55 protein-coding genes, 2 tRNA genes and 1 riboswitch (2 of these 58 running past the window's edge) are annotated in these 56160 nt (G+C 64.1%); of the genes, 33 read left to right on the top strand and 24 right to left on the bottom strand.

The features are described 5' to 3' along the window. Window positions 1-1318, top strand: the 3' portion of a protein-coding gene (gene pheT / locus PCJ49_RS13530; RefSeq protein WP_269911363.1) for a phenylalanine--tRNA ligase subunit beta. Its footprint begins 1073 nt before the window's first position; the window shows 1318 of its 2391 coding nt (coding positions 1074-2391); its start codon lies beyond the left edge, outside the window; the stop codon is at window positions 1316-1318. Window positions 1319-1818: 500 nt separating this feature from the next. Beyond that, window positions 1819-3504 (top strand): methyl-accepting chemotaxis protein, encoded by a 1686-nt coding sequence (locus tag PCJ49_RS13525; protein ID WP_269911362.1) that lies wholly within the window; start codon window positions 1819-1821, stop codon window positions 3502-3504. 34 nt (window positions 3505-3538) lie between these two features. Here the strand turns inward: PCJ49_RS13525 and PCJ49_RS13520 are convergent, their stop codons facing one another. Both PCJ49_RS13520 and bla read right to left on the bottom strand, forming a co-directional pair. Next, on the bottom strand, window positions 3539-5488 hold the full coding sequence (locus PCJ49_RS13520) for an alpha/beta fold hydrolase (RefSeq protein WP_269911361.1): 1950 nt from the start codon (window positions 5486-5488) through the stop codon (window positions 3539-3541). 96 nt (window positions 5489-5584) lie between these two features. Then, a complete protein-coding gene (gene bla, locus PCJ49_RS13515; protein ID WP_269911360.1) occupies window positions 5585-6487 on the bottom strand; it encodes a class A beta-lactamase in 903 nt (300 codons plus the stop codon). A 103-nt stretch (window positions 6488-6590) separates the two neighbouring features. On the opposite strand from bla, the gene PCJ49_RS13510 reads away from it, so the two are divergent. The 3 genes from PCJ49_RS13510 (at window position 6591) to PCJ49_RS13500 (ending at window position 9100) form a co-directional block, all read left to right on the top strand. After that, window positions 6591-7463, top strand: coding sequence for a LysR family transcriptional regulator (locus PCJ49_RS13510; RefSeq protein WP_269911359.1), 873 nt, complete (start codon window positions 6591-6593; stop codon window positions 7461-7463). A gap of 125 nt (window positions 7464-7588) precedes the next feature. Beyond that, window positions 7589-7891 carry a flagellar motor switch protein FliN gene (fliN, locus tag PCJ49_RS13505; protein WP_153202677.1) on the top strand — a complete coding sequence of 101 codons (303 nt, stop codon included), beginning with the start codon at window positions 7589-7591 and terminating at the stop codon, window positions 7889-7891. Between the two features lie 174 nt (window positions 7892-8065). After that, complete coding sequence (locus PCJ49_RS13500) at window positions 8066-9100, top strand: alpha/beta hydrolase fold domain-containing protein (protein ID WP_269911358.1); 1035 nt, start codon at window positions 8066-8068, stop codon at window positions 9098-9100. A 345-nt stretch (window positions 9101-9445) separates the two neighbouring features. Here the strand turns inward: PCJ49_RS13500 and PCJ49_RS13495 are convergent, their stop codons facing one another. After that, entirely contained in the window at window positions 9446-9811 is a 366-nt protein-coding gene (locus PCJ49_RS13495) for a hypothetical protein (RefSeq protein ID WP_269911357.1), read from the bottom strand. 238 nt (window positions 9812-10049) lie between these two features. Between PCJ49_RS13495 and PCJ49_RS13490 the strand changes: the two genes are divergently transcribed. The 10 genes from PCJ49_RS13490 to PCJ49_RS13445 all read left to right on the top strand — a co-directional run bounded on the left by PCJ49_RS13490 (window position 10050) and on the right by PCJ49_RS13445 (window position 17906). Then, on the top strand, window positions 10050-10430 hold the full coding sequence (locus PCJ49_RS13490; RefSeq protein ID WP_269911356.1) for a group III truncated hemoglobin: 381 nt from the start codon (window positions 10050-10052) through the stop codon (window positions 10428-10430). A 77-nt stretch (window positions 10431-10507) separates the two neighbouring features. Continuing rightward, entirely contained in the window at window positions 10508-10936 is a 429-nt protein-coding gene (locus PCJ49_RS13485) for a hypothetical protein (protein ID WP_269911355.1), read from the top strand. Between the two features lie 123 nt (window positions 10937-11059). After that, window positions 11060-11218 carry a hypothetical protein gene (locus tag PCJ49_RS13480; RefSeq protein WP_153202703.1) on the top strand — a complete coding sequence of 53 codons (159 nt, stop codon included), beginning with the start codon at window positions 11060-11062 and terminating at the stop codon, window positions 11216-11218. A 138-nt stretch (window positions 11219-11356) separates the two neighbouring features. Next, complete coding sequence (gene hslV, locus PCJ49_RS13475; RefSeq protein WP_269911354.1) at window positions 11357-11914, top strand: ATP-dependent protease subunit HslV; 558 nt, start codon at window positions 11357-11359, stop codon at window positions 11912-11914. 1 nt (window position 11915) lies between these two features. Then, window positions 11916-13235, top strand: coding sequence for an ATP-dependent protease ATPase subunit HslU (gene hslU, locus PCJ49_RS13470; RefSeq protein WP_269911353.1), 1320 nt, complete (start codon window positions 11916-11918; stop codon window positions 13233-13235). Window positions 13236-13298: 63 nt separating this feature from the next. Next, window positions 13299-14378, top strand: coding sequence for a serine hydrolase domain-containing protein (locus PCJ49_RS13465; protein WP_269911352.1), 1080 nt, complete (start codon window positions 13299-13301; stop codon window positions 14376-14378). 117 nt (window positions 14379-14495) lie between these two features. Then, window positions 14496-14888 (top strand): DUF350 domain-containing protein, encoded by a 393-nt coding sequence (locus PCJ49_RS13460; protein WP_269911351.1) that lies wholly within the window; start codon window positions 14496-14498, stop codon window positions 14886-14888. Window positions 14889-15009: 121 nt separating this feature from the next. Continuing rightward, window positions 15010-15858, top strand: coding sequence for a hypothetical protein (locus PCJ49_RS13455; RefSeq protein ID WP_269911350.1), 849 nt, complete (start codon window positions 15010-15012; stop codon window positions 15856-15858). A gap of 38 nt (window positions 15859-15896) precedes the next feature. Further along, window positions 15897-16568: a DUF1190 domain-containing protein gene (locus tag PCJ49_RS13450; protein ID WP_269911349.1), complete on the top strand. Its 672-nt coding sequence runs from the start codon at window positions 15897-15899 to the stop codon at window positions 16566-16568. Between the two features lie 33 nt (window positions 16569-16601). Next, entirely contained in the window at window positions 16602-17906 is a 1305-nt protein-coding gene (locus tag PCJ49_RS13445) for a glutathionylspermidine synthase family protein (RefSeq protein ID WP_269911348.1), read from the top strand. Between the two features lie 247 nt (window positions 17907-18153). Here PCJ49_RS13445 and dnaJ read toward each other — a convergent pair whose 3' ends face one another. Both dnaJ and dnaK read right to left on the bottom strand, forming a co-directional pair. Then, window positions 18154-19299 (bottom strand): molecular chaperone DnaJ, encoded by a 1146-nt coding sequence (gene dnaJ / locus PCJ49_RS13440; RefSeq protein WP_089290569.1) that lies wholly within the window; start codon window positions 19297-19299, stop codon window positions 18154-18156. A 187-nt stretch (window positions 19300-19486) separates the two neighbouring features. After that, entirely contained in the window at window positions 19487-21409 is a 1923-nt protein-coding gene (gene dnaK, locus PCJ49_RS13435) for a molecular chaperone DnaK (protein WP_269911347.1), read from the bottom strand. Window positions 21410-22004: 595 nt separating this feature from the next. On the opposite strand from dnaK, the gene PCJ49_RS13430 reads away from it, so the two are divergent. Then, window positions 22005-22271 carry a hypothetical protein gene (locus PCJ49_RS13430; RefSeq protein ID WP_269911346.1) on the top strand — a complete coding sequence of 89 codons (267 nt, stop codon included), beginning with the start codon at window positions 22005-22007 and terminating at the stop codon, window positions 22269-22271. Window positions 22272-22492: 221 nt separating this feature from the next. On the opposite strand, the gene PCJ49_RS13425 is transcribed toward PCJ49_RS13430, so the two are convergent. The 6 genes from PCJ49_RS13425 to PCJ49_RS13400 form a co-directional block, all read right to left on the bottom strand. After that, window positions 22493-22720, bottom strand: coding sequence for a hypothetical protein (locus PCJ49_RS13425; protein WP_247878446.1), 228 nt, complete (start codon window positions 22718-22720; stop codon window positions 22493-22495). A 3-nt stretch (window positions 22721-22723) separates the two neighbouring features. After that, complete coding sequence (locus PCJ49_RS13420; protein ID WP_089290566.1) at window positions 22724-23182, bottom strand: Fur family transcriptional regulator; 459 nt, start codon at window positions 23180-23182, stop codon at window positions 22724-22726. 247 nt (window positions 23183-23429) lie between these two features. Then, complete coding sequence (locus PCJ49_RS13415; protein ID WP_269911345.1) at window positions 23430-24716, bottom strand: glycosyltransferase; 1287 nt, start codon at window positions 24714-24716, stop codon at window positions 23430-23432. A gap of 107 nt (window positions 24717-24823) precedes the next feature. After that, window positions 24824-26542: an acyl-CoA dehydrogenase family protein gene (locus PCJ49_RS13410; protein WP_269911344.1), complete on the bottom strand. Its 1719-nt coding sequence runs from the start codon at window positions 26540-26542 to the stop codon at window positions 24824-24826. Between the two features lie 95 nt (window positions 26543-26637). After that, complete coding sequence (locus PCJ49_RS13405; protein WP_247878707.1) at window positions 26638-27222, bottom strand: ActR/PrrA/RegA family redox response regulator transcription factor; 585 nt, start codon at window positions 27220-27222, stop codon at window positions 26638-26640. 32 nt (window positions 27223-27254) lie between these two features. Further along, a complete protein-coding gene (locus tag PCJ49_RS13400; RefSeq protein WP_269911343.1) occupies window positions 27255-28556 on the bottom strand; it encodes an ActS/PrrB/RegB family redox-sensitive histidine kinase in 1302 nt (433 codons plus the stop codon). Between the two features lie 92 nt (window positions 28557-28648). On the opposite strand from PCJ49_RS13400, the gene PCJ49_RS13395 reads away from it, so the two are divergent. Beyond that, window positions 28649-29443, top strand: coding sequence for an ABC transporter ATP-binding protein (locus tag PCJ49_RS13395; protein ID WP_269911342.1), 795 nt, complete (start codon window positions 28649-28651; stop codon window positions 29441-29443). Window positions 29444-29652: 209 nt separating this feature from the next. Then, window positions 29653-30948, top strand: a complete 1296-nt coding sequence (gene purB, locus PCJ49_RS13390) for an adenylosuccinate lyase (RefSeq protein ID WP_089288840.1) — start codon at window positions 29653-29655, stop codon at window positions 30946-30948. A gap of 55 nt (window positions 30949-31003) precedes the next feature. Here the strand turns inward: purB and ugpQ are convergent, their stop codons facing one another. The 3 genes from ugpQ to metZ all read right to left on the bottom strand — a co-directional run bounded on the left by ugpQ (window position 31004) and on the right by metZ (window position 34270). Beyond that, entirely contained in the window at window positions 31004-31759 is a 756-nt protein-coding gene (gene ugpQ, locus PCJ49_RS13385; RefSeq protein WP_269911341.1) for a glycerophosphodiester phosphodiesterase, read from the bottom strand. Window positions 31760-31766: 7 nt separating this feature from the next. Continuing rightward, entirely contained in the window at window positions 31767-32897 is a 1131-nt protein-coding gene (gene aroB / locus PCJ49_RS13380; RefSeq protein ID WP_089288842.1) for a 3-dehydroquinate synthase, read from the bottom strand. 170 nt (window positions 32898-33067) lie between these two features. Continuing rightward, the gene (metZ, locus tag PCJ49_RS13375; protein ID WP_269911340.1) at window positions 33068-34270 is read right to left on the bottom strand and encodes an O-succinylhomoserine sulfhydrylase; all 1203 of its coding nucleotides are present in this window, start codon (window positions 34268-34270) and stop codon (window positions 33068-33070) included. An 87-nt stretch (window positions 34271-34357) separates the two neighbouring features. Then, window positions 34358-34436, bottom strand: a riboswitch (SAM riboswitch). A 129-nt stretch (window positions 34437-34565) separates the two neighbouring features. Between metZ and secB the strand changes: the two genes are divergently transcribed. The 4 genes from secB (at window position 34566) to PCJ49_RS13355 (ending at window position 37600) form a co-directional block, all read left to right on the top strand. Further along, a complete protein-coding gene (gene secB / locus PCJ49_RS13370; RefSeq protein ID WP_089288726.1) occupies window positions 34566-35066 on the top strand; it encodes a protein-export chaperone SecB in 501 nt (166 codons plus the stop codon). Between the two features lie 127 nt (window positions 35067-35193). After that, window positions 35194-35769, top strand: coding sequence for an XRE family transcriptional regulator (locus PCJ49_RS13365; protein WP_269911339.1), 576 nt, complete (start codon window positions 35194-35196; stop codon window positions 35767-35769). Window positions 35770-35779: 10 nt separating this feature from the next. Beyond that, a complete protein-coding gene (locus PCJ49_RS13360) occupies window positions 35780-36781 on the top strand; it encodes a GNAT family N-acetyltransferase (RefSeq protein ID WP_269911338.1) in 1002 nt (333 codons plus the stop codon). 63 nt (window positions 36782-36844) lie between these two features. Further along, complete coding sequence (locus PCJ49_RS13355) at window positions 36845-37600, top strand: SDR family oxidoreductase (protein ID WP_269911337.1); 756 nt, start codon at window positions 36845-36847, stop codon at window positions 37598-37600. A gap of 76 nt (window positions 37601-37676) precedes the next feature. Here the strand turns inward: PCJ49_RS13355 and PCJ49_RS13350 are convergent, their stop codons facing one another. Continuing rightward, complete coding sequence (locus PCJ49_RS13350; RefSeq protein WP_269911336.1) at window positions 37677-38255, bottom strand: DUF2244 domain-containing protein; 579 nt, start codon at window positions 38253-38255, stop codon at window positions 37677-37679. Between the two features lie 110 nt (window positions 38256-38365). Here PCJ49_RS13350 and nth point away from each other — a divergent pair, with 110 nt between their 5' ends. Beyond that, complete coding sequence (nth, locus tag PCJ49_RS13345; RefSeq protein WP_269911447.1) at window positions 38366-39001, top strand: endonuclease III; 636 nt, start codon at window positions 38366-38368, stop codon at window positions 38999-39001. A gap of 161 nt (window positions 39002-39162) precedes the next feature. Here nth and PCJ49_RS13340 read toward each other — a convergent pair whose 3' ends face one another. Beyond that, complete coding sequence (locus tag PCJ49_RS13340; protein ID WP_089288849.1) at window positions 39163-40560, bottom strand: nitronate monooxygenase; 1398 nt, start codon at window positions 40558-40560, stop codon at window positions 39163-39165. Window positions 40561-40739: 179 nt separating this feature from the next. Here PCJ49_RS13340 and PCJ49_RS13335 point away from each other — a divergent pair, with 179 nt between their 5' ends. Both PCJ49_RS13335 and PCJ49_RS13330 read left to right on the top strand, forming a co-directional pair. Continuing rightward, a complete protein-coding gene (locus tag PCJ49_RS13335; RefSeq protein WP_269911335.1) occupies window positions 40740-41183 on the top strand; it encodes a VOC family protein in 444 nt (147 codons plus the stop codon). Between the two features lie 26 nt (window positions 41184-41209). Next, window positions 41210-42007: an arylamine N-acetyltransferase gene (locus PCJ49_RS13330; protein WP_269911334.1), complete on the top strand. Its 798-nt coding sequence runs from the start codon at window positions 41210-41212 to the stop codon at window positions 42005-42007. Between the two features lie 151 nt (window positions 42008-42158). On the opposite strand, the gene thpR is transcribed toward PCJ49_RS13330, so the two are convergent. The 4 genes from thpR to PCJ49_RS13310 all read right to left on the bottom strand — a co-directional run bounded on the left by thpR (window position 42159) and on the right by PCJ49_RS13310 (window position 45159). Further along, window positions 42159-42707, bottom strand: coding sequence for an RNA 2',3'-cyclic phosphodiesterase (gene thpR, locus PCJ49_RS13325; RefSeq protein ID WP_269911333.1), 549 nt, complete (start codon window positions 42705-42707; stop codon window positions 42159-42161). A 23-nt stretch (window positions 42708-42730) separates the two neighbouring features. Next, a complete protein-coding gene (locus tag PCJ49_RS13320; RefSeq protein WP_269911332.1) occupies window positions 42731-43774 on the bottom strand; it encodes an aldo/keto reductase in 1044 nt (347 codons plus the stop codon). A 93-nt stretch (window positions 43775-43867) separates the two neighbouring features. Continuing rightward, the gene (locus tag PCJ49_RS13315) at window positions 43868-44572 is read right to left on the bottom strand and encodes a ChrR family anti-sigma-E factor (RefSeq protein ID WP_269911331.1); all 705 of its coding nucleotides are present in this window, start codon (window positions 44570-44572) and stop codon (window positions 43868-43870) included. Then, a complete protein-coding gene (locus PCJ49_RS13310) occupies window positions 44569-45159 on the bottom strand; it encodes a sigma-70 family RNA polymerase sigma factor (RefSeq protein WP_269911330.1) in 591 nt (196 codons plus the stop codon). The genes PCJ49_RS13315 and PCJ49_RS13310 overlap by 4 nt, the downstream gene beginning before the upstream one ends. Before the next feature lie 222 nt (window positions 45160-45381). On the opposite strand from PCJ49_RS13310, the gene PCJ49_RS13305 reads away from it, so the two are divergent. The 5 genes from PCJ49_RS13305 to PCJ49_RS13285 all read left to right on the top strand — a co-directional run bounded on the left by PCJ49_RS13305 (window position 45382) and on the right by PCJ49_RS13285 (window position 50126). Then, window positions 45382-45912 (top strand): invasion associated locus B family protein, encoded by a 531-nt coding sequence (locus tag PCJ49_RS13305; protein WP_269911329.1) that lies wholly within the window; start codon window positions 45382-45384, stop codon window positions 45910-45912. Between the two features lie 161 nt (window positions 45913-46073). Then, window positions 46074-47459: a tRNA (N6-isopentenyl adenosine(37)-C2)-methylthiotransferase MiaB gene (gene miaB / locus PCJ49_RS13300; RefSeq protein WP_269911328.1), complete on the top strand. Its 1386-nt coding sequence runs from the start codon at window positions 46074-46076 to the stop codon at window positions 47457-47459. Then, on the top strand, window positions 47456-48484 hold the full coding sequence (locus PCJ49_RS13295; protein ID WP_244559549.1) for a PhoH family protein: 1029 nt from the start codon (window positions 47456-47458) through the stop codon (window positions 48482-48484). Before miaB ends, PCJ49_RS13295 begins: the two co-directional genes overlap by 4 nt. Further along, a complete protein-coding gene (gene ybeY / locus PCJ49_RS13290; RefSeq protein ID WP_269911327.1) occupies window positions 48481-49182 on the top strand; it encodes an rRNA maturation RNase YbeY in 702 nt (233 codons plus the stop codon). The genes PCJ49_RS13295 and ybeY overlap by 4 nt, the downstream gene beginning before the upstream one ends. Before the next feature lie 8 nt (window positions 49183-49190). After that, window positions 49191-50126 carry a hemolysin family protein gene (locus PCJ49_RS13285; RefSeq protein WP_269911326.1) on the top strand — a complete coding sequence of 312 codons (936 nt, stop codon included), beginning with the start codon at window positions 49191-49193 and terminating at the stop codon, window positions 50124-50126. A 24-nt stretch (window positions 50127-50150) separates the two neighbouring features. On the opposite strand, the gene PCJ49_RS13280 is transcribed toward PCJ49_RS13285, so the two are convergent. Next, the gene (locus PCJ49_RS13280) at window positions 50151-52145 is read right to left on the bottom strand and encodes an ATP-binding protein (RefSeq protein ID WP_269911325.1); all 1995 of its coding nucleotides are present in this window, start codon (window positions 52143-52145) and stop codon (window positions 50151-50153) included. 219 nt (window positions 52146-52364) lie between these two features. Between PCJ49_RS13280 and PCJ49_RS13275 the strand changes: the two genes are divergently transcribed. The 3 genes from PCJ49_RS13275 (at window position 52365) to PCJ49_RS13265 (ending at window position 53532) form a co-directional block, all read left to right on the top strand. Beyond that, window positions 52365-52440 (top strand) — tRNA-Ile (locus tag PCJ49_RS13275). An 88-nt stretch (window positions 52441-52528) separates the two neighbouring features. Continuing rightward, a tRNA-Ile gene (locus PCJ49_RS13270) sits at window positions 52529-52604 on the top strand. Window positions 52605-52746: 142 nt separating this feature from the next. Beyond that, complete coding sequence (locus PCJ49_RS13265) at window positions 52747-53532, top strand: class III extradiol ring-cleavage dioxygenase (protein WP_269911324.1); 786 nt, start codon at window positions 52747-52749, stop codon at window positions 53530-53532. Window positions 53533-53677: 145 nt separating this feature from the next. Here PCJ49_RS13265 and mepA read toward each other — a convergent pair whose 3' ends face one another. From mepA to PCJ49_RS13250, 3 genes are all read right to left on the bottom strand, one after another. After that, on the bottom strand, window positions 53678-54514 hold the full coding sequence (mepA, locus tag PCJ49_RS13260) for a penicillin-insensitive murein endopeptidase (RefSeq protein ID WP_269911323.1): 837 nt from the start codon (window positions 54512-54514) through the stop codon (window positions 53678-53680). A 25-nt stretch (window positions 54515-54539) separates the two neighbouring features. Further along, complete coding sequence (gene ispG, locus PCJ49_RS13255) at window positions 54540-55667, bottom strand: flavodoxin-dependent (E)-4-hydroxy-3-methylbut-2-enyl-diphosphate synthase (protein ID WP_269911322.1); 1128 nt, start codon at window positions 55665-55667, stop codon at window positions 54540-54542. A 137-nt stretch (window positions 55668-55804) separates the two neighbouring features. Next, a protein-coding gene (locus PCJ49_RS13250) for a helix-turn-helix domain-containing protein (RefSeq protein WP_269911321.1) crosses the window boundary here: on the bottom strand, window positions 55805-56160 show its end. Its footprint extends 829 nt past the window's final position; 356 of the gene's 1185 nt are visible here — the last part of the coding sequence; the start codon falls outside the window, past its right edge; it ends in the stop codon at window positions 55805-55807.

Here is a 56160-nt window from a genome sequence, read left to right as displayed (position 1 = left end):
CTTTGAACGCGGCGTGGACCCGGCCAACCTGTCCGACAGCGTGGAACGCGCCACCGCCCTGATCCTGGAGCTGTGCGGCGGCACCGCCGGTGCCGTGACGATGGCGGGTGCCGAACCCGCTTGGCAGCGCAGCATCGACCTGCGCCCGGCCCGCGTCGCCGCCCTGGGCGGGGTGGATGTGGCCCAGACCGAACAAAGTCGCATCCTGGAAACGCTGGGTTTCGGCGTGACCGAGGTTGATGGCGTCCTGCGCTGCACCGTGCCGTCCTGGCGGCGCGATGTGGAGGGTGAGGCCGATCTGGTGGAAGAGGTGTTGCGCGTCCATGGCTTTGACCGTATCCCCGCCACGCCCCTGCCGCGCGATGCCACCACGCCGAAGCCGGCCTTGACCGCCAGCCAGCGCCGCACCTTTGCCGCCCGCCGCGCCGCCGCCGGTCGCGGGCTGCTGGAATCGGTGACGTGGTCCTTTGTGGAACCCAAGGTCGCCGCCCTGTTCGACGGCGACAAGGATGAACTGCGGCTGCTGAACCCAATCAGCGCCGATCTGGCGGTGATGCGCCCCAGCATCCTGGCCACCCTGGTGCCGGCCATCGGCCGCAACGCCGCGCGCGGCTATGCCGATGTCTCGTTGTTTGAGGTCGGGCCCGCCTTCCGCGATGGCAGTGAGAAGGGGCAGGATCTGGTGGTGGCCGGCGTGCGCGCCGGGGCGGCCGTGCCGCGCAACTGGGCCAAGGGCGAACGCGCCGTTGATGCGTTTGACGCCAAGGCCGATGCGCTGGCCATTCTGGAAGCCGCCGGCGCCCCGGTGGGCAACCTGCAGGTCACCCGCGATGCGCCGGGCTGGTACCATCCGGGCCGGTCGGGCGTGCTGCGCCTGGGCCCCAGCGTGCTGGGTCGCTTTGGCGAACTGCACCCGGCTTTGCTGGAAGCGCTGGATGTGACCGGCCCTGTGGTGGCGTTCGAACTGTTCCTGGAGGCTGTGCCGGCCCCGAAGAAGAAGGTGGGGACGGCCAAGCCGAAGCTGGAACTGTCCGCCTTCCAGCCCGTCTCCCGCGATTTCGCCTTCCTGGCCCCGGTGGCGCTGGAAGCGGACAAGCTGGTGAAGGCCGCCAAGGGGGCCGACAAGGCGCTGATCAGCGATGTCAGCGTCTTCGACATCTATGAAGGCAAGGGTGTGGAGCCCGGCTTCAAATCCGTGGCGCTGACCGTAACCCTGCAGCCGGTGGAAAAGACCCTGACGGATGCAGAAATCGAAGCCGTGGCCGCCAAGGTGGTGGCCGCTGTCGCCAAGGGCACCGGGGCCGGCCTGCGCGGCTGATCCTGCGTTTCCTTCTCTGCGGTGAATGAACGGCAAAGGGGCGTTCCGGCGAGGGTCGGAACGCCCCTTTGTCATTCCGGTATGCCGCCGCCATCGATGTTTTCAACGGGGTTTACGTAGATGAATCGCTTACATACCCTTTACGGAATGTAAGTGAAAATGCAGCAATAACCCGCCGACCGGCCACCCGGAAACAGGATGAAAGCCGGAAACGCGCATCGGTTTTTTCTTCAGTCGGCGTTTGCTGTAAAGTTTACCTTAACCAATAACCAACAAACTATCCGTTTCATTTTATGACCATCTAAATAAATCATTAAGCACAACCATCACAATTTCATCATAGATAACTGTGCCAAACCTGTATCACCATTTTAGCAAACGCAAATGCTTCAAATATAAGTAACTTGAAGCCTTGGCGATGGGGCCGATATCACGCAGTATGAGCGGATAAAGCGCGCCACCCCCGCAAAGGGGGGGCGCCATCCGTGCCGGGAGACGCCATGAACGCCCTGAAGAATCTGCCCATTGTCTGGAAACTGGTGCTGCCGCTGGTCCTGATGGGCGCCCTGACCATCGGTACCTCACTCTACGCCCTGTCACAGATGCGCCATATCGGCGGCCATTATCAGGAAATGCTGGACCGGTCGGAATCCAGCAAGGCTATCCTGCGCGCCAGTGAATCCGCCACCGATATCGGTCGACTGGGCTATATGATCGCGGCGGAGACGGATACGTTCATCCTGGACAGTATGCAGGATGAAATCGCCCTGAAGCGCGATCAGTTGAACAGCCACCTGAACAATGTGGAAAAGCTGCTGCCGGAGCGTAAGGCCGACCTGGACCATGCGCGTGAGGACGTTTCCCGCATGATGGAAATTGTCGAACAGGCGCGCAAGCTGGCCCTGGCCGGCAAGGGCAGCCAGGCGGCCTCTGTGCTGGTGGACCGGTTCGACATCAAGCTGACCGACCTGCTGGACCGGCTGCTGGTCACCACCGACGATGTGCAGAAGGCGATGGATGCCGACCGGGCAGAGGCGGAAACCGTCTTTGACAAGGCCCTGCGGGTGACCCTGACGGTGGGGCTGACGGGTACCGCCATTGTGCTGGTGCTGGGCATTGCCCTGGGTATGGCCGGCATCACCCGGCCGCTGCACCGGATCATCGCCACCATGACCAAGCTGGCCGATGGCGATCTGGATGTGAAAGTATCTGGCGAAAGCCGGCGGGATGAAATTGGCGCCACCGCCCGCGCCCTGTCCGTCTTCCAGCGCTCCATGCGCGATGCGGAACGGCTGCGCAGCGAACAGGCGGCCCTGGAAGAACGGGCGGAGCGGGAGAAGCGCCGCGCCCTGGGGGCCTTGGCCGATGAATTCCAGGAAGGGGTGCAGGCCGTGGTGGCCAATGTCGGCGGGGCGGCCGACCGGATGCGCGGCACGGCGCAGGGGCTGGGCGGCGTGGCCAATGAGGTAAACCGCCAGTCAGAGGCTGTGGCCGGTGCGGCCGAGCAGGCGGCTGAAAATGTGAACACGGTGGCCGCCGCTGCCGAACAGCTTTCCGCCTCCATCCGCGAAATCAGCCGCCGGGTGGCGGAAAGCGCCGCCATCGCCAGCGATGCCGTGGCGGAGGCGGAAAGATCCAACCAGACCGTCACCGGGCTGGTGGATGCCGCCCACCGCATCGGGGAGATCGTGCGCCTGATCAGCGACATTGCCAGCCAGACCAATCTGTTGGCCCTGAACGCCACCATTGAGGCGGCACGGGCGGGGGAAGCCGGCAAGGGCTTTGCTGTGGTCGCCAGCGAGGTGAAGGCCCTGGCCAACCAGACCGCCAAGGCGACAGAGGAGATCAGCAGCCAGATCAACGCCATGCAGGCGGTGGCCGGCAATGCCGCCGATGCCATCCGCGGCGTGGGCGGCACCATCGACCGGATCAGCGGCATCGTTGCCACCATTTCCAGTGCGGTGGAACAGCAGGGGGCCGCCACGCAGGAAATTGCCAGTTCCGTGGCCCATGCCGCCACCGGCACCCAGAATGTCAGCGCCACCATCGGCCAGGTGACGCGGGCCGCCGCAGAGGCCGGCAGCATGGCCGGCGATGTGCAGGGTGCCGCCGACGAACTGGTGCAGGAGGCCGATGCCCTGTCCCGTCAGGTGGAAGGCTTCCTGGCCCGGGTGCGGGCGGGATAAGGGGGCGGGCAAAAGCCCCGGCCCCCAAGTGACATCAGGCCGGGGGTGGGTGAACCCCCGGCATCTGGCTGAAGGAAGAAAGCAGGGAAAGCCAGTCCGGATTCTGGTCGACCATGTCGAGCGGACGGCCACAATTGTCGCTTATTTCCCGATGATTCAGCCGCGTTTCAAAACGCGCAAATAGTTTTTCCAGGTTCCGATACCCCTCCAGCGTCGAGATGCCATGCCCGCTTTGGTGGGCAACATGCAGGCAGACATCCCAGCCAGCCGCCTGCATGGCCTTTTTGGCTTTTCTGATCTGTGCGATGGGGGCCTTTTGATCTTCGCCACCGTGATGGATGAATATGGGCCCGGCAAAGGGGATATTGGTTGCCGGCTGCCAGAGGCTTCCCTTCTGCATCCAGGGCCCTTCGCTCCACGGTGTCTGAAGACCGCCCAGGCGTTGCTGACGGCTGAAAGCCCCCTCTACATCCACAACGGCGCTGAGGAGAAAGACCCCTGCATAGCGCTCCGGATGCCGATTGATCATCTCCAGGGCGATACGGCCCCCCAGGCTTTCCCCCAACAGAACCACCCGCCGCCCGGCGAGGTGAAGCTGTTCCAACACGGCTTCCACATCCTGCGCCAGGATCGGCCCCAGATTTCCCCGGCCAGCATGGAGCAGCGGGCCGCCATAGCCGGCCGCCCCGCGATATTCAGGGGCAATGACCTCCCAGCCCCGCTGTGCCAGCGAAAGCGCGATCGGCCAGCGGGGAGACATCTGGCTGTTCGGTCCCCCATGGATATAGACCAGAACGGGTGGGGCGGGACCATCCGGGATGGCCGGTACCTGGGTGGTAAAGCGATAATAGGGAAGATCGAAGCCAGCGCCGCTGGGCGCCGCCAAAAATTCCGTGCGAACCTGAACGCCATCGTCACAATGGATCGGCAAGGGCCGAACCGTTCCGGTGGCCGTCTCCACCAGCAGATAGGCGCTGCGTCCTTCCACACTGGTGGCATTCAACAAAAGCCGGCGCCCCGCCGGCCCCACGGCCACCAAGCTCAACGCTGCCAGCTCATGCCCCTCTGCCCAATCTCGCAAGGCCTGTTGCACAGCCGCATTATTCCCCTGCAGCAGGGTGATTTGCGGCACCCCATAACCATGAATGAAGCCGATCACCCGGCTCTGGTCGGGTGAGAGGATCATTTCCTCTACATCGCCGTGGGGCAGGGACCAGATCAGACTTCGTTTATCCGCCTTCAGATCATAATGGATCAGCCGGACCCCACCTTCGGGGGGATATTCCCGTATGACCAACCCGGCAGGTTCTCCATTCGGCTTGAAAAAGCTAATCTTATCAAGGCTTATGGTTGGAACTGTACGTGTCCATTTTGTAGAACCCCCTACGAAGACCGAGAACTTTAAGGCATTATTTTTGTACTCTGTGCTAAAATAATTTCCCTTACGAATGCGAATTCTTGGGTGTTTTTTATTGTATTTTTTGATTAAAAACCGATCATTGTTTTTGACTGAAATTTCATAAATTAACATAATATTTTTTAAAGATATTTGAGAGTAGTATTTTGATTCATTAACTCCATTTATGGTGATCGCGCTATTTTTACCATAACGCTCCAAATCATCATTGCGTATTATTTCTATGGTTTTTCCATCTTTGTTGTATCTCAATATGCTATTTTCTTTCCATTCACTATCAGTTTGTATTGCAAAATTACTTGGCGTGAAGGGAAGAGTGATAGTTCCATCATAGTTATAACTTGATATTTCATTTGATTTATCGTCAATAATATGAATTGCATTTTCTTGATTTTCAGCTTTAGGATTGTATTTATAGGACCAGAATGCCTCCCCTGTCTCCGTAAAATTATATATAGCATATTCACATTGAAGAATTCCATTGTAACCAATAGATTCTCGCGCATGGGTGGCATTTTCTATCAATAACGTAATAATAAATAAAAATGCAAATTTAAATATACCCATATTGGATACTCTGTCGTAACACCTGTGAAGATATACTTTACACAATTTTTTTTGCAGGTAAAGAAAATGAGGCTGGGCGCTTCCCAGCCTCTGTACTCACACCCCACGTGCCACGATCCGCCCCAGTTCGGCCAGCACCGCATTGCGGCCTTTGCTGTCCAGGTCGGGCTGGCGGTAATAGCTGGTGATTAGCAGCGGGGCGGTGGCGCCGGTGGGCCAGACGATGGCGATGTCGTTGGTGGCATCGTCCCAGGAACCCGTCTTGTCCCCCACCTTCCAGCCCGCCGGCAATCCGGCGCGCAGGCGGGTGTCGCCGGTGGTGTTGGCGATCAGCCAGTCGGTCAGTTGCGTGCGCGACGGGGCCGACAAGGCATTGCCCAGCAACAGGGTGCGCATCAGGCCCAACATGGAAACCGGCGTGGTGGTATCCCGCACCTCCCCTGCTGGCACCAGATTGGCCGCCGGTTCGGGACGGTCACAGCGGGTTGTCGTATCGCCCAACTGACGCAGCCAGGCGGTCAGCGCCTCCGGCCCGCCCGTGGCATCCAGCAGCATATTGGCGCCCGTATTGTCGCTCTGCGTGATGATGCCATGGCAGAGGGCGACAATATCCAGCCTGCCGCCGGCATGGGGCGTTGTGGCCGGCGACCAATCCAGCAGCTTTTCCTTGGGCGGCACGGGCAGGGTACGGTCCAGCCGTTCCTTACCCGCATCCACCAGGGCCAGCACATGGCCGGCCAGCAGGAATTTGAAGGTGCTGCACATGGCAAACCGTTCATCCCCGCGCCAATCCATGGCGCGGCCGCTGGCGGTATCCAGCACCGCCACACCCAGCCGGCCACCCCTGGCCCGCTCCAGCGCCTCTATATCCTTCCTCATGCCGGTAAAGCCGGCGGCACTGCCCGTGCCGGCCTGGGCCATGCGGTAAACCAGCGGCGCCGCCAGACTGGCCGCACCCAACAAACCAATATGTGTCAATAGATTACGCCGTTCCATCATGCACATCCCCGTTGATTGGCTGGCAACAGGGTAGGCATCTGGCGGCCTTACGACAAACTGTGTAAAATCGGCAATGCCATTAGAAAAATTAGGGCATATCCACATGACCCGCCCCCATCTGCCGTTGAACGCGCTGCGCGCGTTTGAGGCATCGGCCCGGCATCTTTCCTTCACCAAGGCCGCCATTGAACTCTGCGTCACCCAGGCCGCCGTCAGCCATCAGGTGAAGGGTCTGGAGGCGCGGCTGGGGGCGAAGCTGTTCCGCCGCCTGCCGCGCGGGCTGGTGCTGACGGATGAAGGCATCGCTCTGCTGCCCGGCGTGCGCGACAGTTTCGACCGTATCGGCCGCCTGCTGCATCGGTTTGAGGTGGGGCGGGTGACGGAGGTGCTGTCGGTGGGCGTGGTGGGTACCTTTGCCGTCGGCTGGCTGCTGCCCAGGCTGGCCGATTTTCGCGAACGTCACCCCTTCATCGATCTGCGCATCATGACCAATAATAACCGGGTCGATGTCGCTGCCGAGGGGCTGGATGCCGCCATCCGCTTCGGCGATGGCGCCTGGCACGGGATGGAGGCGCTGAGCCTGTTTGAAGCGCCGATGAGCCCGCTTTGCCCGCCGGCCATCGCCGCCCGCCTGCGCCAGCCGGCCGATCTGGCCGGCGAAGTGCTGTTGCGATCCTACCGCGCCGATGAATGGCCGCACTGGTTCGCCGCCGCTGGCTGTGATTGCCCAGCGGTGCGCGGCCCCGTCTTTGACAGTTCCTGGCTGATGGTGGAGGCGGCCTTGCAGGGCCATGGCGTCGCCCTGGCCCCGGTGATGATGTTTGCGCGGGAAATGGAGGCTGGGCGGCTGGTGCAGCCCTTCGCCACCAGCACGGTGAATGGGCGCTACTGGCTGACCTGGCTGAAATCCCGCCCGGCCAGCCCGGCCCTGTCCGCCTTCGCCGATTGGCTGGGCGACACCTGCCTCAGAAGTTGACCTTTCGCAGGGTGCGGGCCGGGCCTTTTCCGTTCCGGGCTTGGCCCGATGGGGCCATTGCCGCTATAGTTCCAGCCCTGCCGCCCACCGGGCGGTGCCCCCTGCCCTGTGCCGGAGCTGCCTGCATGAATGACCTGTTGTCCGGCGACGATATCGACCGTTCCTCCGTCATGTCGGTGCCGGTGCAGGTGTCGGTACGGCTTGGCCGCCGGCGGTTGCGCATCAGCCAGCTGTTGCGCATGGGGCCGGGCGATGTGGTGGATCTGGAACGCGTGGTGGGCGATCCGGTCGATGTCTTCGTCAATGACCGCATGGTGGCGCGCGGCGAACTGGTGGTGGTGGATGGCCGGCTGGGCCTGACCATTGTGGAGCTGCTGCCCCAGGCCACGCGCGGCCGCGAACCGCTGGGGCCCGGCCCCGGAGAGTGAGCGGCCAGGGGCGCGATGTGAAACTCGCCATAATAAATAGCGCACGATATAATCGTTATCTTATTATCACATGGCTCGGCGCCGATATAATGAATAGTGCGCGATCTAATTTTGCGCTATCAATCTCCCATCAGCCGACGCAAACCGCGCCGCAGAGACAAAGGGAGATTTCACATGAACACGCTCCGTTCCACCGTCGCCGCCATTGCCCTTTCTGCCACCGCTTTGTTGGGCAGCACCCTGCCGGCGGCAGCCGCCGCCCCGGTGCTGGAGGCCGGCACCCAGGCCTTCGTGGATGCCGTCGCGGCATCGGGCGGCAAGCCGATCTACAGCCTGTCTTATGAAGAAGCCCGCAATGTGCTGGCCGGCGCCCAGGCGCAGAAGCTGGCCAGTGCCGCCACCCAGGTGCAGGATACCAGCTTCCCGGCCGGCCCCACCGGCAAGGTGAATGTGCGCATCGTGCGGCCCGCCGGGGCCAAGGGTGACCTGCCGGTGGTGATGTATTTCCATGGCGGCGGCTGGGTGATGGGCGACCGCAACACCCATGACCATCTGATCCGCGAACTGGCCGCCGCGGCCCAGGCCGCCGTCGTCTTTGTCGATTACGACCGGGCACCGGAATTCAAGTTCCCCGCCATCAATGAACAGGCCTATGCCGCCGTGGAATATGTGGCGCAGCACGGCAAGTCCCTGGGGCTGGATGGCAGCCGGCTGGCCGTGGCGGGCGACAGTGCCGGCGGCAACATGGCCGCTTCCATCACCCTGCTGGCCAAGGAACGCAAGGGCCCGAAGATCAGCCATCAGCTGCTGTTCTATCCGGTGACCGATGATGTGTCGGCCAATGCCTCCTACCAGGCCTTCGGTGAAGGCCCGTGGTTGACGGAAAAGGCCATGCATTACTTCCTGGATGCCACCTTCCCGGCCGACACGCGCAACAGCCCCATCGCCTTCCCCCTGAAAGCGGATGTGGAACAGCTGCGCGGCCTGCCCCCGGCCACCATCCTGGTGGCGGAAAATGATCTGCTGCGGGAAGAAGGCGAAGCGTATGGCCGCAAGCTGACCCAGGCCGGCGTCTCGGTGATGAGCACCCGTTACAACGGCACCATCCATGATTTCGTGATGCTGAACGGGCTGGCTAATACACCCGCCGCCAAGGCCGCCATTGCCCAGGGCGCGGCCGCACTGAAGGCCGCCTTTGCCGCCAAGTAACAAAAGCCAAAGGGGGCGGTGGTGACACCGCCCCCTCGGCCACGACCGCACCACGCCGATTGATGGCTTCAGACAAAAAAAGCCCGCGCCTGGAAACCAGGGCGGGCGTTAAGTCTTGGCAGTTGGATCCTGCAAAATAATGACAGGACACAAAAATGAATGCGCTGATTTTTAAGAGCAGTCAACAGTAAAAACGGAATTTTTTAAAGAAAAAATACCATCTATACTTAAAGTAAAACAAAATAAATCCGTTGCTGAACTTGATTGCAGCATCAGATTGACATGGATGGATTTCGGGTATGCCGGGGCGCACGCATCCGCCAAGGAGCGGTACGAGAGACCGGGTTAAACGGTCGGGGGGCCGGTGGGCCAGGGGGTGGTCAGGTCGCTGGCGCTGGGCGGCGGGGCGCCGCCAATGGTCAGCGCGATGATGCGGCGGCGCAGCGGGCAGTTCAGGCCCGGTTCCGCCGGCAGGCCATCATTGCCGGCATCATCGCTGAAGGGGGTGGGGGCCGGTGCCTCCGCAGCGGACAGGGCCGCCAGCGGCAGGGCGTCATCATCCTGAACGGGGGGGGCCGCCGGATCAAAGGCGGTGGCGGCGGTCACCATCTGCTGGATCACGGGCGCAGCCGTCGCCTCCCCGCTGTTGGTGGGGACCAGCAGCAGGACAGACAGGCTCAGCAGCAGGATCAGCAGCCGATGGATGCGCACGGCGCGATGATAACTCCCCGTCGGTGGAGGATAGGGCTTATCCTCATCTCAAGATCATGGTCATGGAATCAGGCCAAGGTCCAGCAGCCAAGCCATGCCGTCGGTATATGGGCGCCATCAGGGCAGCTGCCAAGCACCCCCTTGATCGAAGGGGGCCTGGGGGTTTTTCATCCGCACTGCCCGGTGCGGATGGTATACAGCGGGGTGATCCCTTTCCCTTTGCTGCCGGCCCCACCCCATGCCCTATGACACCATCGATGATGAAAGCATCGCCGCCCTGATCGTGGAATTTTACGAGGAGGCGCGGCGCGACCCTGTGCTGGGGCCGATCTTTCTGCGCATGGTGGGGGAGGATGAGGCCGCCTGGGCTCTGCATCTGCGCAAGGTACATGATTTCTGGTCCTCGGTGATGCTGGCCACCGCCCGCTATGATGGCAGGCCGATGCAGGCCCATGCCATGATCGAGGGGTTGGGGCCGGCCCATTTCGCCCGTTGGCTGGTGCTGTTCGGCATGGTGGCCGACCGGCTGTTTGTACCCGATGCCGCCGCCGCCTTCCGCGCCAAGGCCGACAAGATGGCGGTGGCGCTGCAGAACGGCATTGCCCTTGCGCGGGGCTAGGCCCATGATTATCTATGGGCGAGTGTTCTGGTTTCAGTTCGCATTCCCCATCTATTCCTTTCTCAAGGCCCACCGCGTTGACCCCACCCACCCTGCCCGCCACTGACCGGCCTTCCGCGCATCTGGCGCGGTTGCTGCGCCATGGGCCGGAACGGGCAAAGGCGGCGCTGCTGCTGTTGCTGCTGGCCCTGGCCGGCGGCTTGGGGCTGGCTGGCCTGCCGGGGGCGGAGGCTGAACGGGCGGGCACCAGCGCCAACGCCAACAGCAGTGCTGGCCGCAGCCCAATTTCCCATGCGGTGCTGGTTGTCGCCACGGTGGCGGACCAGTCGGCCCCGGCTCCCGCAGGTGCTGCGGGTGGTCCCGTTTTGTCCCCCGCCGCACCGGCCCTGCCACCCCCGGCCTTCGCCGGGTTGCTGTTGCTGGGTCTGGGCCTGTGCTGGGTGGGCCGTTCCATCCGCACCGGCCCGCGCCAGCCGACCGGCCCGCCCTGGGCATTTTCCCGCTGAACCTGCTTCATCGGCACCCGCCGGCCGGGTGCCTGCGCTATCGGGCGACCATCACCGGCCTTGACCCTCGCGTGCCATGAATGCGCGCGGCCGGGCCGCCCCTGTTCGGGAAAGTGTTTGACCATGAAGAAGTCGTTTTTCATCTATGGCGGCGCCATTGCCACGGCCCTGGGCGTGATGAGCGTCAACCGTCGCTGGGGTGGCTTTCTGTTGCTGATGACCCTGATTGCCTGGTTCCTGCACAGCGTTTTCGCCAGCACCGGCGATCAGCAGCGCCTGTAAGCAGCCGCCCTGGATAGGGGTTAATGACCGGCGGTTGCTGCCTGCAACCGCCGGTTTGCGTTTCTGCCTTCTTGACGCGGCGCGCCCGCTGCCCACATAGCAGGGACCGTTTTCGTTCAGGCAGGCAGCACCCAAGCGATGAGCCAATCTTCCTCCCATGATCCGATCCAGTGGCACGGCACCACCATTCTTTCCGTCCGCAAGGGCGGTACGGTGGTGATTGCCGGCGATGGCCAGGTTTCCATGGGCCAGACCGTGATGAAATCCAACGCCCGCAAGGTGCGCCGTCTGGCCGGCGGCTCGGTGATGGCCGGCTTCGCCGGTGCCACCGCCGATGCCTTTGCCCTGTTCGAACGGCTGGAAGCCAAGCTGGAACAGCATCCCGGCCAGTTGACCCGGGCGGCGGTGGAAATGGCCAAGGATTGGCGCACCGACCGTTACCTGCGCCGGCTGGAAGCCTTGATGGCCGTGGCGGACAAGGATGTCTCCCTGATCATCACCGGCAATGGCGATGTGCTGGAGCCGGAGGATGGCATTATCGGCATCGGTTCCGGCGGTTCCTATGCGCTGGCCGCCGCCCGTGCGCTGATCGATATTGACGGGCTGGACGCGGAAGCCATCGCAAGGCGCGCCATGAAGGTGGCCGGCGATATCTGCGTCTATACCAACCATTCCGTCACGCTGGAGAAGATGTGACATGACCACGACAACCGCCTTCTCCCCGCGTGAGATCGTCTCCGAGCTGGATCGCTATATCGTTGGCCAGAATGAGGCCAAGCGCGCGGTGGCCATCGCGCTGCGCAACCGCTGGCGCCGCCAGCAGCTGGATGCCGGTCTGAAGGATGAGGTTCTGCCCAAGAACATCCTGATGATCGGCCCCACCGGCGTCGGCAAGACCGAAATCGCCCGCCGTCTGGCCAAGCTGGCCAATGCGCCCTTCCTGAAGATCGAGGCCACCAAATTCACCGAGGTCGGTTATGTCGGCCGCGATGTGGAACAGATCGTCCGCGATCTGGTGGAGGTTGCCATCGGCCTGTCGCGCAGCCGCCTGCGCAAGGAAGTGGCGGCCAAGGCCGAACTGGCGGCGGAAGAGCGTGTGCTGGATGCGCTGGTCGGCAATGGTGCGTCCGCCGATACCCGCGCCAAGTTCCGCAAGATGCTGCGCGAGGGCAGCCTGAACGACAAGGAAATCGAGATTCAGGTGGCCGATAATGCCGTGCCGGGGATGCCCAGCTTTGAGGTGCCGGGAATGCCGGGCGCCCAGATGGGCATGGTCAATCTGGGCGATATTTTCGGCAAGGCCTTTGGCGGTCGCACCAAGACCCGCAAGATGAGCGTGGCGGAAAGCTACGATCTGCTGATGGCGGAGGAGAGCGACAAGCTGCTGGATAATGAGAAGGTGACGGCCGACGCCATCCATGCGGTGGAACAGAACGGCATCGTCTTCCTGGACGAGGTGGACAAGATCTGCGCCCGCAGCGAGGCGCGTGGCGGCGATGTCTCCCGCGAAGGCGTGCAGCGCGACCTGCTGCCGCTGATCGAGGGCACGACGGTGGCCACCAAGCATGGGCCGGTGAAGACCGACCATATCCTGTTCATCGCGTCCGGCGCCTTCCACATCGCCAAGCCCAGCGACCTGCTGCCGGAATTGCAGGGCCGCCTGCCCATCCGCGTCAACCTGACCCCGCTGACCCAGGCCGATTTCCGCCGCATCCTGACGGAACCGGAAGCCAGCCTGATCAAGCAATATGTGGCGCTGATGAAGACCGAGGAGGTGGATCTCGTCTTCGCCGATGAGGCGATTGACGAGCTGGCCCGGCTGGCGGCGGAGATCAACCGCACGGTGGAAAATATCGGGGCCCGCCGGCTGCATACGGTGCTGGAACGGCTGCTGGAGGAGATCAGCTTCTCCGCCACCGAAAAGGGCGGCCAGACCATCACCATTGATGCCGCCTATGTGCGTCAACAGCTGGACGGGCTGGCGCAGAATACCGACCTGTCGAAGTTCATTCTGTAAAGGGAATCCACTTTCCCCCCGTATCAGGGCCAGCGGTTTTGTTCTGATGCGGGGGAAATATTCATGGAACAGGCAGCCATCGCATCCAGCCTGCTGGATCGTCGCCGGCTGCTGGCGCAGGCGGCGGCGCTTGGCGTTCTGCTGACGGCCGGGCGGCCCCGTCCCCTACGGGCTGCCGCAGCGCCCCCGCCGGTGGACCTGCAGGATATCACCGTCCTGATCGAGGCGGCGATTCAACGCCATGGGCTGGGCGGGGTGGCGGCCGTGGCGCTGCACCATGGGCAGACGCTCTATCGCGGTTATTTCGGCAATATCGGCCCGGCCACCCCGGTGCCGGTGGCATCGGCCAGCAAGTGGGTGGCCGGGCTGCTGGTCATGTCCTTCGTGGCGGAAGGCCGGCTGCGGCTGGACCTGACGCTGGGGGAGGCCGGCATTGCCCCGAACGGCACCCATGCTGCCGCCATCACGCTCGCCCAATTGATGAGCCATACCTCTGGCCTGCCCACGCCCGGCCCCTGGCGGCTGGACCGGCGCTATGCCACGCCGGCCGATGCCGCCCGCGCCGTGCCCGGCCTGGAACTGTCCGGCACGCCGGGCACGGTGTTCGCCTATGGCGGCCTGTCCATGCAGGTGGCGGGCTTTCTGGTGGAACAGGCCGGCGGGGCGGATTGGAACAGCCTGTTCCGCCGCCATATCGCCGATCCGCTGGGCCTGTCACAAGCCTGCCGCTGGGGCGACAAATGGGGGATCGGCGGCGGGCTGATCGCTACGCCGGATGATTATGAACGCATCCTGTGCCTGATCATGGCCAAGGGGTTGAGCCCGGCGGGGCGCCGTATCCTGCCGGAAAGCGTCTTCGCCGCCATGGAGCGCAACCTGTCGGCTGGTGCCAAGCGGCTCAGCCTGCCCAAGGCGGCGGAGTCGCTGGCCGGTTACGGCGTGGGCCTGTGGTGCGAAACGGTGGCGGAAGATGGTTCCTGCCCCATCATTTCCAGCCCCGGCGCCTTTGGCACCTATCCCCGCCTCGACCGCCCACGCGATCTGACCATCCTGCTGGTGGTGAAGGATCAGTTGCGGCGGCTGGTGGCGGATTGGCGCGGCGTGATGACGGCCATGACGGCGCTGGCGGACCGACGGAATTGACCCTACTTTCAGGGTCTGCCCTTCGTCACCTTTGCAACCGATCCTGAGAATGGTTACCCTGCGCTCCAAAATGCGCCGCGCCGCCAGGGCCGGCATCCTGACGGAGCGACAGGGACGATGCTGCAAACCCTTCCCCTCTATTTCACCTTCCTCGGCACCTCCGTGGCGCTGCTGGCGGTGGCGGTGACCCTCTATATGCTGATCACCCCCTATCGGGAGATCGCCTTGATCCGCCAGGGCAATACCGCCGCCGCGGTCAGCCTGGGCGGCACGGTCATCGGCATGGCCATCGCCCTGTTCTCCATCGCATCGGGTACCTATGCGGTGCTGGATCTGTTGATGTGGGGCGCGGTGGCCCTTGTCTGTCAGCTGGCGGTGTTTGGTATCGTCTGCCTGAAGCTGCCCGGTTTCCGCCAGGGGATCGAAGAAGACCGGCTGGGCTATGGCATCACGCTGGCCACCTTTTCCATCGCCATGGGCATTCTCAATGCCGGGGCGCTCTCGGTGTGATCCCGCCAACGGTATTTTTCACTAACCTTGGTGTGGTTTACCCCTTTTGCGCGGATTGGCGGCTTCCCACATCTGCTCCATCCGATACCGCATTCGCGTCTTCATTCAGGAGTTGTCAGCAATGATGCAGTTCTTCCGCACGCTGTTGGGCGTCAAGGGTGAGAAGGTTGGCCGGCAGATCGTGGATGCACTGGTCGAACTGGACCCCAAGAGTGCCTCCACCGCCCAGTTGCGGGTGATGGAAACCGACCTGGACAAGGCCGGCAAGCTGCTGGCCAATCTGCGGGTGGAGCTGCAGCGCGAACGCAAGGAAGCCTTGGAAGCGCGGGAGAATTATAACCGCCGTCTGGCCGCCGCCGAACATCTCAACAGCCTGTTGGCCGGCACCACCGATGAGGTGAAGCGCGCCAGCCTGGAATCCAGCCTGGCCAATCTTTTGACCCAGTTGGAAACGCTGGAAAGCGAAGTGCTGATCGAGGAACGGGAGGCCGATGAGGCCGAGGCGCTGGTGGCGGAGGCCGAACAGGCCTACCGTGAGAAGGCCAAGATGCTGACGGAGGCCAAATCCGCCCTGACCAAGGCCGAACGCGACATGGAACGTGCCAAGATCCAGGAAGAGCGGGAGAAGGAACGCGCCAACCGTGCCGCCCAGGTGGCCGGTCTGCGCGGCGAGGGTGAGGGCTCCAAGCTGACCGTGGCGGTGGATGCCATGCAGCGCCGGGCCCAGCAGGCCCGCACCAATGCCGAAGCTGCCCGCATGAAGGCCCAGGCCCTGACCGACCTGTCCAGCCGGACCAGCGAAAATATGGGCGACGCCAATATCGAAGCCGCATTGAAGGCGGTGGGCAACAGCAGCGGTGCCGGTGGTGCCTCTGTTCAGGAACGTTTGGCCCGCCTGTCCGGCAAGCCGGCGGCCCTGGCTGCCCCGGCCGATCCTGCCGCATTGCCCTGGCCCGGCAAACAGGGCTGAGCCCGTCTCCGATACCGCCCAAGAAAGAAGTCACCGCGATGACCGACAGCCAGCACCCCGCCCCCCAACCGCCGCCGCGCAAGCGTCGCCGGTCCGCCTATATCTCCACCTTGCTGGTGGGTAGCGCGGCGGCGGTGATGCTGGCGGCCTGCGGCGATGACGATGCCCAGAAGACCGAGGCGAAGATTTTCCCCTCCGTCCAGGCCTGTGAGGTGGAATTCAGCGCGGAGGAATGCAACGCGGCGTTTGAACAATCGCGTCAGTTGCACCAGCAGAATGCCCCCCGCTTCAATGACATGAGCACGTGCGAGGCGCAGATGGGGGCAGGCGCCTGTCAGGCTACGGTGGTCGCCCAGCCCGATGGCAGTGTCTCCAACGTCTTCGTGCCGGCGCTGATGGGCTTCATGCTGGCCCGCGCCTTACAGCCGCAATCCAGTTACGGCTATATCGGCGGGGGCAGCCGGGGATATTATTATCCCCGGCCGGTCTATGTGGACCGCGACGGCTATATGCGCAGCGGCAATGCCGATATCGGCCGCTGGTCCGGCGGCTCCCGCGAAAGCTTCAGCCGGTCGTCGGTGCCAACCACCGTTTCCACCAATGTCAGCAAATCCGGTCAGGTGGGCACGCCGTCGCGCAGCACCACGCGCGGCGGCTTCGGCAAATCCTCCTCCAGCTTCAGCGGTTCAGGTTTCAGCGGCGGCGGCTGACCGCCGTACCCTTTCTCCAGGATGTGACCCATCATGCAGCGTATGTCGATCCGTCCCCGCCCCGATTGGCGCGCCAAGATGGAAGCGCTGGGCTTTGATTTCCACACCATCCCCAGCCCGGAAGACCCCACCGGCATCTATTGGGATGAAAGTGCTTATTGGCTGCTGAGCGAGGCAGAGGTTGATCTGCTGGATGAGGCCAGCGTGGAACTGCACAAGATGTGCATCTCCGCCGCCCAGCGCATCATCAAGGAAAAGCTCTATCCGCTGCTGAACATCCCCGCCAGTGCCGTACCCGCCATCGAGGCATCCTGGGCACGGCGGCAGGAAGGGCGGGAATTCTCCCTCTATGGCCGGTTCGATCTGGCCTTTGGCGGGGCCGGCCATGGCGATGGGATGCCCAAGCTGCTGGAATATAACGCCGATACGCCGACGGGCCTGTATGAGGCGGCGGTGGCGCAATGGGCCTGGCTGGAAGATGTCTTCCCGGAAGGCGACCAGTTCAATTCCATCCATGAAGGGCTGGTAGATGCCTGGCGCGGCTTGCTGCGCGCCGACCGCCGGCTGGCCGCCGATGACGGGCGGCGCGGGGCCCATGAACAGTTCCTGGCCCTGCACCTGACCTGCGCCATGCCGCATACGGAGGATGAGGGCACGCTGCGCTACATCCAGGATACGGCGACCGAAGCCGGGCTGGCCACCAAATCCATCGCTCTGTCGGATATCGGCTGGACGACGGAGACCAGCCCCTGGGACCGGTCCAGCCGGTCTTTCTTCACCGATCTGGAAGACCAGGAAATCACCAGCCTGTTCAAGCTGACGCCCTGGGAATGGCTGGTGACGGATGATTTCGGCGGCAACCTGCTGGATCTGGTGGCGCGCGACAAGATCCGCGCGGTGGAGCCGGCCTGGAAGATGCTGCTCTCCAACAAGGGGCTGCTGGCCATCCTGTGGGAAATGTACCCCTATCACCCCTATCTGGTGGAAGCGCATTTCGACCGCCGCGCCTTTGCCCCCGGCACCCGCGTGGTGGCCAAGCCGCTGCTGGGCCGTGAAGGCGCCAATATCTCCGTCGCCACCCTGGGGCCGGGCGGTTCCCTGGCCGGTCGGCCGGAACTGGAAACCGCCGGGCCTTATGGCAATGAAGGCTATGTCTATCAGGCTTGGTCACCGGTGGCCTCGGCCAAGGGGCCGGACGCCAAGGGTGTGATGCGGGACCATTACGCGGTGATCGGTTCCTGGATGGTGGGCGATGAATGCCGGGGCATCGGCATCCGCGAAGACACCAACGTCATCACCCACAACAGCTCCCGCTTCGTGCCGCACCGGTTTGAGTGAGGGGCGACTGCCTTGCCGCAGATAATACCAATCCGCCGAGGGTTTGACCCTTAGCGGAATGGAGGCCGGCGACTGCCGGCCCGCGGGCACGTGCCCGCTGTCAAGCCAAGCTGCCGGAGGCAGCGCCCGGCGACTGAGGGAATGCAAAATCTCCCTTGATCGGTCACGATCAAGGGAGATTGGTATAAACAAAAAGCCCGGACGGTGGCAGCACCGTCCGGGCTTTTTGCTGGGAAACACCGGCCGATCAGTCTTTCAGATCGGCCCAGAGTTCCTTGACCTTGGCGAAGAAGCCTTCCGATTCGGGGTTATGGCCGGCCTCCGCCTCCTTATCGAACTCCTTCAGCAGTTCCTGCTGGCGCTTGGTCAGGTTCACCGGGGTTTCCACCACCACCTGGATATACATGTCGCCACGCGCCGGGCTGCGCAGCACGCTCATGCCCTTGCCCTTCAGGCGGAACTGGTGGCCGGTCTGGGTGCCGGCGGGCACGCTGATCTTGGCGCGGTTGCCGTCGATCGTCGGGACTTCCACATTGCCGCCCAGGGCCGCCACCGTCATCGGGATCGGCACCCGGCAATGCAGGTTGGCCCCGTCACGCTGGAAGAAGCGATGCGGTGCCAGGGAAAGGAAAATATACAGGTCACCGGGGCTGCCGCCGCGCAGGCCCGCTTCCCCCTCACCCGCCAGACGGATGCGGGTGCCATCCTCCACGCCCGCCGGGATATTGACCTGCAGGGTCTTTTCCTTGCGCACGCGGCCCTGGCCACCACAATGGCGGCACGGATCCTTGATGACGCGCCCAGCGCCGCCACAGGTGGGGCAGGCGCGTTCGATGGTGAAGAAGCCCTGCTGGGCCCGCACCTTGCCGGCCCCGTTACAGGTGGTGCAGGTGGTGGGGCTACTGCCCGCCTCCGCCCCGGACCCGCCGCACGGGTCGCACATCACGCTGGTGGGCACGCGCACCTGGGTGGTATTGCCCTTGAAGGCATCCTCCAGGCTGATTTCCAGATTATAGCGCAGGTCGTTGCCGCGGTTATTGCTCTGGCCCGGGGCGCCGCCACGACCACGGCCCATGAATTCGCCGAACATCTCGTCAAAGATGTCGGCGAAACCGCCGCCGAAATCAAAACCGCCCGGCCCGGCACCAGGGCGCCCGCCACCACCGCCTTCAAAGGCGGCGTGGCCGAACCGGTCATAGGCGGCGCGCTTCTGCTCGTCCTTCAGGCAGTCATAGGCTTCGCTGACTTCCTTGAATTTCTGCTCGGCGGCCTTGTCACCCTGGTTGCGGTCCGGGTGGTACTGCATGGCCAGCTTGCGATAGGCCTTTTTCAGGTCATCCGCGCTGGCGGATTTCTGAACGCCCAGAACATCATAATAATCGCGCTTTGACATGGCGGCCTCAAGCCCCTTCCCAACCGGTCCGGCTGCTCACCATGGTGTGCTGCTGCCGGATCCGCAACATTCCAACATCTGACATGCCCTGTCCATTCATGCAACAGGCCCGCCCGGAGATTTCCGGGCGGGCCCGCGCTTTCTGGAACCGGCGGTCCCGCCCCCTGATCAGGGGAAAGGCTGGGGATCAGCCCTTCTTGCGGTGATCGTCGTTGACTTCCTCGAAATCAGCATCGACCACCTTGTCACCGGCGGGCGCGTCATCATCGGACGGGCCGGCACCGGCGGCACCGGCGGGGCCTTCCTGGCCGGCCTTGTACAGCGCCTCACCCACCTTCATGGAAGCCTGGGCCAGGACATCCGTCTTGGCCTTGATGGCGGCGGCATCGTCACCACCCAACGCCGACTTCAGGTCAGCGATGGCGGCTTCCACCGCGCTCTTGTCGGCAGCGGCGATCTTGTCGCCATTTTCCGACAGGGTGCGCTCAGTGGAATGGATCAGACCGTCAGCATGGTTGCGGGCTTCCACCAGCTCCTTGCGCTTCTTGTCTTCGGCGGCGTGCGCCTCCGCATCCTTCACCATCTTGTCAATGTCGGAATCCGACAGGCCGCCGGACGCCTGGATGCGGATGGTCTGCTCCTTGTTCGTCGCCTTGTCCTTGGCGGACACATTGACGATACCGTTGGCGTCGATGTCGAAGGTCACTTCGATCTGCGGCACGCCGCGCGGGGCGGACGGAATGCCCATCAGGTCGAACTGGCCCAGCATCTTGTTATCGGCGGCCATTTCGCGTTCACCCTGGAACACGCGGATGGTCACGGCCGACTGGTTGTCTTCCGCCGTGGAGAAGACCTGTGACTTCTTGGTCGGGATCGTGGTGTTACGATCGATCAGGCGGGTGAACACGCCGCCCAGCGTCTCAATCCCCAGCGACAGCGGGGTGACGTCCAGCAGCAGCACGTCCTTGACGTCGCCCTTCAGCACGCCGCCCTGGATGGCCGCACCGATGGCCACCACCTCGTCGGGGTTCACGCCACGGTTCGGCTCCTTGCCGAAGATCTGCTTCACGGTCTCAATGATCTTCGGCATACGGGTCATGCCGCCGACCAGGATCACCTCGTCAACCTCGGAAGCCTTCAGACCGGCATCCTTCAGCGCTGCCTGACAGGGGCCGACGGTGCGGCGCACCAGATCTTCCACCAGGGCTTCCAGCTTGGCGCGGGTCAGCTTGATGTTCAGGTGCTTCGGACCAGACGCATCGGCGGTGATGAAGGGCAGGTTCACTTCCGTCTGGATGGAGCTGGACAGCTCAATCTTGGCCTTTTCAGCGGCTTCCTTCAGACGCTGCAGGGCCAGACGGTCCTTGCGCAGGTCGATGCCCTGCTCCTTCTGGAATTCCTCGGCCAGGTAATCGATGATCTTGCCGTCGAAATCCTCACCACCCAGGAAGGTGTCGCCGTTGGTGGACTTCACCTCGAACACGCCGTCGCCGATTTCCAGGATCGACACGTCGAAGGTACCACCACCCAGATCGTACACGGCAATGGTGCCGGCACCCTTCTTTTCCATGCCATAGGCAAGGGCGGCGGCCGTCGGCTCGTTGATGATGCGCAGCACTTCCAGGCCGGCGATGCGGCCGGCATCCTTGGTGGCCTGACGCTGGCTGTCATTGAAATAGGCGGGCACGGTGATGACGGCCTGGGTGACCTTTTCACCCAGATAAGCCTCAGCGGTTTCCTTCATCTTCTGCAGAATGAAGGCGCTGACCTGGCTGGGGCTGTACTTCTCACCATGGGATTCGACCCAGGCGTCGCCATTGCCGCCGGAGACGATCTTATAGGGAACGAGGGCGGCGTCCTTCTTGGTCACCGGGTCGTCATAGCGACGGCCGATCAGGCGCTTGATCGCGAACAGCGTATTGTCGGGGTTGGTGACGGCCTGGCGCTTGGCCGGCTGACCGACCAGACGTTCGCCGCCCTGCGTGAAGGCGACCATCGACGGGGTGGTACGCGCACCTTCGGCATTCTCGATGACCTTGGCCTGCGTGCCTTCCATAACGGCCACGCACGAATTGGTGGTGCCCAGATCGATCCCGATAACCTTGCTCATGACGACCTCTCGTTTCCGGCAGAACGCCCGCGGCCCGATCATCTTCCGGCACCGCAGGGGCGATCCCCATGGGTTTTGCTGTATCCATATATGGCCGCAACCGGCCAAACCCCAAGGGTCCGTGATCGGCCCCTGGTGCAAAGCAGATATAGGCACCTGTTGCGCAAGCTGCAACTGGCAGCTTGCGGGTCCGCTCTGTTTCCCGGCCTCGCCGCCCCACGCGACCTTTCCGATGGCGATCCCTACCCCCGAGTCGGGACAGTCAACGTCATAGGACTGACACAACAATATAAAATAGTATGAGTCTTACGTTAAGGGAAATGCGGAGATACACAGGCAGCATACAGGAGAAACCAGGATATTTGTCTGGCGCACAGACTGCCCTTATCAAGGGTTTCCAATAAATCCTAAGGCGAGAGGCCACCCCTGAACCAGTTCAACCAGGGTTTGTTTGCATGCCGTTAAAACAGGTGCTATTGTTAATATCGGTAAAACGAAATATTAATACGTTTACAGCTATCAAAATAGATAGATTTTATGTAAAGTCATGGAAGTGAGGCAATCAACAAGGCCCGATGACGGCTGGGGGAATCATATGACTTATGCAAACCAGATGCTGATCGCCGAAAACAGCAGCAGCAACCGCGAACAAGAGGTGGCGATCGCCATCAAGCGCTGTCTGGAAAGTCTGGTGGTGGATGCAAAGCGCAGCCAGATGAAGGACTTGGCAGAGTTTCTGGCCCTTGCCGCCCTGGCGGCGGACGATGCGGCCCGGGCGGCTGCCCGCACGGCGCCGCGTGCAATGGCCAGCCATTCCGCCTTCGCTGACCTCAGCAACAGCCGCATCGTCGGCAACTGCTGATAGGTAAAATGGCGGGCGTTGTTTGCTGTTTTTCGTCCGCCTGAACAGTGGCGAATAAGGTTTTATTTTATAAAAAGCAGAAATGCAGAACTGATATCAACCGCTATTGATTATATCAACGGTCATGAATTATGACCGTTGATACGGCGGCGACTGCCGCCGCGCCGCTCATGCGGCGTAGCCAAGCCAGCGGATGCTGGCGCCGCTGGCATTATATCAAATCAATGGCGGCGGCCGTCGGCGATCCAGAAGGAGACAATGCCGGCGGCATCAGGCGGTGAGCTTTCCGGGTGGTACCAGCGGTAAACGGCCATGGCGGCATCCAGGCAATAAGGCTCCGGCGCGCCGCTGGCACGCATTTCCCGATAGGCGCGGGTGACGGCGGGGCGGCAGCAATCGCCATCCCCCGCCATACCCCCGTCACTGCCCCCCGTGCCGCAACGGCGCATGGCTTACATCTTCTTGGCAGCAGCCAGACCACCGGCCTGCGGCTGGCTGATCGGGCGATCCTTGCGCACGCCGTACAGTTCCAGCCGGTGGCCGATCAGCTTGTAGCCCAGCTCATCGGCGATCTTCTCCTTGATGATCTCCAGATCCTCATTGGAGAATTCCACCACTTCACCGCTCTGCACATCGATCAGATGGTGGTGATGTTCGTCGCGTGCCTCTTCATAGCGGGCGCGGCCATCGCCGAAATCCAGCCGTTCGATCACGTTCGCCTCTTCAAACAGGCGCATGGTGCGATAGACGGTAGCGATGGAGATGTGCGGATCGATTTCAATAGCCCGCCGATAGACCTGCTCCACATCCGGGTGGTCCTGGCTGTCGGACAGGACGCGGCTGATGACGCGGCGCTGTTCGGTCATCTTCAGGCCCTTCTGGACACAGAGCTGTTCGAGGCGGGATGGCATGGGTCGGCTCCGAAAGAAAACAGTCAGCGGCGAATGGTTCCGCCAACATATGGACGAAAGTTTCGGCGAAGGGGAGGGGGTACGGCAACGAAAAAGGATGTGGAAACAGCCATGCCGTTTCCTCCCTCCGTTAGCCCCTTACCTGCCACCGTCTGATGCGGGTATCAAACGTCTGCAAACCGTCAGTGATGACACCCCTCCTATTCCTTGAGCAGCCCCCTTATCCGTCACCGGGGCGGGGAAGCCTTTACCTCTTTAATGGCTTCGACGGCACCGCGACCGACTCGATAATTCTCACCGCTGTCGCAATCCCATTTTCACTGCGGATCAGCGTACCGATCCGGGCCGCCGCACGGCGCATGGTACTATCGCTGAGGGCCCCCCGAATGGCATGGGCCAATCCATCGACCGTCAGACTTGCATAGGGCAATGCCGGGGCTGAAACGCCAATGGCGGTCAAGCGCGACGCCCAAAAGAACTGATCGGCCATGAAAGGCACGATCACCGACGGGATGCCGGCACGAAGTGCCGATGCCGTTGTTCCCGCACCGCCATGATGCACCGCCAGCGCGACATGTTGAAATAACCAATCATGGGGTGCCTCCTCCATGACAAACACATCTCTCGATGGGGTATCCGGCACCAGCCCACCCCAGCCTGCGGCAATGATGGCCCGGCAACCCACCGACTTCAGCGCCGTGAGGATCATTGCCATGATTGATTGCGGGTCGGGGAACGTCATGCTTCCAAAACCGACATAAACCGGAGGCGCACCCGCTGCGAGGAATTGGGTCAGTGCCTCGGGCGGTGCCCATCCCGACGGTTTTTCAAGAAACCAATAACCTGTCACAGAAACATGATCGCCCCAATCATCCGGCCGCGGCACAATATGCTGACTATAGGCCAGCAATGTCGGCAGCCGTTCGCGCTGAACCTTGGCAAAGGGACCGGACAGCGGCCAAGGCGGGAGGCCGATAATGGTGCGCCGGGCCCTATTCACATAGGACCGGGTAGAATGCCACAGCATCTGGTTGATGATGAAGTGATGAAGCCGGTTGCCCCAGGACGGCAACGGCTGTTGAGGGGGAGCGATCAACGGGCTTGGAAAGGTGCCTGTCGGGACAAGCGGCTGCATACAAGCCCATAGAAAGGGTCGATTGCTGGCCTCGGCGAGAGACAGCATCGCGCCCAGGCTGCTGGTCTCCCCAATGAACAGATCCGATCCTTCTGTCTCTTGCTTGATGCCTGTCCACCATCGGTCGATGTTTCGTGCGCATATGGCCCTTGCTGCACGGATGGCAGCCACCGGCTTCTTGCCGGAAGCGATAAGACGCAGCCCATCAGCAGAGGCCAGTTCAGCCCGTATGTCACCATCAAGCACGCCAACACGGACGCCGGTGTTCTGCAATAAACCGGCACAGGCGGGGGTTGTGACGAATGTGACCTCATGTCCGCGTGCTGCAAGGGCAGACGCAACGGCTGCAATCGGTTGGGCATCCCCACGAGAACCCAAGCTGGCGATAGAAATCTTCATCTGGATGTTCCTGGATGAAATTCAGTATTATTTTAATTAAGTAAAAATAATCACGATAATATTTTTCTATTCATCCCCTGGAAGATTGCTGGACTGAAAAACTCATTTCAATCCACCGGATCATAGGCCAGAACGGCGTCGAACTCCGCGTTGGCGGGGTCGATATCCGCACTGATCGGGTCGGCCTTGCCCAGCACCTTGCGCACGAAGCGGCAGGCGACCAGCCATTTGCGCCGGTCGCCCAAGGCCAGGTCGGCCACCGCCTCCTCACATAACAGGGAAGCCGCCGCCGTGTCGGCCAGCAGGGACAGCAGGCGGCGGCCATGGCGTGGCCCCTGGCCTGGATTGCGGCGCAGGAAGGCCAGTGCCGCGCGGCATTCCTCCAGCGCCCCTTCCAGGATGGCGGTCACGTCATCGGCGGCGGGTTCGCGGTTGGGGCTGGGCAGGTCGGCCAGGATGGCGCCCATCCGGGCCAGGAAAATCTGGTCGCCGGCCCGCTTGCCCGCCACCAGTCGCAGCAGTTCCAAAGCCTGGATATTGGCCGGCCCTTCCCAGACCGACACGACCAGACAATCGCGGTAGAAACGCGATGTCGGCATTTCGTCGGTATAGCCATTGCCGCCGACGATCTCCACCGCCTGCCGGCAGGCCGTCACCGCCTGTTCTGCCGTGCGGTATTTGGCCAGTGCGGTCACCAGCCGCAGCCAGTCATCCCCCTGATCGGGATCGGCCAGATGGGCATCGAAGGCGAAGACCGACTCGAAGGACAGCACGGTGGCCGCCTCCAGCTCCATCTGCATATCCAGCAACTGGTCCTGCACCATCGGGTAATGGCGCAGCGTCTGGCCAAAGGCGGTGCGGTGCCCGGCCCAGCCGGCGGATTCCAGAAAGGCGCGGCGCAGCAGCCCGGCGGAGCCGACGGCGTTATGGATGCGGCTATATTCCAGGGCGGCCATCATCACCTTCAACCCGTCGGGCGGGGCCGCCACCTCCAGGGCGAAGGCCCCTTCCAAATCCAGTTCCGCCGTGGCCAGCCCGCGCGTGCCCGCCTTTTCCTTCAGGCGGCGGGTGCGGTAATGGTTGGGCGTGCCATCGTCCAGATGGCTGGGCACCAGATAGCAGCCCAGCCCGCGCCCGCCCGGCTCCGCCCCGTCGGGACGGGCCGTGGCCAGCGCCAGGCCGGAACCGGCATTGCTGGTGAACCATTTGATGCCATGCAGGCGAAAACCATCGTTACGGGCGTCGGCCCGCGTGGTGCTGGCCCCCACATCCGACCCACCATGCAACTCCGTGGCCCATGTGCCGCCGGACAGGGCCTGGCCATCCATCCGCACCAGTTCCGGCAGGTACCGCCCGCGCACGGCCGGCGGGGCCAGCTGGTCCAGCACATAGGCCACGGCGCCTGTCATGGTGACCGGGCAATGGATGGAGATATCGGCCTGGGAGAGCATATAGCCCATGGTGAAACAGGCGGTATGGGAGGGCGCCCCCGTCGGCCCCAGCCCTTCCGGCTGATAGGCCAGCCCCACCGCCCCGCGGCGATAGGCCTCCGCATGGCAGGCACGGTAATCCGGGTTCAGGATGATGCGGCCCCGCCGGTTGCCGTCACTATCATAGGCATCCAGCCGGGGCGGGGCGAAGCGGTCGGTATATTCGGCCTGTTCATCCAGGGGGCCGCCGGCCCAGGCGCCGAATTCCGACAGCCGCCCTTCATGGGCTTCCAGTACATGGGGGCTGCGGCGTTCCAGCAACCGGATCAGGTTGGTGTCGCTGTCGAACAGGTTGCTGCCGCGCGCGGTGCGCGGATAATCACTGTCGCTGGTCATCGGCGTTTCCCCTTGGTTATCCGCAAGATGAACCAAGGGGCGCACGCTGGAAAGGGGGACTGCAAAGGGTACTGGTCTTGGGCAAGCCCGGCCGGTCACGCCTTGGGGGCGTGCTTGTTCAGGATACGCTGCAGGGTGCGGCGATGCATTTTCAGCCGGCGGGCGGTTTCAGAGACATTGCGGTCGCATTGTTCAAACACCCGCTGGATATGTTCCCAGCGCACCCGGTCGGCCGACATCGGGCTTTCCGGCGGCGGCGGCAGGGGGCCATCAGCCAGCAGGGCCGCTTCCACCGCATCGGCATCGGACGGTTTGGGCAGATAATCCACCGCGCCGAACTTCACCGCCGCCACGGCGGTGGCGATATTGCCATAGCCGGTCAACATGACGATGCGGGCATCGGGCCGCGCGTCGCGCAGCGCCTTCACCACATCCAGGCCCGACCCGTCGCCCAGCCGCAGATCAACCACGGCATAGCGCGGCGCGCTTTCATGCGCCACCTCGATACCCATATTGACGCTATCCACCGCCACCACATCAAAGCCCCGCCGCTCCATGGCGCGCGCCAGACGGATGCGGAAGGGCGCGTCATCATCCACGATCAACAGGCTGCGCGAGGCATCGCCCGTGAAGGTCAATTTCGGCTGGTCCCCGGAGAGCAGGGCTTCATCGCTCATCATTCGGACTTTCTGCTTCGATCCTGAGAGGGGTTCTACACCGTGAAGGTGGGATGTTTCCAGCGGATGGCAACCATGGCCCCACCCGATCTGCCATTCGCATAGGTCACCACAGCACCGGAACGTTCCAGCAGTGTCTGTGCAATGAACAGGCCCAGCCCCATATTGCCCGCCGCCTCACGCGCTGCAAGGGTGCGACCGCTGACATAGGGTTCACCCAGCCGCGGCAGCAGGGCCGGCGGATAGCCCGGCCCGTCATCCTGCACCGTCAACGCCACGCCCGGTGCCGTCCAATCCACCGTCACCAGCACGCGCGAGGCGGCGAACTGCATGGCGTTCTGCAGGATATTGGCCATGCCATGCACCATTTCCGGCACTGGCTGCACATTGGGGGTGCCATCCTCCGGCTCGTTCACATTGACGACTTCCAGGCTGATGCCGGGGCGGAAATAGGGGCTGGCCGTCGTCTCCAACAAGGCGGCGATGGGCACGAACGGTTCCGCCCCGCCCCGGTCACCCGGCCGGCGCGACAGTTCGGCCAGAATGTCGCGGCAGCGCGCCACCTGGCTTTGCAGCAGGGCCACATCTTCGGCAATCGGGCTGTCGGGTGGCGTGTCGCGCGCCAGTTCCTTGGCCACCACGGCGATGGTGCCCAGCGGGCTGCCCAGCTCATGCGCGGCCGCTGCCGCCAGGGCACCCACGGCGGACGCGCTCTGCGCCCGGGCCAGCGCCTCCTGGCTGGCATTCAGCGCCATGGACAGGCGCCGGGCGCCATCCGCCACCTTATAGAGATAGCCGGCGATGAAGCCGGCCGACATGGTCAGCGCCGTCCACACCCCGAAGCGATAGACCGGCGGCAACCCCGCCTCCGTCTGGCCGGGCCAGGGCAGCGGCAGGGCAGTCAAAGCCAGGGTGGTGAAGCAGAGCACGGCCAGCGCCACCAGCATGGTCACCGCCTCCCGCCCCAGGGTGCTGGCCGCCACGGTCAGCGGGGCCAGCATCATCACGGCGAACGGATTATCCAGCCCGCCGGTCAGGTACAGCAGCACGGCCAGCTGTACCATGTCATAGGCCAGATAGAAGGCGGCGTCGCGGTCACCCAAAAAGGGCTGGTGGGCCAGGCGGCGGATGGCGAACAGGTTGATGATCACCGATACCGCCACCGCCGCCACGGCAAAGGGCAGGGGCAAGGGCAGGTTCAGGCCAAGCGTCACCATCGCCAAGGTGATGGACTGGCCCAGCACCGCGATCCAGCGGATGGTCAGCAGGGTGCGGGCACTGACCCGCCCCTCATTGCCCGGCAGCTGCGGATGGCTATTCGGGGTTGCTTCACTCATCCCTTTGTCCCACCATTATCAATCGCGGCCATCATTATGGCCATTTCCCTGACCAGATTAGGGGTGTTCCCGCTTCAGGACCATCAATCTTCATGCCCAGCGACACAGACAGAGACAAAGGCAATCCGCCCCCCGCCCCGCCCGCCATCCGGGTGGAGGCACTGACAAAGAAATTCGGCCCGGTCACCGCCCTGGACCAGATCAGCTTCACCGTGCCTGCAGGCCAGACGGTGGCATTGCTGGGCGGCAATGGGGCCGGCAAGACCACCACCATTTCCATCCTGCTGGGCCTGCTGCTGCCCACATCGGGAACGGTGGAGGTGCTGGGCCATGACATGGCCAGCCAGCGTTACCGCGTGCTGCCGCGGATGAATTTCTCCAGCCCCTATGTCGATCTGCCCCACCGGCTGACGGTGACGGAGAACTTGACCGTCTATGGTCATCTCTACGGGCTGACGGGGTTGAAGGCGCGCATCGCCCAGCTGGCGGAAGAGCTGGAACTGACCCGCCTGCTGGACCGGCCAGCCGGCAACCTGTCGGCCGGGCAGAAGACGCGGGTGGCGCTGGCCAAGGCCCTGATGAACGAGCCGGAATTGCTGCTGCTGGACGAGCCGACGGCCAGCCTGGACCCGGATACGGCCGACTGGATCAGAACCTATCTGGAGCGCTATCGCGCCCGCACCGGCGCCACCATCCTGCTGGCCAGCCATAACATGGCGGAGGTGGAGCGGCTGTGTGATGGCGTGCTGATGATGAAGGGCGGCCAGATCGTCGATCGCGGATCGCCGGCCGACCTGCTGGCCCGCTATGGCCGCGCCACGATGGAGGATGTCTTCCTGGACATTGCCCGTGACCGGCGCAGCAGCGATCAGGCCGCGCTGGGTTAGGGGTTATATACCCAAGTGCCAAACAAGCTCAAACGTCGCACGTGCGGCGCAAGCCAAGGGCGCCGATGCGCCCGCCCGGTGCTTGAGGGAAAATGTAAAAACCAAGGGACATGGCACCCTGTCCCGTCCGGCACTGGTCAGGGTGGATGCTTGCCCTTATGGTCCGCCCCGCCTTTCCCGCCACCTCTCTCGCGCCAGGGCCGACGACCATGATCCCCCGCTATTCCCGCCCCGAAATGACCCGTATCTGGGAACCGGAAAACCGGTTCCGCATCTGGTTCGAGATCGAGGCCCATGCCTGCGATGCGCAGGCCAAGCTGGGGGTGATCCCCGCCGAGGCCGCCAAGGCCGTGTGGGAGCGCGGGGCCTGGGAGATCGACCGCATCGACGAGATCGAGCGCGAGACCAAGCACGACGTCATCGCCTTCCTGACCAATCTGGCCGAGCATGTCGGGCCGGAGGCGCGCTTCGTCCATCAGGGCATGACCAGCTCCGACGTGCTGGATACCTGTCTGGCCGTGCAGCTGACCCAGGCCGCCGATCTGCTGCTGGCCGATCTGGACAAGCTGCTGGACGCGCTGAAGCGCCGTTCGCTGGAACATAAGTACACGCCGACCATCGGCCGCAGCCATGGCATCCATGCCGAGCCGACGACGTTCGGGGTGAAGCTGGCCGGCCATTACGCGGCCTTCGCCCGCAACCGCAAGCGCCTGGAAGCGGCCCGCGCCGAAATCGCCACCTGCGCCATTTCCGGTGCCGTCGGCACCTTTGCCAATATCGACCCGTTCGTCGAAGAATATGTGGCGGAAAAGCTGGGGCTGGCGGTGGAGCCGCATTCCACCCAGGTGATCCCGCGTGACCGCCACGCCATGTTCTTTGCCACGCTGGGCGTCATCGCCGCGTCGCTGGACAATCTGGCAACGGAAGTCCGCCACCTGCAGCGGTCAGAAGTGCGCGAGGCGGAGGAATATTTCTCCCCCGGCCAGAAGGGCTCCAGCGCCATGCCGCACAAGCGCAACCCGGTGCTGTCGGAAAACCTGTCGGGGCTGAGCCGTATCGTGCGCGGCTATGTCACCCCGGCTTTGGAGAATGTCACCCTGTGGCATGAGCGGGATATCTCCCACTCCTCCGTCGAACGCATGATCGGCCCCGACGCCACCGTGACGCTGGATTTCGCGCTCGCCCGCGCCACCGGTCTGGTGGAAAAGCTGGTGGTCTATCCGGAGAACCTGCAGAAGAACCTGGATATGCTGGGTGGCCTGCATAATTCCCAGCGCGTGCTGCTGGCCCTGACCCAGGCGGGGATGAGCCGCGAGGATGCCTATCGCGCCGTGCAGCGCAACGCCATGCCGGTCTGGCTGGAAGGCAAGGATTTCCGCACCATGCTGAAATCCGACGCCGATGTGGTGCAGCATCTGGGCGAAGCGCAGATCGATGATGTGTTCGATCTGGCCTATCACACCAAACATGCGGACACGATTTTCCGCCGCGTGTTTGGCGAGTAAGTGTAAGGGGGGGGCGGTCATTCGCCCCCCTTTTTTGTAGCGGCTGTGTGGCCCCTCAGCCCCGCCCCGTCAGCCCCTGCAGCAGACCCTTGGGCGTGTCGGTGAACAGGCTCTGGACGCCCCAGGTGAACAGGCGCAGGGCGTCGTTTTTGTCATTCACCGTATAGGCCAGCACCTGCCGGCCGGTGGCGCGGTAGGCGGCGACGGTTACCGCCGTTTCCCGTTTCGCATTGATGTTGATGGTGGTGACGTCCAGCCGGTCGGCAATCTCCGCCCAATTGGCCGGCACCTTATCCATCAGGTAACCGCGTGGCCAGTGCGGGGCCACGGTTTTGGCCATTTCCAGCGCTTCCACGGAAAAGCTGCTGATCAGCGGTGGCGGCCGGTCGGCCGGCCACAGGCTCAGCGCCAGCGACAGGGCGATGCCTGCCGTCTGTTCATCGCGGCCGGGGCAGGGCTTGATTTCCAGGTTCAAGCCCAGATCCAGCAATTGCGCCGCCTGGATCGCCTCCGCCAGGGTCGGCACCTTTTCGCCGCGAAACTCGCGGGAGAACCAGGAACCGGCATCCAGCTTGCGCATCTCGACGAAATCCATCTGCGCCGCAGGGCCATGGCCGTTGGTGGTGCGGTTCAGATCATCATCATGCAGCAGCACGGGCACGTCGTCCGCCGTCAGCTTCACATCCAGTTCCACCCACAGCGCGCCCTGCAGCGCGGCGGTGCGCATCCCGGACAGCGTGTTTTCCGGGGCATGGCGGGCGGCACCGCGATGGCCGATCAGCCGGGGGATGGTGAAGGGAGCAGCGGCCATGTCATCCTCACCCGGCCAGGGAAGCGGCAAAGACCGCCTTCACATCATCCAGCGCCACATCGGCGCAGCGGAAGGCCTTGCCGATGCCGCGCGCCAGGATGAAGGTGACGCGGCCATCCTTCACCTTCTTGTCCTTGGCCGTATGGGCCAGCAGCTTTTCCGCCGTCCAGGTGCCACCGCCCAGATGCGCCGCCGTCACCGGCAGGCCGACGGCGGCCAGATGCGCGCGGGCGCGCGCGGCATCCTCGGCGGGGCACAGGCCCATGCGCACCGACAGGTCAAACGCCATCACCATGCCGATGGCAACCGCTTCGCCATGCAGCAGGGCGTCGCCATAACCGGCCTCCGCCTCCAGCGCATGGCCAAACGTGTGGCCCAGATTCAGCAGCTCGCGCAGGCCCGATTCCTTTTCGTCCTGCGCCACGATGGCGGCCTTGGCCAGACAGGAGACACGGATGGCCTCTGCCAGCAGGGCGGGATCACCATCAACGATGGCCTGGCCCTGTTCTTCCAGCCATTGGAAGAAGCCGGGATTATCGATCAGCCCGTATTTCACCACCTCCGCATAGCCGGCCAGCACTTCGCGTTTCGGCAGGGTGGCCAGTGTGTCGGTATCGGCCAGCACCAGACGCGGCTGGTGGAAGGCGCCGATCAGGTTCTTGCCATGGCGGCTGTTGATGCCGGTCTTGCCGCCCACAGAACTGTCAACCTGACTCAACAGGGTGGTCGGCACCTGGATGAAATCCAGCCCGCGCAGCGCGATGGCGGCGGCAAAACCGCCCAGGTCACCCACCACGCCGCCGCCCAGCGCCACCAGCACCGTCTTGCGCTCGATGCCGCGCGACAGCAGCGCGTCCATCACTTCGCCCAGGCGGGACATTTCCTTGGATGCCTCCCCCGCCGGCACCACCACCGGTTCCAGCACCCGGGCGCCGCTGGCGGCAAGGGAGGCCAGCAGCGGCGACAGGTGCCGTTCGGCCACATGGCTGTCAGTCAGCACCACCAGCGGCCGGCCCGGCACCACCGCCTGGATCAGCGCCCCGGCATCGGCCAGCAGGCCGGCGCCGATATGGATGTCATAGGCGCGGTCATCCAAGGCGACGGGAACGATGCAGCGGTTGGTGCTGGGGTGCGACATGGAAGGGCACTTTCTGGATATGATGGGTAACTTTATTATGTGCTGTGGATTATACCAAGGGGCATGATCCATGCCCCTTGGAGGTCGACGACGGCCGGCCTGCGGGTACCACCGTGCCCGCGTAAGTCAAGCTGCCAGAGGCAGTGCCCGGCACCTGAGGGATATGACCATCAAACCAACTGATCCAGCCCGCGCTTCAGGTCGTTGATCAGGTCGTCGGCATTTTCCAGCCCCACCGACAGGCGGATGGTGCCAGCACCAATGCCCAGCGTGGCCTTTTCTTCCACCGTCAGGCGCTGATGCGTGGTGGTGAAGGGGTGGGTGGCCAGGCTTTTGCTGTCACCCAGATTGTTGGAAATCTTGATGACACGCAGGTTGTTCAGGGTGGTGAAGGCGGCAGCCTTGGCATCGCCCCGGAACGGCTTCAGATGGAAGCAGATCAGGTTGCTGCCGCCATCCATCTGCCGCTTCAGCAATTCGCGCTGCGGGTGGCTGTCCAGCCCGGCATACAGCACCCGTTCCACCGCCGGGTGGCTTTCCAGGAACGCGGCCACCTTCAAGGCGCTGGCGGACTGGGCGCGCACGCGCAGTTCCAGCGTCTCCAGACCCTTCAGCAGCAGCCAGGCATTGAAGGGGCTCAGCGCCGGGCCGGTATGGCGAAGATAGGGCGCCAGCAACGCCGCCACCTCATCATCGCACAGGATCGCACCACCCAGGCAGCGGCCCTGGCCATCAATATGCTTGGTGGCGGAATAGACAACGACATCCACGCCGAAATCACGCGGCTTTTGCAGCACCGGCGTGGCGAACACATTATCCACCACCACCTTGGCCCCGGCCTTGTGGGCCAGCGGCACCACATGCGACAGGTCCACCACCTCCAGGCACGGGTTGCTGGGGGTTTCCAGGAAGACCAGATTGGTGGGGACGGACAGGGCCTTTTCCCATTCCTCCGGCTTGGTGCCGTCGATGATCACGCTTTCAATGCCGAAGCGCTTGGCCAGATCGCTGACGATATAGAGGCAGGAGCCGAACAGGGCACGGCTGGCCACCAGCCGGTCGCCCGCCTTCAGCAGGCCGAACACGGCGGCATGGACAGCGGCCATGCCGGACCCGGTGCCGAAGCAGCGGGGGAACCCCTCATACTGGGCCAGCCGATCCTCAAACATCGCCACGGTCGGGTTGCGGAAGCGGCTATAGACGAAGCGCGACCCATCATTGATGAAAGCGGCCTCCGCCGCCTCGGCACTGTCATAGACATAGCCGGAGGTCATGAAGATCGCCTCGCTCGTCTCCTCAAACTGGCTGCGGCGGGTGCCGCCATGCACCAGCAGGGTGGCGGGGTTCAGATTGTCAGACGGATCATGTGCCATCGCTTCCAAGGCCCTTCATGCAAGCACGGGCCTGAAATGAAACAGGCCCCGACCGGCGGATCGAGGCCCTTTAGGCCGGGGAACCCGGCGGCAATGGCTTCGACCTTTTAGCAGTTTCTTTTCAACGTGGCCTGCAATCCGGTCACAAATCACCACGTAAGGCTTTTAAAGCCCCTCTGCCGCCGCCTGTCAAGCCAGCAGCGGCGCGATGCCACCATTGCCGAAAAACCCTATCCGTGCTAGTCCCGCCGGCAATCCTTAAACCCCGATGCATTCCAACCGGAGCAGGCATTTCATGAGCGACGAGACCAACGCCAACGGCATCGATACCGCCGAGGACAACAGCGCGCCGATCATGCCGCTCGTCGTCAATGTGCAGTATGTCAAGGATCTCTCCTTCGAGAATCCCAATGCCCCGCGCAGCCTGATGGCCGCCACCGAACAGCCGAAGATCGATCTGCAGGTCGATCTGCAGGGCCAGGCCCTGGGTGAGAATGTGGCGGAGGTGCAGCTGCGCCTGCGCGTGGAAGCCACGATGGGCGAGATGACCGCCTTCATCGCCGAACTGGTCTATTGCGGCGTCTTCACCCTGCCGCCGCTGCCGCAGGACCAGCAGCGCGCCGTGCTGCTGATCGAGGGGCCGCGCCTGCTGTTCCCGTTCGCCCGCCAGATCATCGCCGACATGACGTCCCAGGGCGGTTTCCCGCCCCTGCTGCTGCAGCCGCTGGATTTCGTCGATCTGTACCGCCGTCAGGTGCTGGGCCAGGGTATGCCGCAGACCCAGGGCAATGCCTGATCGCACACTTTCCGGCGCCGCCTGCGGGGCCGGGATGGGCAAGGCGAAAAGGGACAAGGCGTCGGGCATCCCCCCGGCGCCTTTTTCTTTGTTGTTGCAGTTCCGAATTTGGGATATTTTCTCATTTATGGAACAGAACGACACATCCCCTGATCTTGATGATCGCCTCGCTGCCCGTCTGGCGCAACTGCGCCAGGAACAGGGCTGGTCGCTGGATGAGCTGGCCGCCCGCAGCGGGGTCAGCAAGGCCACGCTCTCCCGGCTGGAACGGGGGGAGACCAGCCCCACGGCCAGCCTGCTGGGGCGGCTCTGCACCGCCTATGGCCGCACCATGTCGCGCCTGCTGGCGGAGGTGGAAAGCCAGCCGGTCAGCCTGCTGCACCCGGACCAGCAACCAGTCTGGATCGACCCCGGCACCGGCTTTCACCGCCGTTCCATTTCCCCACCGGCGAATGGCTTCGATACGGAACTGATTGAGGGCACTTTACCGCCAGGAACCGTGATCGATTACGCCGCACCGCCGGTGCATGGGCTGGAACAGCATGTCTGGATGCTGTCCGGCGGGCTGGAACTGATGCTGCAGGGCGTGCCCTATCGGCTGGCGCCGGGGGATTGCCTACGCTTCCGCCTGTTCGGCACCTCGCGCTTCACCGTGCTGGGGGAGGCGCCCGCCCGTTACCTGATCGCCATCACCCGGCCCTGAAGGGAGCATCATGCATTACGATCTTTGTGAGGTTGCCGGCGATGATCTGCCGGCGCTGCTGCCCGACCTTGTCCGCATTCTGCGCGCCTGCGTGGATGGTGGGGCTTCCGTGGGCTTCGTGCAGCCCTTTACGGCGGATGATGCCGCCCGTTTCTGGCAGGGCGTCTTTACCGGCGTGCGGGCGGGGGGCCGCCACCTGCTGACCGCCAAGCTGGAGGGGCGCACGGTGGGTACGGTGCAGTTGGTCACCGATATGCCGGCCAATGGTCGCCACCGGGCGGAAATCTGCAAGCTGCTGGTCCATCCGGACGCGCGCCATCGCGGCATTGCCGGTGCGCTGATCCGCCGCGCGGTGGAAATCGCCCGTACCCAGGGCAAACGCCTGCTGGTGCTGGATACGCGCAGCGGCACGGTGGAGCCACTCTATGCCGCCCATGGCTTCCAGCTGGTCGGGCAGATTCCGCTATATGCCCAAGACCCGGACAGTGATTTCATTTCCGCCACCAGCGTGATGTATCGGATTTTGCCGGAACCGGTCACGGGTTTGACCATCGAGGCGGCTCAGCCAGACGATGCGGCGGTGCAGCCGCTGCTGGATGCCCTGTCAGCCAACCTGCTGGCCCGGTTCGGCAGTGATGGGCGGCGCGGGTTGGCGGGCTGGGACGCCGTGGCCGGGCGCAGCGCCTTCGCCTTGGCCCGACTGAAGGGGGAACCGGTGGGCTGCGGCGCCATCCGCCCCCTGGAAGGCGTGACCGGTAGCGCTGAAATCAAGCGCATGTATGCCATGCCGGGCACGGTGGGGGTGGGGGCGGCCGTGCTGGCCTGGCTGGAGCAGCAGGCACGCACCCTGGGATATCGCCAACTGGTGTTGGAAACCCGCTGGGCCAATGACCGGGCCTGTGCCTTTTACCGTCGTCACGGTTACCGCGTGACCGGTAACTATGCCCCCTATGTCGGCCGCGCTGAATCGGCCTGTTTTGCGAAGCGCTTGTCACCGCAGCACACGGGTTGACGGCACCGGCCCGACCCGCGCACCATGGCGCCTTGATTCCATATAGTCTGGGAGCGTTGGGACATGGGAAGGCTGCAGGATCGCGTGGCACTGATCACCGGTGCCGGCAATCCGGTGGGGCGCGCGGTGGCGCAGGCCTTCGCGGAGGAAGGTGCCCATCTGGTGCTGCAATATGAAGATGTCTCGCAGCGCCCCGTTACCAATGAACTGGTCCGCCAGATTGAACGGTCGGGTCGCCGCGCCGTGGCCCTGATGACGGAGATCAGCGGCCCCAACGGCGCCTATATGCTGACCGAAGCGGCGGTGGCCGGGCTGGGGCGGGTGGATATCCTGGTCAATAATGCCGGGATGCGCCCGGCCATTCCGGTGGTGGATACCACGGCCGAACAGTTTGATCTGGTGATGGCGGCCAATGTGCGCTCCGCTTTCATGATGACGCGCATGGTGTTGCCGCTGATGTTCCATCAGGATTATGGCCGCATCATCACCACCGTGTCGGACATCGCCTATCACGGGGCGCCCGGCTATTCGCTTTATGGTGCGGCGGCGGGCGCCCTGCTGGGTTTCACCCGCAGCCTGGTGCATGATATCGGCGCCCGCAATGTGACGGCCAATTGCGTGGCCCCCGGCGCCATTGACCCCAAGCTCAGCAGCGACACCCTCCGCGCCAGCCTGGAGGCGGTTCGCCGCACCCTACCCAGCCAACGGCTGGGCGAACTGGCGGATATCGTTCCCTCCTACGTCTTCCTGGCGTCGGATGAGGCACGGCATATGGTGGGCCAGTGCCTCAGCCCCAGCGGCGGGGCGGTGATGCTGTAATCCCAACCCGCCCGGGCCTAGAGCGGATCGCGGAAAAGCGTAATCGCTTTGGAGTGTGAATCCGCTCGCTAAATCATCAGATCAGCGGTTGGCTTTTCAACGGGCCCATTCCTTCCAGATGCGGATATCGGCAGCGATGCAGGGCGGCGCGCAGGGCGTTGGCGAAATCCTGACGCTCGGGCGGGGACAGCGCCCGCCCCACCACCAGATGCCGCCCATGGGAAGACAGCGTGATCTGACTGTGATGGCCCGGCGGTTCTTCCAGGCTGACGCGCAGCCAGGTGGGCTGGAAACTCCAGCGCAACCGCCGCTTGGCCTGCACCCGTTCCACCAGCAGCCGGCTGCTGGTCAGTTCCACCCGTTCATAATCGGCCGCACTGCGGTAACTGGCCTTGAAGGCCAGATAGAGCAGCAACACGTCCAGCCCCATGAAACCGACAATCGGCCAGGCCCCGCTGAGGAAAAAGGCCAGCCCCACGGCCGTACTGGCCGCCGCCACACAGGCCATCAGGCGACGAAACCCTTTGGGGTCGAGGCTGCGATGGGGATGGATGGTGGCATGAAAGAAAACCCGTTCTTCCGCCGGGGCCACGGGTTCCCCGGCGCTGACATCCCCCTCCGACAGGGGGGAAAGATCGGGCGCTGCATCATTCATCGGCCTAAAATATAGCGGGGCGATAGAGGATGGCAACGGGGATAATTGCCGGGCCGGGCCGGGCTGGCTATGGTGCTCCTACCCCCATTGACCGCCCCCGGATGCCAGCCTTGAAGCGCGCCGCCATCGATGAATTTTTCCGCCGCCTGTCCGCCAGTAACCCGCATCCGCAGACGGAACTGGAATATTCAAACCCTTATACGCTGCTGGTGGCCGTGGTTTTGTCCGCCCAGGCCACCGATGTGGGGGTGAACAAGGCAACAAAGGCCCTGTTCGCGCTGGCCGACAATCCCGCCGCCATGGTGGCATTGGGGGAGGCCACGGTGCGCGACCATGTGAAGACCATCGGCCTGTTCAAAACCAAGGCCGCCAATGTCATCCGCCTGTCGCAGATATTGCTGGAAAAACATGGCGGGGAGGTGCCGAAGCGGCGGGAGGATCTGGAGGAACTGCCGGGCGTAGGCCGCAAGACGGCCAATGTGGTGCTGAACACCGCTTTCGGGGAGCCGACCATCGCCGTCGACACGCATATTTTCCGCGTCTCCAACCGCACCGGGCTGGCACCGGGCAAGGATGTGGAGGCGGTGGAACAGGCCCTGCTGAAACGGGTGCCCAAGACCTACCGGCTGCACGCGCATCACTGGCTGATCCTGCATGGCCGCTACATCTGCAAAGCCCGCAAGCCGGATTGCCCCGTCTGTCCCGTGCATGATCTCTGCGACTATACCAAGAGCCATGGAGCATGACCCTTGTACCAACCCGCCGAGGGCTTGACCCTTGGCGGGTTGGTATTTTGCGTTCCCTCAGACGCCGGGCGGGCGCATCCGCACCCTTGGCTTGCGCCGCTACCAAGCGGCGGGCCGGCGGTCGCCGGCCTCCAACCCGCCGGAACAGGTCTGGCCAGGCGTCAGTAACCGCTGGCGATGCGGTCGACCAGCTGCTTCACCGTCGGCACGAAGCCGTCCTTGTACCAGGGGTCGCTGGCGAAGCGATAAGCATTGTGGCCAGCGAACATCAGCTGGTTTTCCACATCTTCGGAATGGGAGATGTTCTGCAAGGTCTTCTGAATGCAGAAGGAACGCGGGTCGGCGCGGCGGCCGGTGGTGCCTTCCTCATTCTGCGACCAGTTGGAAAAGGCGCAGGCCGACAGGCAGCCCATGCAATCCACCTGATCCTTCAGGATGCGGCGCGACTCGTCCGGCGTGACGAAGACCAGCGTATTGTCTGGCGTCTTCAGGCCCGTGGTGAAGCCCTGGGACATCCAGCCTTCCGCATGGTCCTTATCGGCCTTGGTGACATAGACCGGGCGGCCACGCGGGCCCAAAGCCAGCTCATCCGTCAGCTCGCCCACCGGTTCCACGGAAAAGGCGATCTGCCGTTCGGAGCGCTGGCGCAGGTTTTCCAGGAACGGGTTGCGCACCGCCGAGGAATAGAAACCGGTCGGGGAGAAGCGGTTCAGGAAGACGTCGCCGGCCTTCAGGGTCAGCAGGCGCTGCTTCCAGGCCTCCGAAATCGGGCTTTCCTGGGTCAGCAGCGGGCGGGTACCGAACTGGAAGGCCACCGGGCCGATTTCCGGATTATCCAGCCAATGTTCCCATTCCGACAGCCACCAGACGCCGCCGGCCATGATGACCGGGGTTTCGGTCAGGCCGAAACTGTTCATCATCTGGCGCAAGGCGGCGACACGCGGATAGGGATCTTCCGGCTTCTGCGGGTCTTCGCTGTTGGACAGGCCATTATGACCGCCGGCCAGCCACGGGTCTTCATAGACCACGCCGCCCAGCAGATTGGGGAACTTGTTGAAGGCGCGCAGCCACAGGGCCCGGAAGGCGCGGGCCGAACTGACGATGGGATAGTAATAGACGCCGAACTTGGCCGCGATCTCCGCCACCTTGTAAGGCATCCCGGCGCCGCAGGTCACGCCATGCACCAGGCCCGGCGCCCCTTCCAGGATGCCATGCAGGATTTCCTCGGCCCCGCCCATTTCCCACAGCACATTGACATGCAACCGGCCTTCGCCGTTGGACATTTCATGCGCGATGCGGGCCTGGGCGATGCCCCCCTGAATGCCATAGGCGATCAGCTCTTCATGCCGGCCGCGCCGGGTCTTGGAATGATAGACCTGATCCAGGATATTGCCATCAGCATCATAGCTGTCGGCATTGACGCCGGAGAAGGTGCCGACACCACCCGCCGCCGCCCAGGCGCCGGAGCTTTGCCCGTTGGAGACGGCAATGCCCTTGCCGCCTTCAACGAGCGGCAGCACTTCCTTGCCGGATATCAGCAGCGGCTTAAGCCCCTTCACCTTGAACCTCCAACCCAACCAAGCATGTTTACCGCTCGCGCCGGCGGGGCCGGTACGATTCCATGGCGTGCATATAGGAAAAGCTATCGCAGCGAAAGGGGCGCTGGCCAGTCTGACGATATTATGCTGACGTAGGGGAAGGTGGCGGGGAGGCCACCCATGCCCAAGGAGGCCCGGCAATGCCCATGGAATTGACCGCCCCCAGCCCGCGCGACGGGCTGGTGACACCCTGCCTGCGCTATCACGACGCCAGGGCGGCCATCGACTGGCTGACCCGTGTGGTCGGCTTTCAACCGCATCTGGTGGTGCCGGGTGCGACGGAGAATGAGATCATCCATTCAGAGCTGGTGCTGGGGGCCGGCATGGTGATGCTGGGATCGGACAAGCAGGACCAGTATGGTTTCCATGCCCCCGGCCCGGACGGGCGCGGCGCTGCCTGCCTGTGCTTCATTATACAGGATGTGGATGGGCTGCTGGCGCGGGTGCGGGCGGCGGGGGTGGAACCGCTGGAAGGCGGCATCACCGAGACCAGCTATGGCAGCCGCGCCTTCACCATCCGCGACCCGGAAGGCCATGTCTGGCATTTCGGCACCTATGACCCCTGGCAGACGCCGGCGACATAAACAAATCCAGCAGGGAAAGCCACCCGATGTTCGATCTTTCCGCCTATCTGGCCCGCATCGGGCTGGACGGCCCGGTTTTGCCCGATCTGGCCGGGCTGCACGCCATCCATACCGGCCATACGGCCAACATCCCGTTTGAGAATCTGGATATCCAGATGGGTCTGCCCATCCGGCTGGAACCGGATGCCATCTGCGCCAAGCTGGTGGGGCAGCGGCGCGGTGGCTATTGCTTTGAACAGAACAGCCTGCTGGCCCTGGCCCTGGCCGCCATCGGCTTTGCCCCCCGCCGCCGGCTGGCGCGGGTGCGCATGGGCGGGGAGCCGGGCGGGCGCAGCCACCTGCTGCTGCTGGTGGCGGTGGAGGGGCAGGATTATATCACCGATGTCGGCTTTGGCGGTTCCTGTCTGGCCGAACCGCTGCCGCTGCGGGTGGGGGAATATGACAGCGGCGGGGAGCGCTGGCGCCTGCGCCAATCCGACTGGTCACCGGGCTGGGAGCTGGAACTGCGGCGCGATGGGGAATGGTCGGGGCTTTATTGGTTCGGCGATGAGGCGGTGGTGGATGCCGATTTGGCCTTCGGCAATCATTTCACCGCCACGCATCCCAGCTCCCGCTTCGTGCAGAACCGCGTCGCATCGCGCACCACCCTGCGGGAACGCCACACGCTGCTGAATGGCCAGTACCGGCGACGGCTGGATGGGTTGCTGGTGGAGGAACGGCAGATCAGCGACGAGCGGGAATTCCGCGCCCTGCTGGCCGAACGGTTTTTCATTGAGCTGCCGGATGGTGCATTGCTGCGCCCGGTGGAGGGGATCGGGGCTTAACTCTTTGCCGTCCACCGCCGCCCGAAAACGTCCCCCAGGCTGCGGCCGGGGGCCAGGTCACAAGGGCTGCGCTCTCCGAAACTGCACCTGGGCCGCAGCCTGGGTGACGATAATGGAGTGCCTTAAAATCAAAAACTTTCGGCACAGCCCCTCAAGGCCGCCAGCCGCCCAGCGGGTAATCCTGCAACGGGTGATATGTCGCCCCCGATGATCCCAGCACGCTTTCATAGAGCGTGAACCGGTCCACCGGGAACGGGCCTTCCCGCAGCAGCCCATGGGTTTCCATATAAAGCCCCAACCGGGCGGTCGGGGTTTCCTTCAGATAGGCCAGGGTGACATGGGGGCTGAATTTGCGCTCCTCCGGCGGCAGCCCGGCGCGGACCAAGGCGGATTCCACCTTGGCCTGCAGGTGCAGCAGCGGGTCGGAAGGGGCCACCCCCGCCCACAGGGCGTGCTGGCGGTGGCCCTGGCCGAAACTGCCGACACCATCCAGCGTCAGCGTGAAATCCGGGGCCACCACCAGATCAAGGGCCCCATCCACATCCTGCGCCCTGCCTTCATCCACCTCCCCGATATAGCGCAGAGTGAGATGGTAGTTTTCAGGTGCTACCCAGCGCGCACCGGGCAGCCCGGCAGCGCGCCGGGCCAGCCCCTCCGCGATGGTTTCCGGCATCGGGATGCCGACAAACAGGCGCAGCATGTGAATGCCCCCAGCCCGGACGATTACAGGCAGGGGTTGGGGTTGGCGGCCTGCACCTGATCCAGTTCCGCCAGCACTTCCGCCGACAGGGTGATCTCACCGGCCCCGATGGCGATGCGCAGCTGGTCGATGCTGGTGGCGCCGATGATGCTGCTGGTGACGAACCGCCGGGTCAGGGTGAAGGCAATGGCCATCTGCGCCGGGTCCAGCCCATGGCGGCGGGCAATATCCAGATAGGCCAGCGTCGCCGCCTCCCCGCGCGGATTATCATAGCGGGAGCCGCGATTATCGATGGAGCGGCGGGAACCGGGCGGTATCGCCCCATTCACATATTTGCCCGTCAGCGTGCCGCCGGCCAGCGGGGAATAGGCCAGCAGCCCGACATCCTCGCGCAGGGCCACTTCGCTCAGGCCCGCTTCGAAACTGCGGTTCAGCAGGCTGTAGGGATTCTGGATGGAAACGACGCGTTCCAGCCCCAGCCGTTCGGCCGCCATGATGAAGCGCATCACGCCCCAAGGCGTCTCATTGGACAGGCCGATATGGCGGACCTTGCCCTGGCGCACCAGATCGGACAGGGCGGCCAGCGTCTCCTCAATCGGCACCTCACCCGGTTCGGCTGCCGGATGTTCCACGCTGCGGCCGAACCGGTCGGCCTTTCGGTCGGGCCAATGCAGCTGGTACAGGTCCAGATAATCGGTGCGCAGCCGTTTCAGGCTGGCCTCGATGGCGGCATTGATATTGGCGCGGTCAGCCCGCGCCTTGCCGCCCCGTATATAGGGAAAGCCGCCATCGGTATTGCCCACCACCTTGCTGGCGAGCACCACATCCTTGCGGCGGCCGGTGCGGGCAAACCAATTGCCGATGATTTCTTCCGTCCGGCCATAGGTTTCCGGCGATGGCGGGGCGGAATACATTTCCGCCGTGTCCCAGAAGGTCAGCCCATGCTCCAGCGCCAGATCCATCTGGGCGAAGCCTTCGGCCTCTGTGTTCTGGCGGCCCCAGGTCATGGTGCCCAGGCAGATTGACGGTACCCGCAGATCGGTGCGGCCCAGCGTGCGATGATCCATCGGCCAATTCCCTGCACGAATGAAATTGCCCCACCATAGGGGCAAGAAGGCCGGTCTTTTAACCTTTATTTTCAGCCGGTGCCGCGATCCCCATCACAGGCGCAGAAATGGATTCAGCAAGCGCAGGAACCGCCCGGTCAGGCGCAGCGGCGCATCTGTCACCGCCAGACAGATACAGTCGCCATCATCATCGGCCACCGGGCGATGATCGATACTGGGGTCGGTGACGGCCAGATCGCCGCGCAGGAAATGCCCGGTCTCATCGGCAAAACCGCCAGCCAGCACCAGGGTCAGTTCATTGCCATGGTGGGTATGGCGCGGCATCCCCATGCCCCCGCGGATACGCATCATCCGCACCCGGCTGCGGCGACGGTCGCCACAGATGATATCCGCCTCTTCCAGGCCGGGAATGGTGCGCGACCAGCCGATACGGTCAATATCGCCGCCAATATAGGATCGCAGCGGTTCCGGCAGCACCGGGGCCGGCCCGGCCGGACGACGCCGTGCCACGGGCAGGGGAATCGGGTCGATATTCGGTTCATCCAGCCGGGCCAGCACGGCATCCAGCGTGCCGGCGCCCAGGGCTGCCGGGGCCAGATCGTCGATCAGGGCACCGCCCACCGCCTCCAGCCGCGTCACCTCCGCCCGGCAGTGGGGACAGAGCGCCAGATGGGTGGCGACCACCAGCGACATGGCCTCATCCAGCCCGCCGGCAGCATAGGCCAGCAGCAGATCCTCTGTCGGATGGTGGGAAGGGGCCATCGCGGCGGCCTGGAAATGATCCAACGGTTCCATCATGCACCTCCGCCCAGATCCGCCGGGTCCAGCGCCTTGCGCAGGCGGGCCAGCGCCAGCCGCAGCCGGGACTTCACCGTCCCCAGCGGCAGGTTGCTTTCCTGCGCGATGGCGCTGTGCGCCTTATCCTGGAAATAGGCCATCTTCAATAATTCCGCCTGTTCGGCCGGCAGTTCCCGGATGGCCCGGTGCAGCCTGACCGACTGTTCCTCGATCATCATCCCTTCATCCGCCGCATTTACCGGGGCCGGCACCAGGGCCGGATCGTCCGGATCAATCTCCGGCCGCCTTTCCTGGCGCAGCCGGTCGATGCGGCGGTTGCGGGCGATGGTGAAAATCCAGGTGCCGGCGGCGGAAAGGGCGGGGTCGAAACTGCCGGCCCGGCGCCAGACCGTCACCATGACATCCTGGACAATCTCCTCCGCCATCCCGGCATCCGCCCCGCCCTTTAACAGGAAGGATTTCAGCCGGGGGGCGAAATGATGAAACAGTTCGACAAAGGCCTGTCGGTCATGTTCCCGCGCGACGCGCAGCAAAAGGCCGTTGGTCCGGTCAATTTCTGCGCTTTGGGCCATGTCGGTGGCGGTCATCCTGTCCATGCGCCGACGCGGAACAACCTTGTCGGTGTCCCGGTCCAGCGGTCCGCGTGGCCACGGACTATAATGGCCGCTTTGTTTCATCACAACGCTGATACGGGTGGACCTATCCGTTGGATCACCGACACACACATTTATTTTTCTGCCTTCGTTTGGCCGCTGATTTCCGTTACACCGGAAGGGCTTCCCGATCCGTCACCCAGGCAGAAAGGTCCGATGCGCGCGGCACGCTGGAAGAAAAGGCTCACCCTGTCCATCCTGGCCCTGCTGACAGCGGGGACCGTCCAGGCGGCGGAACCGCGCCTGCTGGGCAGTTTCCGGGATTGGAACGCCTTCATGCTGCATGAAGCCGCCGGCCCCGTCTGCTGGATGGTCAGCCGGCCCAAGCGGCAGGAGGGGGATTTCACCAAGCGCGGCGACGTCTTCCTGCTGATCATCCACCGCCCGGCGGAAAACAGCCTGGATGTGGTGAATTACATTGCCGGATATCCGTTTGAGGATCGCAGCGAGGCGATGCTGCAGATCGCCGGCAAAAGCTACAAACTGTTTGTAGAGGGGGAAGGCGCCTGGGCCCGCGATGCCGCCCTTGACCGCAGCATCACCCAGGCGCTGCGCAACGGCACGCTGATGACGGCGCGCGGCACCAGCGCGCGCGGCAGCCGCATCACCGACACCTTCAGCCTGGCCGGCGCCACCGCCGCCTATCAGGCCATCAACGCCGCCTGCGGGGTGCCGGAAGGGCGGTGAGGGGTGCATCTGCATCCCACCCACCCCCTCTGCACAGAAGCAGCCTTATTGACTAAGACACCAGCTTGCCTATTTTGGGCGGGTTAAGGGGCGGGTAGTGTATCCGAACCCATGGTGCATCTTTTGCCGGAAGGCCCCGTCGGCAAGGGCGGGGGGCGTTGTTGAAGAAGAAGCTGTTCATCAAGACCTATGGCTGCCAGATGAACGTCTATGACAGCGACCGCATGGTCGATGTCCTGGCACCCCTGGGGTATGAGCCGACCGACACGCCCGAAGGCGCGGACATGGTCATCCTCAACACCTGCCATATCCGCGAAAAGGCATCGGAAAAGGTTTATTCCGAACTGGGCCGCCTGCGCCTGATGCAGAATGATAAGGCCGCCGAGGGTGGGCGCATGGTGCTGGCCGTGGCCGGCTGTGTCGCCCAGGCCGAAGGCGCTGAGATCATGATGCGCGCCCCGCATGTGGACATGGTGTTCGGCCCCCAGACCTATCACCAACTGCCGGAAATGGTAACGCGCGCCGTGCGCGGGGCCGGCGGGGTGGTGAATACCGATTTCCCGGTGGAAAGCAAATTCGACCTGTTGCCGGAAGAAGGCTCCCGCCAGCACGGGCCCGCCGCCTTCCTGTCGGTGCAGGAAGGCTGTGACAAGTTCTGCACCTTCTGTGTGGTGCCCTATACGCGCGGGTCGGAATATAGCCGCCCGGTCGCCCAGGTGCTAGCCGAAGCGCGGCGCATGGTGGCCGGTGGCACGGTGGAAATCACCCTGCTGGGCCAGAACGTCAACGCCTTCCATGGCGAGGGGCCGGATGGCAAGGTCTGGGGTCTGGGCCGGCTGATCCGGGCGCTGGCGGAAATCGACGGGCTGGCCCGCATCCGCTATACCACCAGCCACCCGCGCGACATGGATGACGATCTGATCGATGCCCATGGCAGCGTGCCGCAATTGATGCCCTTCCTGCACCTGCCGGTGCAATCGGGCAGCGACCGCATTCTGGCGGCGATGAACCGCAAGCACACATCCGATGATTATCGCCGCCTGATTGACCGGCTGCGCAGCCGCCAGCCCGATCTGGCTTTGTCATCGGATTTCATCACCGGTTTCCCTGGTGAAACGGATCAGGATTTCGCCGACACGCTGCGCCTGATCAACGATGTTGGTTTCGCCCAGGCCTATAGTTTCAAATATTCCGCCCGCCCGGGCACGCCCGCCGCCTCCATGGGGGATCGGCAGGTGGAAGAGGCGGTGAAGGATGACCGGCTGCAGGCGGTGCAGCAATTGCTGAACGCCCAGCAGGTGGCCTTCAACCAGTCGCTGGTGGCCCGCACCATCGGTGTTCTGTTCGACCGGGTGGGCAAGCTGGAGGGGCAGTTGCTGGGCCGCAGCCCCTTCATGCAGTCGGTCCATGCCTTTGCACCGGCCCATCTGATGGGCCGCATCGTCGATGTGTGCATCCATGGCGCCCATGCCAACAGCCTGGCCGGCGATCTGGCCGACCCGATCCCGCAACACGCCGCCCCGGTTGCGGCGGAGGCGGTGGCTTGAGCGCCCAGACCTCCGCCCCGGTGGTGACAGGGCATGGCGATGGCCGGATCGAACTGGCCTTTGGCGATAACCGTCTGCTGCCCCTGCTGTTTGGGGAGCATGAGCAATATCTGGCCCGCGTCGAACGCCAGTTGGCTGTCAAGCTGGTGACGCGCGGCAATGTGCTGACCATCGCTGGTAATCAGCAGGGCATGGATGCGGCACGCACCGTCTTCCTGGCCCTGTGGGAGCGGCTGCGCGCCGGCCTGCCCGTCGGCCCGGCAGAGGTGGATGCCGCCGCCCGCATGGCGATCAGCGCCGATCTGCCGTCTGCCGGCCAGGGGCTGGCACAGCTCTCTGACCCCAACGGGGCCATCCGCACCAAGCGCCGGGTCATCACCCCGCGCAGCGCCACCCAGGCCCGTTACCTGGAGGCGCTGAACGAGAATGAACTGGTGTTCGGCCTGGGCCCCGCCGGTACCGGCAAGACCTATCTGGCGGTCGCCCAGGCGGTCAGCCTGCTGCTGCAGGGCAAGGTGGACCGCATCGTTCTGTCCCGCCCGGCGGTGGAGGCGGGCGAGCGGCTGGGCTTCCTGCCCGGTGACATGAAGGACAAGGTCGACCCGTATTTGCGTCCGCTGTACGACGCGCTGAACGACATGCTGCCACCCGATCAGGTGGCCAAGCGTATCGAAACCGGCGTGATTGAGGTGGCCCCGCTCGCCTTCATGCGCGGCCGCACACTGGCCCATGCTTTCGTCATTCTGGACGAGGCGCAGAACACCACGCCCATGCAGATGAAAATGTTCCTGACCCGCATGGGGGAGGGCAGCCGCATGGTGGTGACGGGCGACGTCACCCAGATCGACCTGCCATCCGGCACCAAATCCGGCCTGAAGGAAGCGCTGAGCATCCTGAAAGGGGTGGAAGGCGTGTCGTTCGTGGAATTCAGCGACCAGGATGTCGTGCGCCACCCGCTGGTCGGCCGCATCGTGCGCGCCTATGATGCCGCGGCCCGTGCCAGCAAACCGGACAACCCGCAATGAGCAATGCTTCCCCCCCGCCCCCCGATGCCAGCGCCGACCGCGTGGAAATTCTGATCAGCATCGAGGAGCCGCGCTGGGAAGACCGGATCAGCGATATTGAGGGCCTGTGCCAGCGGGCGGCCCATGCCGCCCTGGTGGCTGCGCTCACCGCCGAACCCGGCCTGTTGCCCGAGGGACCAGCAGAAATGTCGCTGGTGCTGGCCGATGATGACACGGTGCATGAGCTGAACCGCACCTATCGCGGCAAGGACAAGCCGACCAATGTGCTGTCCTTCGCGCTGCACGCCGATGGCGACGATGGCAGCGACGGCGATGATGATTTCGCCGATGATGACTATGAAGACGACCCGGACGGGGACGATGATGGCCAGGAAGAGGGGGAGGATGATGATTTCCTGTCGCCCGGCCCGGCGGTTCCTGTATTGTTGGGCGATGTGATCCTGGCGTTCGAAACTGTGGAGCGCGAGGCGCGGGAACAGAACAAGGCGTTTGCCGACCATCTGACCCACCTCGTCACCCATGGCGTGCTGCATCTGCTGGGCTATGACCATATTGAGGATGGCGAGGCCGAACAGATGGAACGGCTGGAAACGCAGATACTTTCAGGGTTCGGCATTGCCGATCCCTATGCCGGCGGCGGTCACGCCCCGGATGATGATGATCCTGGCGACGCCGGGACCACCCAAGCAACCCACTGATAAAGAAGATGGCCGACCTTAGCGACAGTCGATCGCCCCGCGAGGACGGGGCCGAAGAACAACCCTCCTTCAGCCAGCAGCTGCGCGGCTGGTTGCGCTCCATTCTGGGGGTGCGCGGCGGCGATACGCTGCGCGGCACCATCGAGGAGCTGATTGAGGAGACGGGCGATACCGAGCCTTCCATGGCGGAAGGCGAACGCGCCCTGCTTGCCAATATCCTGAAGCTGCGGCACCGCAAGGTGATGGATGCCATGGTGCCACGCGCCGACATTGTCGGCGTGCCGCTGGATATTTCCCTGCCCGACCTGATCCGGCGCTTTTCCGACGAAGCCCATAGCCGGATGCCGGTCTATCGGGAGGAATTGGACGATGTGGTCGGCATGGTCCATATCAAGGATGTGCTGGCCTGTGTCGCCGTCGGCAAACCGTTCGAGCTGCAGGCCATCACCCGCGACGTGCTGATCGTCACCCCCAACATGCCGGTGCTGGACCTGCTGCTGAAAATGCGCCAGGCCCGCCAGCATCTGGCCCTGGTGGTGGATGAGTTTGGCGGCATTGACGGTCTGATCTCCATCGAGGATCTGGTGGAAGAGATCGTCGGCGAGATCGAGGACGAGCATGACGAGGCGGAACAGAAACGCCTGGTCCCCCGCCCCGACGGCACTTTGCTGGTGGATGCCCGCATCCCGGTGGAAGAGTTCGAGGAGCAGCTGGGCCGCTTCTTCGATGCTGACGAACTGGTGGATGTCGATACGCTGGGCGGGCTGGTCTTCTCCATGGCGGGTCGTGTGCCCTTGCCAGGGGAAACCTTCCAGCACGATTCCGGGCTGGTGTTCGAGATTGTTGAGGCCGACCCGCGCCGCATCAAGCTGCTGAAGGTGCGCAACCTCAGCGTTCCCGAGTCGGAAACCGGGGAAGCGACGCCCCTGTCGAAAAGCGCCTGAGCCCCAGTCCCTGTGGCGGGGGGATTATTCCACCCCCAGCGCGGCCAGCCGCCGGGTTTCGGCCGGATCGGCCGACAGGGGGACGGTGAAGCTGGCAATGGTGCCCCGGCCCGGCTCACTTTCCAGGCGCAGTTCCCCGCCATGGCGCAGGGCCAGATCGCGCACCAGGGTCAGGCCCAGGCCGGTACCGGTTTCGCCCTGGGTGCCGGGGCGGCTGGCACCGGGGCCGGCGCGCAGCAGCTGTTGCAGCTGCGATGGCTCCATGCCGATGCCCTTGTCGGTCACGGCAATTTCCAGCCGGTCCCCCTGCGCGCGGGAGGTGACATGCACCACCCCGCCCGGATGGCTGAATTTCACGGCATTCATCAACAGGTTGCGCAGGATGGCCAGCGCCATGGTGCGGTCGGCCAGCACCCAGCGGTCGCCGACCGCATCCAGAACCTGGATATCCTTGGCCAGGGCGGCGGAGGCGACATCGCGCACCGCATCGCCCACCACGTCACGCACGGGGAAAACCATAGGGGCAAAGGGCGTGCCCGACATCTGCACCCGTGACCATTGCAGCAGATTTTCCAGCAGATCGAATACCTTGCGCGCCATCTCATGCACGGTGCGGGCGAAATCGGCCGTATCTTCCGCTGACATGCGCGGGGCATGGTCGGCCAGTTCCTGGGTCATGCCCAGCATACTGTTGAACGGCCCGCGCAGATCGTGGGAGACCAGGGAGAAGAAGCGCGTCTTTTCCCGGTTCAGGAAATCCAGTTCATCATGGGCGGCGCGTAGATCGGTCAAGGCGCGCTCTGCGGCGGCGCGGGCATTGCGCTCGGCCTGCACCGCCTGATCGCGCACCTTCAGCGCTCGCTGCATCAGCCGGCGGACAATGAACAGCAGCACCAGCAGCGAGGCGACGAAGCCCAGCACCGAAATCACCACATCCTGCATGGCCACCAGCAACAGGCTGAAAGGCGGGGTGACGTAAACCATGTGCCAGGGCGCGGATTTCAGCGCCGCACTGACGGTGAAGGGCTGGTTGAAACCATGCAGTGGCCCCCCGCCGGCCAGCCGTTCCAGGCCCCCCGGCAGCACATCATCCAGCAAGGCGGGTGCCGGTCCGTCCTGGCTGCTGGCGATGATATGGCCATTGCCATCCACCAGCAGCATGGCGGCATCGGTCCTGATCACCGATCCCAGCTTTTCCCGGATGCCGGCCAGCGGTACATCCAGGGTGAAACTGCCGAGAAACCGCCCTTCCAGGGTCAGCGGCAGGGACAGGGTGACCATCCTGTCCGGCTGATCGGGGGCGGACAGGGTCCAGACCGGGCCGCCCTGCGGGTTCAGCGCCGGGCCGGCATGGCGAAAGGCCGGGGTGGTGGCCAATTGCAGCAGCAGGTCCGTTTCATCACTGCGCACCCAGGGGTGCAGCGCCACCATGCCAGCGCGGGAGATATAGAGCAGGCGCCGCACCTCCGGCACCACTTTCTGGGTCACGGCCATCAGCGGCAGCAGCTGTACCATCATCGCCGCTTCCTGCCGCCAAGCGCCGGGATCGGCGCGGGAAATTTCCGGCTGCTGGGCGGCATCATCGGCCGACAGGGCGATCAGATTGCCGATCTGGCTGGTCAGATAGGGCGGGGGCAGCCGATCCAGGGAATAGGGCAAAGCCGGGTCATTGCCGGGATTGCTGGCCAGAAAGGCGGTCAGCAGGCTGCCCTGCGGCATCTCTGCCGGGGCCGGATATTCGGCATAGAAAAGTTCGGCGCGCTGCCGCAAGGCCTCCAGATGGCCCTGGGCGGCCTGCATCTGCACATCAATGGCACTGGCCCGCAGACGGATCTGGTTGGCCAGCACCGATTCCAGCGCGTGGATGCGGCCATCAATCTGCCACCAGAGCAGCACAGCGCCCAGCAGCGCGCCCAAGCCCAAGGCGGCGATCAGCACCCGGTCCAGATGGGCCAGCCCCTGGGCGGCGGCCCGCCATATATGCCCGGCCTTGCCCGGTTCCGCTCCGTGATCGTCCATTCCGATTCCCGTCGCCTGCCCCTGGCGCCTGCGTTCCATCTTGCCGCTGATCTTCTTTACCATCATGGGTTGGGGGCGGCAATCTGGGGGGCTTGTCCTGATTGTGCAGTGCGATCCGTCACCCCCTGCCCTGGATGCAGGGGGCCCATGCAATCGGCTGTCTGCTGAAATAGACTTGACACGTGGCCTCCATATCTCTATCACCGCGCTCCACGAGAGGGGCGCGTAGCTCAGGGGTTAGAGCACTCGCCTGATAAGCGAGAGGTCGGTGGTTCGATTCCACCCGCGCCCACCATCCCCCTCTCCGGTGCTGCGAAAGCCGGCCACCTGCCGGCTTTTTTCGTTTTCGGCAGCATCTTTTCCCCCGCTGCATCAGCGGAAGGGGGCGCGTAGCTCAGGGGTTAGAGCACTCGCCTGATAAGCGAGAGGTCGGTGGTTCGATTCCACCCGCGCCCACCATTCCCTCCCCCCCAAAAAAAATCAAACACAGTCATTTGGCCTGTTCTTGCGGCCATCCCTGTGATGACCGTCAGTGCTTTGCCCTGCTTGCCTGTGGCAGTCTGGCCGGATCAATGATCCAGCCAAGGGGCCCGTGCTTTCCATGTCCAGCCTGCCAGCCATTTTCATTTCCCACGGTTCGCCCATGCTGGCGCTGGAACCTGATGCCCCGGCCCATCATTTCCTGCGTCGTCTGGGGGAACTGTTCCCGCGCCCGCAGGCCATCCTGGCCATCTCCGCCCATTGGGAGACGCCGGAACCGGCCCTGTCATTGGCAGAGCGGCCGGAGACCATTCATGATTTCCGGGGCTTTCCCCCCGCCTTGTTCGCCATGCGCTATCCGGCCCCCGGCGCGCCGGCCCTGGCGCACCGTGCCGGGGAATTGCTGGCCCAGGCCGGCATCCGCGCCCTTGGCAGTGCCGACCGGGGGCTGGATCATGGCGCCTGGACACCCCTGACCCTGGCCTTTCCGGACGCCGATATCCCGGTGACGCAGCTTTCCGTGCAGCCGGATCGGGATGCCGGCTGGCACGCCCGCATCGGGGCCGCACTGCGCCCGCTGCGCGATGAAGGGGTGCTGATCCTGGGGTCGGGCAGCTTCACCCATAATCTGATGGAAATGCGCTATCAGGCCCCCGATGCGCCGGTGCCGGACTGGGTCAACCAGTTTGCCGACTGGATGCGCGGCGCGTTGCTGGAGGGCCGCCAGGATGCCGCCCTGGACTGGCTGCGCCAGGCACCGGAGGCGCGGCGCAACCACCCGACGACAGAACATCTGCTGCCGCTGTTCGTGGCCATGGGGGTGGGCACGCCTGGCGCCCCGGCCCGGCTGCTGCACAGCAGCACCGACCGGGTCATCCTGGCAATGGATGCCTTTGCCTTTGATTAACAAGGGGCATGGGACATGACCCTTGAAGGCCGGCGACCGCCGGCTCAGCGCCCCCACGGGCGCGTAAGCCAAGCTGCTGGAGGCAGCGCCCGGCAATTGAGGGAGCATACGAATCCCAGGAGCCATGGATCATGGCTCCTTGGGATCAAGGTTCCGCGTAAAGCGCCAGACAGGCGGCGGGCGGTGGTGGTGGGGCCTTGGGCGGGGGCGGCGGCTTGGGGTTGGGCTTGGGTGGTTCAAACCAGCTCATCAGTTCCGCCCCGCAGCCATCGCCGGGCGGCGGCGGTTCCTGCCCCTCGCACTGGCTGGCCCCGGCGGGGCAGGACAGGCGGACATGGAAATGCGCCGCATGGCCGAACCAGGGGCGCAGCTTGGCCAGCCAGGCCCGGTCGCCTGCCGTCTGCTGGCAAAGGGCCAGCTTGATGGCCGGATTGACGAAGATGCGCGACACACGGGTATCTTCGGCCGCCAGTTGCAGCAGCCTGGCCTGGGCCGGGCCGAAACGGGCCGGGTCCACCCGCTGGGCCTTGGCATTCACCATGCTGGCGAAATCCTCCCGCTCCCGTTCCGGGGCGGGCAGTTCGGGCAAATCCAGCACGAACCAGATATCAGCATCCAGCCCCATCTGGTGGCTGGCATGGCCGGTGGGCATCCGCCCGCCGCGCACCATGCCCAGATCGCCGATGGCCAGCCGGCCCAGCTTTTCCGCACTGGCCTTGCCCGTCAGATCATGCAGATAGGCCAGCAGGTCCGGGTGGCCCCAGTTGCGGCGGCGGGACAGGTTCATCACCTGATATCCCGCCCCTTCCGCTGGCAATTCCGCCGCCCCCCGGATGCAGCCATTGGCATAGCTGCCGATGGGATCGGGTTCACCCTTGCCCGGCGTGCGCAGGCTTTGCGGGGTGGGGGGATCAGCGGCCAGGGCACCCGGCACCGCCAACAGCAGGAAACCAGCCAGGGCCAGGGCCCATTTTTTGCGCAAAGCCACCTCCCCTCACGCCCCGTATTTATTCCGCCGCCGGTTTCGCGGCTTCGATCTCCGCCACCTTGGCTTCGACCAGCCCGACCAGATGGTCGACAATGCCCTGGTCCTTCAGCCGATGGGCCGAGACACCGCCCAGATAGATCTGATGGGTATTCTTGCCGCCACCGGTCAGGCCGATATCGGTCATGGTGGCCTCCCCCGGCCCATTCACCACACAGCCAATGACGGAGACGGTCAGCGGCGTGGTGATGTGGGACAGCCGTTCCTCCAGCACCTCCACCGTCTTGATCACGTCGAACTGCTGGCGCGCACAGGACGGGCAGGAAATGACGGTCACACCCCGGCGGCGCAGGCCCAGGCTTTTCAGCATCTCATAGCCGACCTTCACCTCTTCCACCGGATCGGCGGAGAGCGAGACGCGGATGGTGTCGCCGATGCCCGACCAGAGCAACATGCCCAGCCCAATGGAGCTTTTCACCGTTCCGGCGCGCAGGCCCCCGGCCTCCGTGATGCCGATATGCAGCGGATAGTCACAGGCATCGGCCAGCCCCTGATAGGCGGCAACCGCCATGAAGACGTCCGATGCCTTCACCGAAATCTTGAATTCGCGGAAATCATGATCTTCCAGGATTTTCGCGTGGGTCAGGGCACTTTCCACCAGCGCGTCGGGGCAGGGCTCCCCAAAGCGCTCCAGCAATTCGCGCTCCAGGCTGCCGGCATTGACGCCGATGCGCATGGAACAGCCATGATCCTTGGCCGCCTGCACCACCTCGCGCACCCGCTCATGGCTGCCGATATTGCCGGGATTGATGCGCAGGCAGGCGGCCCCCGCCTCTGCCGCCTCAATCGCGCGGCGGTAATGGAAATGGATGTCGGCCACGATGGGCACGCGGGCGGCGGCGACAATTTCTTTCAGCGCCGCCGTGCTTTCCTCATCCGGGCAGGAAACGCGGACGATATCGGCCCCCGCCTCCTCCGCCCGGCGGATCTGTTCGATCGTGGCCTTGGCATCGGCAGTGACCGTGTTGGTCATGGTCTGCACGGTGATGGGCGAATCGCCACCCACCGGCACCGACCCGACATGGATCAGGCGGGACTTGCGGCGCAGAATCTGGCGCCAGGGGCGGTGATGGCTGTGATCGGCGGTCATGGCGATGGGCGTCCGGGCCGTGGCTGCATGAAGGGAAAGTTACTGCTGAAAATCGGCCATCGGCCGGGCAAAAACAAGGGGCGGCACCGGTATGCCCGGTCCGCCCCCTCTCAGACAGGCTTCCGCCGCTTCGCGGTTCAGCGTCCGGTCAACGCGTCGGGCGTAAGGGGCACCCCGCGCATCACCTGCGACTTGGCGCCCAGCGGGGCCAGATCGCGCCCGTCCAGCGTGACCAGCAGCCCGCCGGCATTGCCGGTATTCAAGATCAGCCCCGGCACGTCGGGGGCGCGGAACAGGTCACCGCGGCGCAGCACGCGCGAGGCCCAGAGCGTGCCCTTGCCGTCCTTCACCTCAATCCAGCTGTCCTCCAGCGCGCGGATGGTAACGCGCACATTGCCTTCCGCCAGACCATAGACCCGGCCGCTGGGCGGCACATCGTTGGTGACCGCCGGTTTGGGTGCCGGGGTGGCCCCGGCGGACGGGGCCGCATCGG

The organism is Niveispirillum sp. BGYR6 (genome assembly GCF_027568365.1).
GTDB lineage: Bacteria > Pseudomonadota > Alphaproteobacteria > Azospirillales > Azospirillaceae > Niveispirillum.
The sequence above is the reverse complement of the archived record's forward strand: the minus strand, read 5'-3'. Positions and strand labels throughout refer to the sequence as shown.

Coding starts and splice junctions, on each gene's coding strand:
- ybeY (WP_269911327.1), top strand. CDS start 48,481: ATGAGCAATGCTTCCCCCCCGCCCCCCGATGCCAGCGCCGACCGCGTG.
- fliN (WP_153202677.1), top strand. CDS start 7,589: ATGAATGACCTGTTGTCCGGCGACGATATCGACCGTTCCTCCGTCATG.
- PCJ49_RS13350 (WP_269911336.1), bottom strand. CDS start 38,255: ATGAATGATGCAGCGCCCGATCTTTCCCCCCTGTCGGAGGGGGATGTC.
- PCJ49_RS13310 (WP_269911330.1), bottom strand. CDS start 45,159: ATGACCGCCACCGACATGGCCCAAAGCGCAGAAATTGACCGGACCAAC.
- ugpQ (WP_269911341.1), bottom strand. CDS start 31,759: ATGGCCGCTGCTCCCTTCACCATCCCCCGGCTGATCGGCCATCGCGGT.
- PCJ49_RS13500 (WP_269911358.1), top strand. CDS start 8,066: ATGAACACGCTCCGTTCCACCGTCGCCGCCATTGCCCTTTCTGCCACC.
- PCJ49_RS13395 (WP_269911342.1), top strand. CDS start 28,649: ATGCCCAGCGACACAGACAGAGACAAAGGCAATCCGCCCCCCGCCCCG.
- bla (WP_269911360.1), bottom strand. CDS start 6,487: ATGATGGAACGGCGTAATCTATTGACACATATTGGTTTGTTGGGTGCG.
- dnaJ (WP_089290569.1), bottom strand. CDS start 19,299: ATGTCAAAGCGCGATTATTATGATGTTCTGGGCGTTCAGAAATCCGCC.
- dnaK (WP_269911347.1), bottom strand. CDS start 21,409: ATGAGCAAGGTTATCGGGATCGATCTGGGCACCACCAATTCGTGCGTG.
- hslU (WP_269911353.1), top strand. CDS start 11,916: ATGACCACGACAACCGCCTTCTCCCCGCGTGAGATCGTCTCCGAGCTG.
- PCJ49_RS13430 (WP_269911346.1), top strand. CDS start 22,005: ATGACTTATGCAAACCAGATGCTGATCGCCGAAAACAGCAGCAGCAAC.
- metZ (WP_269911340.1), bottom strand. CDS start 34,270: ATGGCACATGATCCGTCTGACAATCTGAACCCCGCCACCCTGCTGGTG.
- PCJ49_RS13465 (WP_269911352.1), top strand. CDS start 13,299: ATGGAACAGGCAGCCATCGCATCCAGCCTGCTGGATCGTCGCCGGCTG.
- ispG (WP_269911322.1), bottom strand. CDS start 55,667: ATGACCGCCGATCACAGCCATCACCGCCCCTGGCGCCAGATTCTGCGC.
- PCJ49_RS13305 (WP_269911329.1), top strand. CDS start 45,382: ATGCGCGCGGCACGCTGGAAGAAAAGGCTCACCCTGTCCATCCTGGCC.
- PCJ49_RS13320 (WP_269911332.1), bottom strand. CDS start 43,774: ATGGATCATCGCACGCTGGGCCGCACCGATCTGCGGGTACCGTCAATC.
- PCJ49_RS13490 (WP_269911356.1), top strand. CDS start 10,050: ATGCCCTATGACACCATCGATGATGAAAGCATCGCCGCCCTGATCGTG.
- PCJ49_RS13410 (WP_269911344.1), bottom strand. CDS start 26,542: ATGACCAGCGACAGTGATTATCCGCGCACCGCGCGCGGCAGCAACCTG.
- PCJ49_RS13415 (WP_269911345.1), bottom strand. CDS start 24,716: ATGAAGATTTCTATCGCCAGCTTGGGTTCTCGTGGGGATGCCCAACCG.
- PCJ49_RS13280 (WP_269911325.1), bottom strand. CDS start 52,145: ATGGACGATCACGGAGCGGAACCGGGCAAGGCCGGGCATATATGGCGG.
- PCJ49_RS13335 (WP_269911335.1), top strand. CDS start 40,740: ATGCCCATGGAATTGACCGCCCCCAGCCCGCGCGACGGGCTGGTGACA.
- PCJ49_RS13460 (WP_269911351.1), top strand. CDS start 14,496: ATGCTGCAAACCCTTCCCCTCTATTTCACCTTCCTCGGCACCTCCGTG.
- PCJ49_RS13445 (WP_269911348.1), top strand. CDS start 16,602: ATGCAGCGTATGTCGATCCGTCCCCGCCCCGATTGGCGCGCCAAGATG.
- hslV (WP_269911354.1), top strand. CDS start 11,357: ATGAGCCAATCTTCCTCCCATGATCCGATCCAGTGGCACGGCACCACC.
- PCJ49_RS13450 (WP_269911349.1), top strand. CDS start 15,897: ATGACCGACAGCCAGCACCCCGCCCCCCAACCGCCGCCGCGCAAGCGT.
- secB (WP_089288726.1), top strand. CDS start 34,566: ATGAGCGACGAGACCAACGCCAACGGCATCGATACCGCCGAGGACAAC.
- PCJ49_RS13400 (WP_269911343.1), bottom strand. CDS start 28,556: ATGAGTGAAGCAACCCCGAATAGCCATCCGCAGCTGCCGGGCAATGAG.
- PCJ49_RS13360 (WP_269911338.1), top strand. CDS start 35,780: ATGCATTACGATCTTTGTGAGGTTGCCGGCGATGATCTGCCGGCGCTG.
- thpR (WP_269911333.1), bottom strand. CDS start 42,707: ATGCTGCGCCTGTTTGTCGGCATCCCGATGCCGGAAACCATCGCGGAG.
- PCJ49_RS13355 (WP_269911337.1), top strand. CDS start 36,845: ATGGGAAGGCTGCAGGATCGCGTGGCACTGATCACCGGTGCCGGCAAT.
- PCJ49_RS13285 (WP_269911326.1), top strand. CDS start 49,191: ATGGCCGACCTTAGCGACAGTCGATCGCCCCGCGAGGACGGGGCCGAA.
- purB (WP_089288840.1), top strand. CDS start 29,653: ATGATCCCCCGCTATTCCCGCCCCGAAATGACCCGTATCTGGGAACCG.
- PCJ49_RS13330 (WP_269911334.1), top strand. CDS start 41,210: ATGTTCGATCTTTCCGCCTATCTGGCCCGCATCGGGCTGGACGGCCCG.
- PCJ49_RS13365 (WP_269911339.1), top strand. CDS start 35,194: ATGGAACAGAACGACACATCCCCTGATCTTGATGATCGCCTCGCTGCC.
- PCJ49_RS13420 (WP_089290566.1), bottom strand. CDS start 23,182: ATGCCATCCCGCCTCGAACAGCTCTGTGTCCAGAAGGGCCTGAAGATG.
- PCJ49_RS13510 (WP_269911359.1), top strand. CDS start 6,591: ATGACCCGCCCCCATCTGCCGTTGAACGCGCTGCGCGCGTTTGAGGCA.
- PCJ49_RS13480 (WP_153202703.1), top strand. CDS start 11,060: ATGAAGAAGTCGTTTTTCATCTATGGCGGCGCCATTGCCACGGCCCTG.
- PCJ49_RS13455 (WP_269911350.1), top strand. CDS start 15,010: ATGATGCAGTTCTTCCGCACGCTGTTGGGCGTCAAGGGTGAGAAGGTT.
- PCJ49_RS13315 (WP_269911331.1), bottom strand. CDS start 44,572: ATGATGGAACCGTTGGATCATTTCCAGGCCGCCGCGATGGCCCCTTCC.
- PCJ49_RS13405 (WP_247878707.1), bottom strand. CDS start 27,222: ATGATGAGCGATGAAGCCCTGCTCTCCGGGGACCAGCCGAAATTGACC.
- PCJ49_RS13265 (WP_269911324.1), top strand. CDS start 52,747: ATGTCCAGCCTGCCAGCCATTTTCATTTCCCACGGTTCGCCCATGCTG.
- PCJ49_RS13520 (WP_269911361.1), bottom strand. CDS start 5,488: ATGGGTATATTTAAATTTGCATTTTTATTTATTATTACGTTATTGATA.
- aroB (WP_089288842.1), bottom strand. CDS start 32,897: ATGTCGCACCCCAGCACCAACCGCTGCATCGTTCCCGTCGCCTTGGAT.
- PCJ49_RS13425 (WP_247878446.1), bottom strand. CDS start 22,720: ATGCGCCGTTGCGGCACGGGGGGCAGTGACGGGGGTATGGCGGGGGAT.
- PCJ49_RS13525 (WP_269911362.1), top strand. CDS start 1,819: ATGAACGCCCTGAAGAATCTGCCCATTGTCTGGAAACTGGTGCTGCCG.